37 protein-coding genes and 1 pseudogene (2 of these 38 cut by a window edge) are annotated in these 57,671 nt (G+C 66.7%); 19 read left to right on the top strand and 19 right to left on the bottom strand.

Annotated features, from left to right (window positions below; genetic code table 11):
• The 3 genes from ACY65G_RS05195 to ACY65G_RS05185 all read left to right on the top strand — a co-directional run.
• A protein-coding gene (locus ACY65G_RS05195; protein WP_464996289.1) for a benzoate/H(+) symporter BenE family transporter crosses the window boundary here: on the top strand, nt 1-960 show its 3' portion. Its footprint begins 231 nt before the window's first position; 960 of the gene's 1,191 nt are visible here — the last part of the coding sequence; the start codon falls outside the window, past its left edge; the stop codon is at nt 958-960.
• A gap of 42 nt (nt 961-1,002) precedes the next feature.
• On the top strand, nt 1,003-2,358 hold the full coding sequence (locus ACY65G_RS05190) for an MFS transporter (RefSeq protein WP_464996288.1): 1,356 nt from the start codon (nt 1,003-1,005) through the stop codon (nt 2,356-2,358).
• A gap of 173 nt (nt 2,359-2,531) precedes the next feature.
• On the top strand, nt 2,532-4,754 hold the full coding sequence (locus ACY65G_RS05185; RefSeq protein WP_464996287.1) for a family 1 glycosylhydrolase: 2,223 nt from the start codon (nt 2,532-2,534) through the stop codon (nt 4,752-4,754).
• 25 nt (nt 4,755-4,779) lie between these two features.
• On the opposite strand, the gene ACY65G_RS05180 is transcribed toward ACY65G_RS05185, so the two are convergent.
• The 7 genes from ACY65G_RS05180 to ACY65G_RS05150 all read right to left on the bottom strand — a co-directional run bounded on the left by ACY65G_RS05180 (nt 4,780) and on the right by ACY65G_RS05150 (nt 17,266).
• Entirely contained in the window at nt 4,780-5,919 is a 1,140-nt protein-coding gene (locus ACY65G_RS05180) for a ComEC/Rec2 family competence protein (protein ID WP_464996286.1), read from the bottom strand.
• Between the two features lies 1 nt (nt 5,920).
• Nucleotides 5,921-7,945 carry a S8 family serine peptidase gene (locus tag ACY65G_RS05175; protein ID WP_464996285.1) on the bottom strand — a complete coding sequence of 675 codons (2,025 nt, stop codon included), beginning with the start codon at nt 7,943-7,945 and terminating at the stop codon, nt 5,921-5,923.
• Between the two features lie 352 nt (nt 7,946-8,297).
• Nucleotides 8,298-9,917: a family 43 glycosylhydrolase gene (locus tag ACY65G_RS05170; protein WP_464996284.1), complete on the bottom strand. Its 1,620-nt coding sequence runs from the start codon at nt 9,915-9,917 to the stop codon at nt 8,298-8,300.
• Nucleotides 9,918-9,928: 11 nt separating this feature from the next.
• Nucleotides 9,929-12,844 carry a TonB-dependent receptor gene (locus ACY65G_RS05165; RefSeq protein ID WP_464996283.1) on the bottom strand — a complete coding sequence of 972 codons (2,916 nt, stop codon included), beginning with the start codon at nt 12,842-12,844 and terminating at the stop codon, nt 9,929-9,931.
• 365 nt (nt 12,845-13,209) lie between these two features.
• Nucleotides 13,210-13,869, bottom strand: coding sequence for a PEP-CTERM sorting domain-containing protein (locus ACY65G_RS05160; protein WP_464996471.1), 660 nt, complete (start codon nt 13,867-13,869; stop codon nt 13,210-13,212).
• 485 nt (nt 13,870-14,354) lie between these two features.
• Nucleotides 14,355-15,653 (bottom strand): hypothetical protein, encoded by a 1,299-nt coding sequence (locus ACY65G_RS05155; RefSeq protein WP_464996282.1) that lies wholly within the window; start codon nt 15,651-15,653, stop codon nt 14,355-14,357.
• Nucleotides 15,654-15,700: 47 nt separating this feature from the next.
• Nucleotides 15,701-17,266 (bottom strand): MBOAT family O-acyltransferase, encoded by a 1,566-nt coding sequence (locus ACY65G_RS05150; RefSeq protein ID WP_464996281.1) that lies wholly within the window; start codon nt 17,264-17,266, stop codon nt 15,701-15,703.
• A 204-nt stretch (nt 17,267-17,470) separates the two neighbouring features.
• Here ACY65G_RS05150 and ACY65G_RS05145 point away from each other — a divergent pair, with 204 nt between their 5' ends.
• Nucleotides 17,471-18,268, top strand: coding sequence for an FRG domain-containing protein (locus ACY65G_RS05145; RefSeq protein ID WP_464996280.1), 798 nt, complete (start codon nt 17,471-17,473; stop codon nt 18,266-18,268).
• Nucleotides 18,269-18,368: 100 nt separating this feature from the next.
• Here ACY65G_RS05145 and ACY65G_RS05140 read toward each other — a convergent pair whose 3' ends face one another.
• A complete protein-coding gene (locus ACY65G_RS05140; protein ID WP_464996279.1) occupies nt 18,369-18,842 on the bottom strand; it encodes a type II secretion system protein in 474 nt (157 codons plus the stop codon).
• Between the two features lie 284 nt (nt 18,843-19,126).
• Here ACY65G_RS05140 and ACY65G_RS05135 point away from each other — a divergent pair, with 284 nt between their 5' ends.
• A complete protein-coding gene (locus ACY65G_RS05135; protein ID WP_464996278.1) occupies nt 19,127-19,738 on the top strand; it encodes a M23 family metallopeptidase in 612 nt (203 codons plus the stop codon).
• On the opposite strand, the pseudogene ACY65G_RS05130 reads toward ACY65G_RS05135, so the two are convergent.
• A pseudogene (locus tag ACY65G_RS05130) lies at nt 19,686-19,871 on the bottom strand (hypothetical protein); the annotation flags it as partial. The gene ACY65G_RS05135 and the pseudogene ACY65G_RS05130 overlap by 53 nt on opposite strands.
• A gap of 1,308 nt (nt 19,872-21,179) precedes the next feature.
• Nucleotides 21,180-24,161, bottom strand: coding sequence for a TonB-dependent receptor (locus ACY65G_RS05125; RefSeq protein WP_464996277.1), 2,982 nt, complete (start codon nt 24,159-24,161; stop codon nt 21,180-21,182).
• Between the two features lie 227 nt (nt 24,162-24,388).
• Between ACY65G_RS05125 and ACY65G_RS05120 the strand changes: the two genes are divergently transcribed.
• From ACY65G_RS05120 to ACY65G_RS05090, 7 genes are all read left to right on the top strand, one after another.
• The gene (locus ACY65G_RS05120; protein ID WP_464996276.1) at nt 24,389-26,827 is read left to right on the top strand and encodes a glycoside hydrolase family 2 TIM barrel-domain containing protein; all 2,439 of its coding nucleotides are present in this window, start codon (nt 24,389-24,391) and stop codon (nt 26,825-26,827) included.
• Nucleotides 26,828-27,104: 277 nt separating this feature from the next.
• Nucleotides 27,105-29,843, top strand: coding sequence for an N-acetylmuramoyl-L-alanine amidase (locus ACY65G_RS05115; RefSeq protein ID WP_464996275.1), 2,739 nt, complete (start codon nt 27,105-27,107; stop codon nt 29,841-29,843).
• Nucleotides 29,844-29,960: 117 nt separating this feature from the next.
• Nucleotides 29,961-30,818, top strand: a complete 858-nt coding sequence (locus ACY65G_RS05110) for a M12 family metallopeptidase (protein ID WP_464996274.1) — start codon at nt 29,961-29,963, stop codon at nt 30,816-30,818.
• A gap of 92 nt (nt 30,819-30,910) precedes the next feature.
• Nucleotides 30,911-31,264, top strand: coding sequence for a YbaY family lipoprotein (locus tag ACY65G_RS05105; protein ID WP_464996273.1), 354 nt, complete (start codon nt 30,911-30,913; stop codon nt 31,262-31,264).
• Nucleotides 31,265-31,382: 118 nt separating this feature from the next.
• Complete coding sequence (locus ACY65G_RS05100; RefSeq protein WP_464996272.1) at nt 31,383-32,399, top strand: hypothetical protein; 1,017 nt, start codon at nt 31,383-31,385, stop codon at nt 32,397-32,399.
• Between the two features lie 338 nt (nt 32,400-32,737).
• Nucleotides 32,738-35,473, top strand: a complete 2,736-nt coding sequence (locus tag ACY65G_RS05095; protein ID WP_464996271.1) for an exo-rhamnogalacturonan lyase family protein — start codon at nt 32,738-32,740, stop codon at nt 35,471-35,473.
• Nucleotides 35,474-35,518: 45 nt separating this feature from the next.
• A complete protein-coding gene (locus tag ACY65G_RS05090; protein ID WP_464996270.1) occupies nt 35,519-37,405 on the top strand; it encodes a glycoside hydrolase family 2 protein in 1,887 nt (628 codons plus the stop codon).
• Nucleotides 37,406-37,607: 202 nt separating this feature from the next.
• Here ACY65G_RS05090 and ACY65G_RS05085 read toward each other — a convergent pair whose 3' ends face one another.
• Nucleotides 37,608-38,522 carry an AraC family transcriptional regulator gene (locus tag ACY65G_RS05085; RefSeq protein WP_464996269.1) on the bottom strand — a complete coding sequence of 305 codons (915 nt, stop codon included), beginning with the start codon at nt 38,520-38,522 and terminating at the stop codon, nt 37,608-37,610.
• Nucleotides 38,523-38,616: 94 nt separating this feature from the next.
• Here ACY65G_RS05085 and ACY65G_RS05080 point away from each other — a divergent pair, with 94 nt between their 5' ends.
• Nucleotides 38,617-39,363, top strand: a complete 747-nt coding sequence (locus tag ACY65G_RS05080) for an SDR family oxidoreductase (protein ID WP_464996268.1) — start codon at nt 38,617-38,619, stop codon at nt 39,361-39,363.
• A 175-nt stretch (nt 39,364-39,538) separates the two neighbouring features.
• Here the strand turns inward: ACY65G_RS05080 and ACY65G_RS05075 are convergent, their stop codons facing one another.
• Nucleotides 39,539-39,796, bottom strand: coding sequence for a hypothetical protein (locus ACY65G_RS05075; protein ID WP_464996267.1), 258 nt, complete (start codon nt 39,794-39,796; stop codon nt 39,539-39,541).
• Between the two features lie 162 nt (nt 39,797-39,958).
• On the opposite strand from ACY65G_RS05075, the gene ACY65G_RS05070 reads away from it, so the two are divergent.
• A complete protein-coding gene (locus ACY65G_RS05070) occupies nt 39,959-41,266 on the top strand; it encodes a hemolysin family protein (protein WP_464996266.1) in 1,308 nt (435 codons plus the stop codon).
• 16 nt (nt 41,267-41,282) lie between these two features.
• Here the strand turns inward: ACY65G_RS05070 and ACY65G_RS05065 are convergent, their stop codons facing one another.
• The gene (locus ACY65G_RS05065) at nt 41,283-42,041 is read right to left on the bottom strand and encodes an MHFG family PEP-CTERM protein (protein WP_464996265.1); all 759 of its coding nucleotides are present in this window, start codon (nt 42,039-42,041) and stop codon (nt 41,283-41,285) included.
• Between the two features lie 300 nt (nt 42,042-42,341).
• Here ACY65G_RS05065 and ACY65G_RS05060 point away from each other — a divergent pair, with 300 nt between their 5' ends.
• Nucleotides 42,342-43,124: an MHFG family PEP-CTERM protein gene (locus ACY65G_RS05060; protein WP_464996264.1), complete on the top strand. Its 783-nt coding sequence runs from the start codon at nt 42,342-42,344 to the stop codon at nt 43,122-43,124.
• A 235-nt stretch (nt 43,125-43,359) separates the two neighbouring features.
• The gene (locus tag ACY65G_RS05055; RefSeq protein ID WP_464996263.1) at nt 43,360-45,150 is read left to right on the top strand and encodes a glycoside hydrolase family 43 protein; all 1,791 of its coding nucleotides are present in this window, start codon (nt 43,360-43,362) and stop codon (nt 45,148-45,150) included.
• Nucleotides 45,151-45,251: 101 nt separating this feature from the next.
• Here ACY65G_RS05055 and ACY65G_RS05050 read toward each other — a convergent pair whose 3' ends face one another.
• Entirely contained in the window at nt 45,252-46,769 is a 1,518-nt protein-coding gene (locus ACY65G_RS05050) for a CYTH and CHAD domain-containing protein (protein WP_464996262.1), read from the bottom strand.
• A gap of 249 nt (nt 46,770-47,018) precedes the next feature.
• Here ACY65G_RS05050 and ACY65G_RS05045 point away from each other — a divergent pair, with 249 nt between their 5' ends.
• Complete coding sequence (locus ACY65G_RS05045) at nt 47,019-49,709, top strand: bifunctional diguanylate cyclase/phosphodiesterase (RefSeq protein WP_464996261.1); 2,691 nt, start codon at nt 47,019-47,021, stop codon at nt 49,707-49,709.
• A 76-nt stretch (nt 49,710-49,785) separates the two neighbouring features.
• On the opposite strand, the gene ACY65G_RS05040 is transcribed toward ACY65G_RS05045, so the two are convergent.
• Nucleotides 49,786-50,190 (bottom strand): hypothetical protein, encoded by a 405-nt coding sequence (locus tag ACY65G_RS05040; RefSeq protein WP_464996260.1) that lies wholly within the window; start codon nt 50,188-50,190, stop codon nt 49,786-49,788.
• A 300-nt stretch (nt 50,191-50,490) separates the two neighbouring features.
• Here ACY65G_RS05040 and ACY65G_RS05035 point away from each other — a divergent pair, with 300 nt between their 5' ends.
• Entirely contained in the window at nt 50,491-50,919 is a 429-nt protein-coding gene (locus ACY65G_RS05035; RefSeq protein WP_464996259.1) for a YsnF/AvaK domain-containing protein, read from the top strand.
• A gap of 19 nt (nt 50,920-50,938) precedes the next feature.
• A complete protein-coding gene (locus ACY65G_RS05030) occupies nt 50,939-52,123 on the top strand; it encodes a YsnF/AvaK domain-containing protein (protein WP_464996258.1) in 1,185 nt (394 codons plus the stop codon).
• A 190-nt stretch (nt 52,124-52,313) separates the two neighbouring features.
• Here ACY65G_RS05030 and ACY65G_RS05025 read toward each other — a convergent pair whose 3' ends face one another.
• The 4 genes from ACY65G_RS05025 to ACY65G_RS05010 form a co-directional block, all read right to left on the bottom strand.
• Nucleotides 52,314-52,943 carry an isochorismatase family protein gene (locus ACY65G_RS05025; RefSeq protein ID WP_464996257.1) on the bottom strand — a complete coding sequence of 210 codons (630 nt, stop codon included), beginning with the start codon at nt 52,941-52,943 and terminating at the stop codon, nt 52,314-52,316.
• A gap of 68 nt (nt 52,944-53,011) precedes the next feature.
• Nucleotides 53,012-53,641: an MBL fold metallo-hydrolase gene (locus ACY65G_RS05020; protein ID WP_464996470.1), complete on the bottom strand. Its 630-nt coding sequence runs from the start codon at nt 53,639-53,641 to the stop codon at nt 53,012-53,014.
• Nucleotides 53,642-53,735: 94 nt separating this feature from the next.
• Complete coding sequence (locus ACY65G_RS05015) at nt 53,736-56,654, bottom strand: response regulator (RefSeq protein ID WP_464996256.1); 2,919 nt, start codon at nt 56,652-56,654, stop codon at nt 53,736-53,738.
• Nucleotides 56,651-57,671 carry the 3' portion of an acyl-CoA dehydrogenase family protein gene (locus ACY65G_RS05010; protein ID WP_464996255.1) on the bottom strand. The gene runs 137 nt beyond the window's last position, so the window shows 1,021 of its 1,158 coding nt (coding positions 138-1,158); its start codon lies beyond the right edge, outside the window; the stop codon is at nt 56,651-56,653. The genes ACY65G_RS05015 and ACY65G_RS05010 overlap by 4 nt, the downstream gene beginning before the upstream one ends.

Here is a 57,671-nt window from a genome sequence, read left to right as displayed (position 1 = left end):
GTACCCGTCATCACCGCCTGGTCGGCGCCAGGCACGGCGCTGCTGATCACGTTGTTTCCGGCGCTGTCAGTGGCCGAGGCCATTGGCGCCTACCTCACGGCGGCGGCGATCCTGCTGCTGCTCGGGCTGACCGGCGGCGTGGACCGGAACATGCGCCACATCCCGCAGGGCGTGGCGGCCGGCATGATGGCCGGCATCCTGCTGCCGTTCGGACTGGATGCCTTTCGCGCTGTCGGCGGCCTGCCGCTGGTGGCCGGCGGCATGATCGCGGCCTATCTGGTATGCCGCCGCGCATGGCCGCGCTACACCATCGTCGTGGTGCTGGCGACCGGCATCGCGCTCGCCGTCGCCGGCGGCCACACGCGCTTCGGCCAGGTGGCGTTCGAGCTGGCCGTGCCGCGGCTGGTGGCGCCTGCATGGTCGTGGCGCGCCACGTTCAGCCTCGCGCTGCCGCTCGTGCTCGTCACGCTGACCGGGCAGTACCTGCCGGGCATGGCGCTGCTGAAGACGTCGGGCTACGACCTGCCGGCGCGGCCCGTGCTCGTGACGAACAGCCTGGTGTCGCTGCTGGTGGCGGCCACGGGCGGCATCACGATCGCCATCGCCGCGATCACGGCGGCCATGTGCACCGGGCCGGACGCCCACGAGGATCCCCGCAGGCGCTACATCGCCGGCATCGCCAACGGGATCTTCTACCTGCTGGCCGGCCTGTGCGCCGGTTCCATCGTGGCGCTGTTCGGCGCATTGCCGAAGGCGCTCGTGGCGACTGTCGCCGGGCTGGCACTGCTGGGGCCCGTCGCCACCAATCTGGACGCCGTGATGGCCGCGCGCGACCGCGAGGCGGCGCTCGTCACGTTCGTCGCCACCGCCTCGGGCATGACATTCCTCGGGCTCGGCGCGGCGTTCTGGGGCATCGCCATCGGCCTGGCCGCCCACCTGGTCCTCGCACGCACCCGATAGATTCGCACCACCATGCCATTATTACAAGAGGAGACACGCATCATGCGGCACATCGACCTGCAACAACTGGCGGACAACGCCAGGTTCAACCGCTTCCACGCCGGCATCCTGGCGTGGTGCGCGGTCATCATCGTCTGCGACGGCTACGACCTCGCCGTGGCCGGTATCGCGCTGCCGTCGATCATGAAGGAGATGGGCGTGACGGCGCAAAGCGCCGGCTTCATGGTCAGCTCCGCGCTGTTCGGCATGATGTTCGGCGCGATCTTCCTCGGCACGATTGCCGACCGGATCGGCCGCCGCGCCGCCATCGCCATCTGCCTGGCACTGTTCTCCGGCTTCACGGCCGCCGCCGGCATGACGAACGACCCGTATGTGTTCAGCGCGATGCGCTTCCTGGCGGGCCTGGGCATCGGCGGCGTGATGCCGAACGTGGTGGCGCAGATGACGGAATACTCGCCGAAGAAGATCCGCGCCACGCTCGTGACGCTGATGTTTTCCGGCTATGCGGTCGGCGGCATGCTGGCCGCCTTGCTCGGCAAGGGCATGATCGAGGCGTGGGGCTGGCAATCCGTGTTCCTGGCGGCCGGCGTGCCCGTGGTGCTGATCCCGTTCGTGCTGAAGTGGCTGCCGGAATCGATGCCGTTCCTCGTGCGGGCAGGGCGCCTGGACGAAGCGGGCGCCATCGCCGCCAGGCTGGAACCGACGTTCGTGCCGCAGCGTGGCGATACCTATGCGCTGGCGTGCGGCGACCGCGCCGCCGGGGGCACGCCGATCGGCCAGCTGTTCGCCGATGGCCGCGGCTTTTCGACCGCCATGTTCTGGGTCGCGTTCTTCATGTGCCTGTTCATGGTGTACGCGCTCAGTTCCTGGTTGGCCAAGCTGATGGCGGGCGCCGGCTACAGCCTGGGTTCCGCGCTGACGTTCGTGCTCGTGCTGAACTTCGGCGCGGTGATCGGCGCGGTGGGCGGCGGCTGGCTGGCGGACCGCTTCCATATCAAGTACGTGCTGGTGGCGATGTACGCGCTGGCCGCGGTGTCGATCACGCTGCTCGGCTACCCGGTGCCGACCCCCGTGCTGTTCGTCCTGGTCGGCCTGGCCGGCGCATCGACGATCGGTACGCAGATCGTCACCTACGCCTACGCGGGCCAGTTCTACCCGGCCGCGGTGCGCGCCACCGGCATCGGCTGGGCGTCCGGCGTGGGCCGCAGCGGGGCGATCCTGGCGCCGATCGTCATCGGCACGCTGGTCGGCATGGCATTGCCGCTGCAGCACAACTTTGCCGCGATCGCCGTGCCGGCGGTGATTGCCACGGTGGCGGTGTCGCTGATCCGGCATGGGCGGTCGGCGTCGGCTGTCCAAGACAAAACGGTCGCCCCGGCGGTGGCAACCGGAACATGATCGAAACCGCAAGGCAACCGCCGTTTGTAAACGGCGGTTTTTGGTCATCATTTATAGGAGTTGTTCGCGCCGCCCTGCGAGGTTTTGTCCGACAAGCCCGTTGCTCCTGCGCCCACGCCGGTCTCTACCGTGCAGTTTTAAGCTGGGGACCGGGTCAACACTGGAGATAAAACATGAGTCACGACGTGAACACCACCGCCCCCCTCGAGCTCTGGGGCGGCCTCGAATGCACGATCAACCGCGTGTCGGACCAGTATTTCAGCCAGATGGAACGCAACGGCCACCGCGACCGGATCGACGACATCGACCGTTTCGCGTCGCTGGGCATCCGCGCGGTACGCTACCCTGTGCTATGGGAATGCACCGCGCCGGACGGGATCGAAAGTGCCGACTGGTCCTGGTCGGATGCGCGCCTGCCGCGCCTGCGCGATCTCGGCGTGGAGCCGATCGCCGGCCTGGTGCACCATGGCAGCGGACCTGTCCACACGAGCCTCGTATCACCCTGCTTTGCCGAGAAGCTGGCCGAATATGCCGGCTCCGTCGCGCGCCGCTACCCCTGGCTGACGTATTACACGCCGGTCAACGAACCGCTGACGACCGCTCGGTTCTCCGGGCTGTCCGGCGTGTGGTACCCGCATGGGCGCAGCGAGGAAGCTTTCGTGCGGGCACTGATCAACCAGTGCCGCGCCACCGTGCTGGCGATGCGGGCGATCCGCGAAGTCAATCCCGATGCGAAACTGGTGCAGACGGACGACCTGTCGCGCACCTACGGCACCCCCGAGATGGCCGACCTGGTGGATTTCTTCAACGAACGCCGCTGGCTGTCCTGGGACCTGCTGTGCGGCATGGTCGGACCAGGCCATGCGCTGTACGATTTCACGCTGCAATCCGGTGCCGGGCCGGAAGAACTGCAGTGGTTCCGCGACAACCCGTGCCCGCCGGACGTCATCGGCGTGAACTACTACATCACCAGCGAGCGCTGGCTCGATCACCGCGTGGACCGCTTCCCGGCCAGCCACGTGCACGAATACAAGGGCCGGCGCCATGCCGACATGGAAACGGCGCGCGTGCTGGCCAACCCCACGCGCGGCATCGGCCCGCTGCTGGCCGAAGTATGGGAGCGCTACAGGCTGCCCGTGGCGATCACCGAGGCGCACATCGACGCGCACCGCGAAGACCAGCTGCGCTGGCTGCGCGAGATCTGGCAGGCCGCGCAGAAGCAGCGCGATGCCGGCGCCGACATCCGCGCCGTTACCGTGTGGGCGCTGCTGGGCTCCTACGACTGGAATTGCCTGGTCACCGCCTGCCACGGCTACTACGAGCCGGGGCCGTTCGACGTGCGCGGCAAGGAACCCCGCCCGACCGCCGTCGCCGAGTTGATGCGGCGCCTGTCCAGCGGCCGCGAGCCCGATCATCCCGTGATGCGTGGCGCCGGCTGGTGGCACCGCCCCGGAAGGTTCCTGTGCCAGCCGGTCGCGGCGCCGGCCGTGACGGCATCGCTGGCCGAACGCCAGCAGGCCAGGGCGCCGATGCCGCCGATCCTGGTGGCCGGGGCCAGCGGGGCACTGGCCCGCGCATTCGCCGCCCGTTGCAAGGCGCGCAACCTGCCTTGCGTGCTCGCCGGCCGCGACACGATGGATGCGACCGATCCCGCGGCCGTCGAACGCATGATCCGCAAGCACCGGCCGTGGGCGATCGTCAACGCGGCGGGCAGCCGGCCGCCATCGCCCGGCATGACCGAAGTGGGCGAGATGGAAGAACAGTACCGCGCCCACGTGGCCGGTGCCCTCGTGCTGGCGCTGGCCGCCGCGCGGCACGGCCTGCCTTACCTGGTGTTCTCCAGCACGGCGGTGCTGGCCGGTGTCGACGGGCCGCGCGACGAGGCGGCCATCCCCGCGCCGCTCGATGCCTTCGGAAGGTGCCAGGCGGAAGCCGAACGCCGCGTGCTCGGCGCCAATCCGCGTGCGCTGATCGTGCGCAGCGGCCAGTTTTTCACCGCCGATGGGGATGTGGGGCTGCTGGGCCAGGCGCTGGCCTCGCTGCGCGAAGGGCAGCCGGTGGCGCTGCAGCAAGACCTGGTGCTGGCGCCGAGCTACCTGCCGGACCTGGTGGACGCATGCCTGGACCTCGCGGTCGACGGCGAGCAGGGCATCTGGCACCTGAGCAACCATGCCGGCATCACCGCGGCCGACCTCGTGGCGCGCGCGGCCTCGCTGCTGGGACTGGGCACGATGCTGGTGCAGCACGATGTCGACACCGAGCAGGCTGCCCCCGTGCTGGAAACGCGGCGCGGCGCGCTGCTGCCCACACTGGACTACGCGCTGGCCCGCTTCGCCGCCGCCAGCCAGGCTGCCGCCGTGGAGCGGCGCAGCGTGCCCCGGCAGGGGCGTGGATAGGCAATCGGCGTAGCCCGGCCCGCGCTCAGTAGTCGACCTTCGCGAGCAGGTCCACCATGACGCCCGGCGCGCCGCCCTTGCGGATGCGCAGGTGCGTCTTCAGTTTCGGCGCCTGTTTCAGCGCGGCGGCGATGTTGGCGGCCAGCGCCGGACGCAGCGGGTTGCTGCGGTTCGTCAGCCAGAGCCGCCAGCCGCGCTTGCGGGCTGCAGCGGCGATCCACACCAGCGTGTCGGTCGACGGGTTATCGTGCCTGCCATCGGCCGAGATCACGTAGTGCCGTGCCTGCACCCGCTCGAAGAATGCCGGTTCCAGGTTGCGGTCGCTGCCGTGGTGCGGCACTTTCAGCAGGTCGAAGTCGACCCGGCCATCCGCATCCATCATGCCCGCCTCTTCAAGCCCGGCCAGCACGTGATCGCCGCGCGCGTCGCCCGTCAGCAGCATGCGCACACGCCGGCCGTGCGAGCCGCGCGCCGTCACCACGAGCACCAGGCTCGACAGGTTGAACACGGACCTGTCCACGTAAGCGGCCGTGGCGGCTTCGTCCTTGACGACCTTGCGCTCCCACTCGATGGACAGCTTGCGCAGATGCGCCACGTTCGGGCAAACGAGCTGCACGTCGAGCACGCCCAGGTCGAGCGGCAGCATCGCCGGGCCGCCGTCGGCAACCAGCGATGCCGCGCCGCCGTTGCATGCCGCGTGCAGGCGCTCGATCTGTGCCAGCAGGTCCTGGCCCTGCCGCACGCTTGCTTCGATGGCCCCCAGGCTGGCCGGGCGGGAACCGCCATTGAGCGCGGCGAGCCCGGCGCGGGCAGGCTGCGGCAGGTGCGCCAGCAGGTCGCGGTCGAAGGTGTTGAGCCAGAAGCGGTCGCACTGGGCCGGGCACTCTTCGGCGCCGAGGCTTTCGGCCAGCGCCAGCACCCCGCCGATATGGTCGCTGTCCAGGTGCGAGACGAGGATATGGCGCAACTCCAGCGGCCATTGCCCCAGCCGTTCGGCGATCTGCGCGAGCCGCGGGCGCAGCGTACGCTGCCACGTGGCCCGCGGGCCGCCGTCGATCAGCACATGGCGGGGCGCGGCCTTGTTGCCATAGTGCAGGATCAGCGCATCGCCTTCGCCCGCGTCGAGCGCTTCGAGCGAAAAGATCGATGTCGCCCGTGCCGGCATGTCATACCGCCTGCAGGGCGCGCAGCGCGTCGACCAGGCCGCACCCCTGGAACGACGGCTCGCGGCCCAGGTCGCTGGCCGAGCGGCGCAGGATGTCCTTTACGCGGTCGGGGTGGCCCATCAGTTCCGGGTGGCGCGCCAGCAGCAGCGCCGCCACGCCCGATACGTGCGGCGCGGCCATGCTCGTGCCGTCCATCGTGGCCGTTTTTCCTTGCGGGACCGTGGACGTGATCTTTTCGCCGGGCGCCACCAGGTCCGGCTTGGCGCGGCCGTCGCCGGTCGGGCCGCGGCTGGAGAAATACGACACGCCGTACAGGTGCGGATCGGCGCGGTGCGTGGCGCCCACGGTGATCACGGCCTGCGCGTTGCCCGGATCCGTCAGGCTCTGGCCCCGGTAGGCGCCGCCCATGCTGGTGTGGGCATACGCGTCGTCGAAGCCGAAATTGCCCGCGGCGGCCACCACCACGACGCCGCTGCCCACCAGCCGGTTGCACTCCAGGCACACGGGCGTGCTGCCGCAGCCGTAGCTGCGCACGGCGTGGTGCAGCGACAGGCTGATGTTCACGCCGTGCACGTATTGCCGGTCGCGGCTGCCGTTCAGGTAGCGCACATACTGGAGGGCGGCGAGGATCGTGAATTCGTCGGCGTTGCCATCGTCGTCGAACACGCGCAGGTCGAGCAGCTCGATGGCCGGGCATACGCCCAGGAGGTCGGTGCCGTCCGCCAGCTCGCCGGGCAGGGGCAGGCCGCGTTCCGTGTAGTGCCGGCCATACCAGCCGGCACCGAGGATGCCGGCCACGTGGGTGCCGTGGCTGTCGACGGGCGCTTCGTAGCCACCTGGTTCATGGGACAGCGCGAGCAGGGGTTCGAGCAGCGACCAGTCCAGCATGCGGCCCGCTGCCAGGTCGCGGCCGAGGCGGGCGGCACGGTCGAGCAGGGCCGTGCCGCCGGGCTGCCTGCCGAGACGGGCCATGACGGCTTTCGGCAGCGTGCCGGCGGTCAGGCCGGCCAGGCGCGTGAAGTCGAGGGTGCGCACGATGCGCGAACGGCGCGGGTCGCGCCGCTCATCGGCCAAGGCGCCGGCCGAAGCGCCGGCCGAAGCGACTGCCGGCGGGTCGTCGCCGGCAAAGGCCGGGTGGCCCGCATCGATGCCGGAGTCCACGATGGCCCAGCGCACGCCGCGCCCGCCCGTGTCGAACACGCGGCCCGCCGCATCGGCCTTCACCGTGAGCCGGCTCCTGGCGATCGCATGTCGTGCCGGGCGGTTGCGGGCGATGTGCCACAGCGGCGGCACGGCGCCCGGCGGCGCCGGGGAGCCGGCATCGCAGCAGCCGGCCAGCACCCGCAGCACTGCGCGGCTGGCGTTGCGGATACGCGCCTGCAGGGCGGGTTCGCCGATACTGTCGCGCGTGACGCCGAGCAGGCCAAGGCCCACGTACAGTGCCGCCACGTTGACGAGCCGGACCAGCGCGCCATGCCCCGCATCGGCGTCGGCGTCACGACCGGCGCCGTGGACCTCGTCCACCACCAGCCGGCCCACGTTCTTGAAGCGGCCGATCGTCTCGACCGACTGCAGGTGTTCCAGCACCTGCCGGCCCAGTGCCTGCGCCGTGCTATCGGCGCGCAGGACGGCGCTCACGGCATTGCGCCGCGCGACCCGGTCGATGTTGCGCTGCCACCACGCCGTCAGCGGCAGCAGGCGCAGCAGGGAAAAGAAGTCGAGCCGCGCCAGCAGGTGGGAATCGTTCGATGCGATGGCGGGTGGCTCGTCGCCCGTCCGTTGGTCGGCGTGGCAGCGGGCAATTGCCTGCCGCAGGGCGGCCGGGTCGACGTTGCTGTGCGGCGTGAGCAGCAGCGACGCGGCGCCGTCGAAGCGCAGCTCGGCCGCGTAGTGCAGCCACACGTCCGCGGCGACCGGCAGGTCGCTCGTGAAGCGGCCCGGCTCGGGGTCGCAGCCCGCATAGACGAGCATGTACGCAAGATCGCGTGCGAGCGGCGTCAGCGGAGACAGCGAAGGCTGCTGCATTGGCACCTCCACGGTGCGATGGGCATGTCAGGGGGAGGGGAGTACCAACATTGTAGTCACGCTTGACCACGAAGAGTAAACAATTAAAAGCCGGTATGTACTCGAGTCCGTGTTGCCCGCCTATAGTCGGGCTGCCAGGCACAGGGACATGAGCTCGACGCGAAGAAGCAGCGGCTGAGTCCGTGTCTCGGTGCCTCCGTACCAGCGTGTCTCCGTGCCAGGCACCGGGACACGAGCTCGGCACGAAGAAGTAGTGCTTCAGCCCGTGTCGCCCGGCTGCAGCAGCGCTGCCAGGCACGGGGACACGAACCGATCAGGTGCGCCCTTGCGCCGGGGCGGGTTGCAGAGCGTGTCAGCCGAAAGCGCGGTACCGGAAGTTGCGGAAGCGGGCTTCGCCGGTGCCGGCCGCGTACAGCGCGGGTTTCAGCGACATGAACCCGCCGCGCACGTTATGGTGGTAGCCGGAGACTTCGTAGCCGCGCGGCCCGCGCTGCCATGTCTTGCCGTCGCCCGACAGGTGGATGCTGACCACGTGCTTGCGGTTGCGGATGCGCAGGAACACGCGCTTGCCGAACGGGTTGGCCGGCTGGCCGTGCTCGGTGCCGTAGCGGTGCAGCACGAGGTTCTTTTCCTCGAAGCCCATGCCGCAATACAGCTTGTGGTCATAGAACAGCAGCAGGCCGGCGCGCGTACCGGGATCCACTTCGATCTCGCATTCCACCTCGTAATCCTGGTCCGGCACCACGAACACCAGCGGCGACGAGTCCGATGGCATCTTGCCGCTGGCCTTCAGGTGCAGCGTACCGTCGCGCCGGGCCAGCCGTTTCGCTTCGTCCGGTGCGGGATTGAAGAAGTTCCACTGGATGCCGTACTTGTCGGTCGAAAAATCGTCCGACAACGGCATGCCATGCTGCCCGCTGGCGACACCCTTGGCCGGCTTGCGGATCGGCTGCGACAGGTCGCCGCCGCCGAAGTCGAACCAGCCGTCGTCGGACCACGTGACGGGCGCCAGCAGGCATTGCCGACCCAGCGTCCAGAAGCCGTTCTCGTAGCCGTGGTAGACACTCCACCAGTCGCCGGCCGGCCCCTGCACGAGCGTGGCATGGCCGCGCGACCACCATTTTTCGGCCACGTCCGTCGTGCGCACCAGCGGGTTGCGCGGGTGGTGTTCCCACGGCCCGTTGATCGATTTCGAGCGTGCGGCGATGACCATGTGGCCCGTCGGCGGGCCGGACGTGCCGCCCACCGCCAGGATCAGGTAGTAGTAGCCGTTGTGACGCAGCACCTTCGGGCCTTCCGGCGAGAACGCTTCCACTTCCCAGTCGTCCGGGTAGCGCCACGGTTCATACACCTTTTCCGGCTTGCCGACCGTGGACAGGCCATCGTCGGCCAGCCGCACGCGGTCCACGCCGGACAGGAACAGCCAGCGCGAGCCGTCTTCGCCCACGGCGTGGCCGGGGTCGATGTGGCGCGGCAGGTCCAGGTCGATCGGGTCGGACCACGGCCCTTCGATCCTGTCCGCCCAGATCACCCACGACGTGGTCTTCGAACCCGGCACCGCCGTCTTCTTGGTGGGGATGTACAGGTAGTAGCGGCCCTTGTGCTTGCACAGTTCCGGCGCCCACACGGAACCGATGTTCCGGTGCAGCGTGGCCGTCACGGGCCGCCAGTTGACGAGGTCCTTCGAATGCCAGATCACGAGGCCCGGATAGGCATCGAAGGTGGAAAACGTCATGTAGTAGTCGTCGCCGTCCTTCAGGATCGACGGGTCGGGGCGGTCGCCCGCCACGACCGGGTTCAGAAAGGTGCCGTTGCCCAGGTCGGGCTTGCGCTGGCCTTCGAAGCCGGTGCCCCATGCGGGAGCAGCGGCGCTGGCGCAGGTGGCGGCCGCTGCCGCGGAGGCCGGCGCGCCGGCTCCCAGCAGCAGCGAGCCGAGGCCCGCGGATTTCATCGCATCGCGTCGCGTAACCATCGTGGCCCCGTTCAGAACTTGTAGCGCACGCCGAGCAGGTACTCGCGGCCCGTGACGTTCAGCACGTTCACGCTGTTGCGCACGCTGCCCACGTACTGGTCGCTCGACTCGTTCGTGAGGTTGACGCCCTCGAACGTGAATTCGACCTTGTCGTTGAGCTTGTACGACAGCGACAGGTCGACGTTCGTCGTTTCGTTCTTGCCCGCCACGTCGTTGTTGTTCTGCGCCGGTACGGTCTGCAGGTAGGCCGAACGGTAGGCGCCGGTCAGGCGGGCGCTGAACTTGCCGTCATCGTAGTACAGCGTGGTATTCCACGATTTCGGCGACAGGTTCACCAGCTCGTTGCGCACGGTGCCGCTGTTGGCGGTGGTGGCCGAGATGATGTAGTCGATCTTCGACGACACCTTCGTGTAGTTGGCGATCAGGCCGAAGTTGCGGCCCCACGCCGGCAGGAACGTGAACGGCTGCTGGTAATTCAGCTCGAAGCCGCGCAGCTTGCCGCCCGGGGTGTTGCGGAAGCTCGTCACGTCGAACGATTCGGTGCCGGTGAAGTTCGCCGGCAGCAGCGACAGCGGCAGGCCGGTCTGGTTATACGGCATCGATTCGCGCACGCCCTGCACGTAGCTGGCGATGTTCTTCTGGAACAGGCCCAGGCCGACGAAGGCCTTGTTCGGGAAGTAATACTCGAATGAGGCATCGAAGGTCTTGGCGCGGAACGGTTCGAGCAGCGGGTTGCCCGACGAGATGCCCAGCGCGCCCACGGTGCTGACGGTGCCGCCCGGATTCAGGTTGCCCAGCGGCGGGCGCGACATGACCTTGGCCGCGGCCAGGCGCACCAGGAATTCCGGCGTCACGTTGGTGGCCACGTTGAAGGATGGCAGGAAGTCGTTGTACTCGTTTTCCACCGTGACCGGGGTGCCGCCGCCGGAAGCCACATAGCCGGTGGCGGTCAGCTTGGTCTTCACGTAGCGGCCGCCGATATTGCCGCGCACGCCGTAGCCCCACAGTTCGGTGTCGAAATCGCCCTGCAGGTACACGCCGTTGTCGCGCTCGGTGATCGCCCGGTTGTTGCCGCGTGCGCTCGTGTTGGACAGCGAGGTCAGCGTGAAGTCGCCCGGGCCGCCGGCCGGGCCGGACTTCAGGCAGTTGCAGTAGGCATCGTAGGCCGCCGTGATGGCCTGGATGTTCGGCATGACCCAGCCGGTGGCGTTGCCAGCCGGCATGTCCTGGCCGGGGCCGAAGCCCGACAGCAGCGTCGTCAGGCCGGCGATGTCGGTGCCTGCCGGCAGGCTGTAGATGGATTCGGCCGTGTTGGCGCGGCGGGATTCCCACGTGTTGAACTTGTAGCGCTTCAGGTTCACGCCGCCCTTGAACGTCCACGTGTCGGAGGCACGCCAGGCCAGGTCGGAGCTGAACACGTCGTTGGTGTTGTCCGTGCCCGCCGGGCGGATGCGGATCTCGCTCGGCAGCGCATTGGCCGCCGTGGTCGCGCCGTTCGCCACGCCGTAGATGCCCAGCACGCCGGCCTTGGTGACGTCGAACGGGTAGGTGATGACCGGCAGGCGGCCGTTCCGGAAGTCGACCGTGTAGCCGTTCACGTTCGGCGCGTCGAGCGTGACGGTGGTCTGGATCGGGTTCTCGAATTTCGATTTCGCATGGCCCAGCGCGGCGGTCAGGCGCAGGTCCTCGTTGATCTGGTGCGACAGGTTCAGCGTGGGCTGGAAGAACTTCGTCTGCATCTCGTCGTAGCGCGACTCGGAGCGGATGTCCACGCCATTGAAGACGCCGTAGGTCATGCGGCCCAGCGCGTCGTACTGCACGTCGACGACGGAGGTTTGCGGCTTGCCGCCGGAGCTCAGGTTGCGCGAGAACGAGAAGCCTTCGATGTAGTTTTCTTCGCGGGTGGCATTGAGATCGGCATACAGCAGGTCCAGCGACAGGCGGGTGCCGCGCTGCGGTTTCCATTCGAACGAGCCGGTCACGCCCAGGCGCTCCTGTTCGTGCACCATGCGGCCATAGCGCGGGAAGCGCGGGTGGTAGTTGGCGGCGTTGCTGGCGGCGTTGTACGCGGCGATGTTCTCCGGCGTGCCGGGCAGCCGCTGCGAAGTGGGGAAGCCCGGCGCGGTCGTGCCGCAGGTCGTCGACGTCGACGTGCCCACGCCCATCGGCGCGCACCATCCGCCGACGGAAGGCCCGTTGTCCCAGCGTCCCGTGGAGAAGCCGTCCTCGTACAGGTTGCGCTTGCCCCACGCCACGGAGACCAGGTAGCCCATGGTGTTGTTATTGAACGTATCCGAGAACATGAACGCGCCGCGCGGGTCGGACTTCTCGGACAGGTCGTTATAGCGGCCCTTCAGCATCGCGGTGGCGTTGAAGCCCCGCTTGGACAGGTCGAACGGGCGCATCGTCTGCAGGTCGACGGTGGCGCCCAGCGAGCCTTCCTCCACCTCGGCGGAAGAACTCTTGCGCACCGTAAGCGAGGAGAACAGTTCGGACGCGAACACGTTGAAGTCGAAGCCGCGGCCGCGATTGGTGCCGCCGCTGTTGTCGCTGCCGCCCGTGGTGGCCAGCGCCTCGATGCCGTTGATGCGCACGCGCGTGAAATCCTGGCCCAGGCCGCGCACGGTGATGCTGCGGCCTTCGCCGGCGTCGCGGTCGATCGCCACGCCGGGCACGCGCTGCAGCGATTCGGCCAGGTTCGTGTCCGGGAACTTGCCGATATCCTCGGCTTTCACGACGTCGACGATGCTGTTCTCGGTGCGCTTGGCATTGAGCGCGCTTTCGAGCGACGCGCGCAGGCCGGTCACCACGACAGTCTGCGTTTCGGCCGGTGCTTCGGCCGACTGTGCCTGTGCGCTGGCGTGGCTCATTGCCAGCACGGCCGTGGCGATCGCGGTCAGTTTCAATGCGGTTTTGCTGCTGTGCATCCAAGTCTCCTGTTCTATTTGTTTCGGATCTCTAACGCCTGATGGCTCGCACCGTGCGAGGTGCGTGCGGGATACATCATTGCGGAGCTTGTTTGCTTATACAAATAACAAAAACGTATAGGTTCGAGGAAAACGATAACCTGATGATTCTTTGACGCTAACTTCGCTCAAAGTGCGCCTAAAAGACGCAGAGCTTGCATGCGAATAAAGTTTGTAAGTAAACAATCTGGTCGGGCCGGATGAAATTCTGTCAGACCAGTGACGTGTTTTTGCAACGAGTGGTCAGGCCGGATGGTGGATTGCAGAAGCTCGCGGCCAAAAAAAAAGCGGCCCTGAGGCCGCTTGCTTTGCGATGCAGCGAGGGGTCAGGCGGCCTTGCGCGCCTTGCGCCGCGCCGCAAAGCCCAGCAGTCCCAGGCCGCCCAGCATCATGCCGTAGGTCGACGGTTCCGGTACGGCCGACACCGACAGATGCAGGTCGTTCACGGTAGGCCAGAAGCCGGGCTGGTCGCCGACCGTGACCGACAGCGAGGTGATCTCGGCGCTCGATACGAAGCCCACGAAGGAACTCGTGAATGGGTCGGTGATCGTGTACGTCAGCGTGGCGCCGGTGCTGTCCGTGGCGGAAATCGTGATCGAGTCGACGGAAGCGGAAAAGCCTGCGATATCGGAGCCGAAGAAAAAGCCGCCGGCGCCGGCGATGCTGCCGCCGGTGAAATCGCTGAACGTGATCGTATCAGAACGGTTGTTCGTGCTCAGCCAGTAATCGGCATCGTCGTCGCTGGCACCGTAGAAGACCGGGCTCTCGGGACCGACTTCCGCAGAGTAGCCGAAGCTGCCCGCTTCGCGGATAAGGGGGCCGTCATAGCCCTCGATAGCGAGGTCATCATAATTATCCACGCCCGTGGTGCCGACAGCTGCCAGGTAGGCAGCCTGTGACGTATACGTGGTGAGTTCGGCGTGTGCTGCAGTTGCGGCAAGCAGTGCAGCGGATGCGATGGCGGTTTTGACAGAGAGGGACAGCATTTGCACGATGAGACTCCGTTCACTTTTGGTTGAGGAAGACTTCATGGACCACTTCAGTATTGAAGTGAAACCAATATAAACCCGGCCGAGTTGTCTCTGCAATAAAAAATTAGAAGAATATTAAAATAAATGATTTTTAATCGTGCGTAGTATTTGGTAATTTATCGTCGAGGCCCGGCTCGTCCAAAAAGCCGGCGCGATGAGGGTGGGCGCGGGAAAGAAGTCGATCGGGTCGGCATCGAGACGTGGTGCGGTAATATGTTTATTTGGTTATTCGCGCTTGCTTCCGGCTGTTGGTTTATTTGACTATTCAGCCTTGCTGCCAGGGTTTGAATAACTTTATTTGATCTTCGATCCTGATGCGCGCGATCGAATGACAGGTGGACCGCCGTCATGGCGTTATTGTTGGCACGGAAGGGGGCGATAATCAGCCGGCATCATGTATTCCGGCACCGCGCATTTCGACATGGCGTACCGAACAAAGTTTATTCGCGCAGCGCGGGGCCGAGGCCGGCATGCCGGTCGGCCGGCGCCCGGATCCCGCGCCGGGCCAGTTCGCGCTGCACGTCGCGCGCAACGCTGTCGAACACGTCGGCCTGCCGTGCCATGCAGCCGGCACGCTCGGCGGCAATGCGCTCGCGGTTCGCGCCCAGCGTGCCTCGTGCAAGCGGAAAGCCGAATCCAGCCGGCATGCGGTCGTCCGTCTCTCCCAGCACGCGGGCCACGATGACGTCGCCCAGCGCCGGCTTGAAGTGGCCCGCCTCCCAATACCAGCGGGTGCGCGCCGTGCTGCCTGGCGCGGGTATCGCCTCGCACTGGATCGCGCCGTAGCCGGAAAAATCATGCACGGCGATACGGGCCCCGGGATGGCGCCGCCGGCCCGCTTCCGCCTCCTCGACGAGGATTTCCTTCCATGCCTCGAAGCGGGGCCACAGATTCGCCTCTTCGAACAGGGCCAGCAACTGCGCGTGGTAGGGGTAGATGACGAGGTCGATGGTCACGTCCGGCTTGGCGCGGGCGGCCGCATCGACCAATGCCGCGACCTGGGCATGTACGGCGGCGGCATGCAGGCCGCCTTCGGCCGTGGCGGCAAGCTTGCGCGTGCTCTCGGCGGCGCGCTGGCTGAACAGCGCCGCATAGCCTTCCGTGGCTGCCGCCTGGTGATACTGCAGCAGCGGATTGAACCCGCGCATCGTGGCCATGGCGGCCCGGGGCTGGTGCTGGATCGCCACGGTCGTCACGGCGTCCTTCAGCGATGCGAACGAGTACAGTGCGTCGGCGCGCCACGTGTGTGCGCGCCACCCGGCCGGTTCGGCCGGCAGTGGCGGCACCACGGTGGCGGGATGCACGGGACGGTTCGTCAGCGCATCGACGAATTCCATGCCGGCGATCACGCGTTGCGGCGGATGGCCGCGTGCTGCCAGGTGGCGCAACTGGCCGATCGCTTTTTCCGTGCTGGTGCCGGCCAGCGCCAGGTTGAAGGCGTTCCGGCCGGCCAGATGCGGGCCCTCGGGATCGACGCCCACTTCCATGCGCGAATTGCCGGCGATGACGATGGCGGGTGCGAAGCGGTCGGCCCGGGCCAGCCGGATCTCGTTGCGGTAGCGCTCCACCGGCGGCTTCACGCGGTTGAAGGCCGGGATATCGGCCAATGCATACAGACCGTAGGGGTCGACCAGCAGCACGAACCCGGCCACGGCGGCGCTGGTGCCGGCGATCGTGCCCAGCAGCCAGCGCAGGTAGTGGCGATGCGCGGTGGCGCCGGTATTCGTTGGGGCATCCATCGGAGCATTCACGGGGGGCATTCATGGGCGCATTCATGGGACGATGCTCAGAACTGGAAGTAGAGGAAATCGGTGGGCCGGTTCAGCGACAGCACACCCAGCACCGCGAGTGCGCCGACCAGCACCGCGTGGCGGCGCGCCGGCCGCCACGCCAGCCGCATTGCCGGCTGTGACCGGGCCGCCACGGTATCGGCTGCCTCATTGGCCACCTCGTCGGCCGAACGGCGTGCGGCAGCGAAGCGGTGCATGATCTGCTGCGTGTTCGGCATCGTGAATGCGATGGCGCCTGCCGCCGTCACCCAGGCCCATGTCTCGATGAAGCGCGCGGTACCGCCCTGGTACCAGCCGACGCCGATGCCGTCGAGCGCCGCTTTCAGGCCGCCGAAATGCGCGCCGAGGGTCGCCGGCAACTGCACGCCGTGGCCACCGAGCATGCCGGCCAGGATCGCCAGCGCCGTATCCAGGTCCGGCGCGCGGAAGAACACCCAGGCCACGCAGACGGCGGCGAACGTCAGCGCCCAGCCGGCAAGCGCGCCGGCCATGCCGCCGCGCCAGCCCCTGCGCTGCGCGAAGCCACGCCAGGCCTGGCCCACCACGAGGTACGCGCCATGCAGGCCGCCCCAGATGATGAAATTCCAGCCCGCGCCGTGCCACAGCCCACCCAGCAGCATCGTCGCCATCAGGTTGGCCGAGCGGCGCGCTGGACCCTTGCGATTGCCGCCCAGCGGGATGTACAGGTAGTCGCGCAGGAAGCGCGACAGCGTCATGTGCCAGCGGCGCCAGAATTCCATGATCGACGTGGCCTTGTAGGGCGACGCGAAGTTCAGCGGCAACTGCACGCCGAACAGCCGCGAAAGGCCGATCGCCATGTCGGAATAGCCGGAAAAGTCGAAATACAGCTGGAACGCGTAAGCCAGTACGCCGCCCCAGGCCACGAGCAGCGACACGTCCTGCGGCTCGGCGAACAGCACGTTCGCATAAGGCGCCAGGTTGTCGGCGATGAGCACCTTCTTGCCCAGGCCGATGAAGAAGATCGTCGCGCCCACCGAGAAGTTCTCCGCGCGCGGCCAGCGGTTCCTGTCGTCGGCGAACTGCGGCATCATCTCGCCGTGGTGCAGCACGGGGCCGGCGATCAGGTGCGGGAAGTAGGTGACGAACAGCAGGTAGTGCAGGAAACGGCTTTCGCTGACATGCCCGCGCGCCGTGTCGACGAGGAAGGCGATCTGCGTAAACGTGAAGAACGAGATCCCGATCGGCAGCACGATATGCAGCGCCGGCAGGTTCCAGCCGGTGGCCTGCGCCACGCCGGCGGCGAAGAAGCCCGCATACTTGTACCAGGTCAGCAGTGCGAGGTTGCCGGCCAGCGCGGCGACCAGCCAGCGCTGCCGCGCGGTGCCATGCGCGGCACGGATTTGCAGCGAACAGGCGTAATTGCCGGCGATGGACGCCAGCAGCAGGGGCAGGTAGCGCGCATCCCACCATGCGTAGAAGAACAGCGATGCCAGGGCCAGCACCAGGTTGCCGTATTCACGGCCGCGCCGGGCGGCGGCGAAATACGCCAGCAGCACCACGGGCAGGAAGCCGAACAGGAATGCGTGGGAGTTGAACAGCATCGATCTTCTTCCTCGGGGAACGCGGGGCCGGCGCCTGGGAATTATAACTTCGGCAACTTATTGGTTGCTAATCATTATTGATTGTCGATCCGTTCCAGCGGCCGGTTCGTTGCCTGCGCGAGACGCGCTCCCCTGCCGCTGCCGTCCGCAGCCGGTTTGCGCGCTGCGATAAACTCGCCGCACCGCCCAATGAGAAAAATGCCGATGGAAGAAATCCACGTCCCTGCCTGGAATGAATTCGTCGCCCTGTCCTCGGCGCTGGACGGCTGGGCCTTCCGCGGCCAGCAGGACGCGCACTGGCCGCTGCAGACATCGCTGTCGCGCTACCTGGCCGCCTACGTGCCGGACCAGGCCAGCTGGCGCCTGCGCGAAGAACGGGCGATCCGCATCTTCCGCCGCAAGGCCCACAACTACCTCGACAACCCTGGCGTGCTGGACAACGTGCTGCGCTGCCTCGCGCTGATGCAGCACCACGGCGCGCCCACGCGGCTGCTGGACTTCACCAAGTCGCCGTTCGTGGCGGCGTTCTTCGCGCTGGAGCGTGCCACGCAGGATGCCGCGGTCTATGCGCTGGACACCCCGCGGCTGTGGAGCGCCACGCCGGAAAGCCAGCCGGCGATGGACCGCAACGCCATCGACCCGCGCCTGCCGGGCAATTTCGCCCGGCTGTTCCTGCCGAATACCAACGCGATCATCTGGACCGGCGAACCGACCGAGATGGACCGTCGCCTGGTGGCCCAATCGGGCACGCTGGTCGTGCCGGGCATGCTCGACAAGCCGCTCGACGACATCCTGCGCCATTACGCCGGCAGCGGCACCGTGCTGAAAAAGATCGTGCTGCCGATCGGCATGCGCGAGGAAGCGATGAAGTCGCTGTACCGCATGAACATCACCAACGCGACGCTGTTCCCCGACCTGGACGGGTTGGCGAAGTCGATCGGCATGGAGCTGGAGATGGAATGGCCGGGGGTGGCGGGCAGCGGGGTGCACGGCGACCTCTGACGTTTCCGGAAGACCGGTGCCTGCCGCCGATGCCGTTCAGACAAGCTGGATCCGGAGGCAGATTCCCGTGGGCAGGGGGGCTGGCAAGCGATGGCGGTCATCAGCAGCCGTTGTCCACGACGACCAGCGTTGGCGGAGTGATGACCGCTCCGTCGGCGCTCGCCTCGGAATAGGTGACGTTGCAGGTCGCCCTGGAGACGGCGCTCTTCGGCGAAACGACCAGGTTCCGGCCGCTGGCCGTGATGGTCCAGTCGGCGGCAGAAAGGCCGGCTGCGGCGGCGGTGGCCACGCCGGAAGACGGATACCCGTTGACCATGGCCACGCTGAAGCGCTCGACCCCGACCGGGGCTGTCAGGGAACCGACGATCAGCGACTGCCCATGCGCCACGGTCTTCACGGCTTCCAGCGAACCACGCGCCGCACCGAGCGCGGCCTTGCGGGCGTCACTGCCCAGGCCGACGAACTTCGGTAATGCCGTGGCTGCGAGGATGCCCAGGATGACGATGACGGCAATCAGCTCGACCAGGGTAAAGCCGGCCTGGCTGGGCGACAGTTGGCACCGCGGGACGTCCATGGCGTTTTCCCGAACGAAAACAGCTTGCATTCGATGGCCCGGGGAGCGCAGCAGGCGCCGGGAGCGCGTCCGGCAAGATCCGCCGTCTTCATTATCAGCATTGCGAACTGAAAGTTTCTATGCGGTAATGAAATCCATTGTAGCCCGCCCTCTGCACGGGGAATGCTTCGGCCCCGGATATTTTTCCGGTTTCAGCAATTTTGGAACAGCCGGGTCTGGTGAACGGCCTGGGAATGCGCTGTGCCGTCCCCATCTGCCCGGTATTCCGACCAGATAAACGCCACATGCGCACGTTTCTGAAGGCCCTCGCGGTCGCCGCAATCCTCCTTGCGGGGTATCACTTCCTGGAACCCGCCATCGAGCGCGCCCTGTATCCGATGCGGCTGGCGGCGATGCCCAAGCCGCAAGCGCTGCCGGTGCCTGTGGAGGGCGTGTCCGTGCGTGCACTGCGCGACACCTGGAACAGCGCGCGCAGTGGCGGCCGCAAGCACGAGGGGATCGATATCTTTGCGAAGCGCGGTACACCCGTGCTGTCCACCACCGAGGGCATCGTCGCACAGGTCGGCACGAACCGGCTGGGCGGCCTGGTGGTGTGGGTCGTCGGGCCCGGGGGCCAGCGTCATTACTATGCCCACCTCGATGGCTACTCGGACGTGGAGGCGGGCATGCGCATCGTGCCTGGGCGGGTGCTGGGATACGTCGGCAATACCGGCAATGCCAAAGGCACGCCGCCCCATCTGCACTATGGCGTCTATGACGTTGGCGGGGCGATCAATCCCTATCCATTGCTGCGCGCTTCGCCGAACCGCGACGCACGCGCCGGCGTGCAGCCAGCAGCGCCAGACCCCCGGCCATCATCGCGTAAGTGGCCGGCTCCGGGACCGCTGACACCGTGACGACAAAGCCGCTGCCGGTGCTGTCCATGCCATAGAACGTTCGTCCATCGGCCGACACGCCAAGCGGCAATGCCAGCGTGCGACCGTCGAGATCTATCCCGTGGCTGGTGACGTAATCGGTGAAATCGAGCATGCCTTGCCCTTCGATCCAGATGGTGCCTCGACCGAAGACGGCGGGACCGAAGCCCCGGTCGTAGCCCACGATGATCTGGCCATCGGCCGAGATGCCTGTCGCCCCCTGGAAATCTGCCGTCGCGTCCAGGTCGCCCAGCCACTCTGTCTCATGAGTAAGGGTGTTGTAACGCCATGTCTGGCTGAAGAGGCCATCGCCCACGATCCACCGGCCATCGGCCGATACCGCCCCCGCTTCCTGCATTGCATTGCCCTGATCGTCGACCATGTTGTGCAAGGTGCCGTTCTCCCAGTAGGCACCGGTCCATTGCCCGTTCGGCTGCTCGACCCAGCCGGCGATGATGCTGCCGTCGTACGACACGCCGTTGGCGCGTGACGAGCCCCCGATCGAGCCAAGGTCGCTCATGGTGCCGCCGGGAGTGGACGCGATGGCATGGGCCGTGCCGCCGTTCACCCACCCCAGGCCAACCACGGTCTTGCCATCGCCGGAGATGTTCCAGCCGGAGCTGGCCGATGTCCCGGAGATGCCGCCAATGCCGCCCAGTGTCGTCCACTGGCCGGTGCCGACCGAGTAGTAGCCCGCGTAATTCAGCCCGTCGCCGCCATTGGCGGAGCCGGAAATGCGTGTGCCGTCAGCCGACACGCTGGCCACGCCGCCTTCCCATGTCCCGCCGATGGAGGTCACGCCGGTGGCGGCGGTCCACATGTAATACGACCCGTTCGGGACATAAGCGCCGATCACGCTGCCGTCGGCCGATGAACCCGAAACCGTCAGGCCGTAACCAAGGTCCCAGTAATTTCCTGCCGCGTGGGCAATGGGGGCGGTCAGGCAGCAAACCAGAACAGCTGGTGCGAAAGCAAAACGGGGTGGAAATTTCACGTTGTGAACCTTTATGTTGAACAAGCAATGCTGGGGTCGCCAGCTCGATGTAAACATTCGCCTTGTGTGGCTCGGCAATACGACTCTAGTGAGGTGCAACTGGGTTGTCAACGACGGTTGAGACTGGTACGAATTCAGTGCTTTCGGATTCACAAGCGGATGCATTTTGATGATGGCTACGCGCCATGCCCCCGGCACACTACCGAGGCGCCAACGTCGCGCGTGGCCAGCAACACACGCGGCGCGAGGCGGCGTTCCCGCGCGGACGTTACCGCATCCTGGATGCGTAATCCGGGCAGAATGAAGCGAGAGGAACCTGGTTGCGGGAAGGCCTCCCACGCCAAGGCCGCTTGCCCGCCGCCGAGGGCGGCAGGATGATGAGGCTGATCGCGGCCGGCCACCCGGCCGCGGGGATACGCATCGCTGCGGTCAGAACTTGTAGTTCGCCCCCAGCACGAACGAGCGGCCCGAATGCACGTACAGCAGCGTATCGTTGCGCACCGAGTCGCGGCCGTAGCGCAGCGCCTCGTCCGTCAGGTTCTGGCCTTCGATGGACAGGCGCAGGTTCGGCGTCACGTTGTACGACAGGGAAAAGTCGATGTTCGTCATGCCGTTGACGCGCGTGTAGTCGTGGCCGTTGATGTCGCCCAGCACCGCCTGGATATAGCTGGAGCGGTGGGCGGCCGAAACGCGGGCGCTGAACTTCGGATCGTCGTAGTACAGGGTGATGTTGTGCGCCCGTGGCGACAGGCCCGTGAAGTCGGCCGTGTCGCCGATGAACTCGTTGGCCGCCGTCGTCAGGTTATCCGGCCGCACGATGTAGTTGATCTTCGACTTCACGCGCGTGTAGTTGGCCAGCAGGCCGAAATTCTTGCCGATGCCCGGCAGGAAATTGAATGGCGCCTGCAGGTTGAATTCCAGGCCGTTCAGCGGGCCGCCCGGCGTGTTGAACTTGCGGTTCACGACCACCGTGCTGTCGGGCTGCACGACGCAGGCCGGCTGGCCACCGGTGATCGAACAGCCGCCTTCGGTCAGCAGTTCGTTCGGCAGGCCGAGAGCCGAATACACTTCGCGCTGCTGCACGTTCTGGATGAACGACTTGATTTCCTTGCGGAAGAAGCCCAGCGAGATCATCGCGTTCTTGTCGTAGTACCACTCGGCCTGCAGGTCGTACGTGCGGGCGCGGATCGGGTCGAGCTGCGCATTGCCGACCGAGACGGTCTGGAACTGGTGGTTTACGCTGGCCGTCGGGCGCAGGTCGCCGTATTCCGGGCGCGCCAGCGTCTTGCCGGCCGAGAAGCGCAGGAACACGTCCTTCGGCAGCTGCGCCGTCAGGTTCAGCGCCGGCAGCCAGTCGCGGTATTTCTTCACCACCGTGATCGGCTGCAGCTGGCCGCCGATCGTCTGCAGCGTCATCGACGTGGATTTCGTGTCCACGCCGCGCACGCCCGCGTTGCCGCGCCAGCCGATGCCCCAGAAGTCATAGTTGAAGTCCAGCATGCCGTAGGCGGCATCGATGTCCTCGGTGATGCGGGTAACGCCCGGCGTGGCGGTGTTGAACAGGGAGCCCGGCACCTCGGCGCAGTGGCACTCGATATTGTGCACGGCCAGCAGCTTGTCCAGGTCGACGGCCGCCCACGACGAAGGCACGCCCGTGCCGCCCAGGCCCCGGCCGAAGCCGCCGATCTGGCGCGCGATGTCGTTCATGCCCACGCCGGCCGGCAGGTTCAGGCCACCATCGGAACCGTTGCCCACTTCGTACAGGCCGTAGGCATTCTTGCGTGCCGACAGGCCGGTACGCAGCGTGAGGCGGTCGCTCGCTTCCCACGCCAGGTTTACGGCCGTGGTCTTGAGCTTGTTGTCCGACTGCAGGTAGCGGCCGAAGAACTGGCCGTGCCACGTGCCGTTCGGCTCCGTGCGGGCAAACGTGAAGCTGTTCGGGTTCGCCACGTCGATGCCGTAGTTCAGCGTGGGCACGTTGCGGTTCTGCCGGAAGTCGAACGAGAAGCCATCCACGTTCGGCGCGTCGAACATGACCGTCGCGCGCATCGGGTTGTCCAGGTTCGTGTTCGACATGCCGTGCAGGAAATCGACCTTCAGCGTATCGGTGATGCGGTGGCTGGCCGACAGCACGTTCTGGCGGAACGTCGTTTCATACACATCCATCAGGCCTTCGGTGCGCACGTCCACGCCGTTGAAGCGGCCGTACGTCCAGCTGCCCCTGTCGTCGAATTCCGCTTCCAGGATCGACGTCTGCGGCTTGCCGTTGGCCGCTGCCAGGCTGCGGCCGAACGAGATGGCGCCGATGTAGTTGTCGTAGCGGGTGTTCTTGAACCTGCCGTACATCAGATCCAGGTTGATGTCGGTGCCCGGCGCCGGGCGCCACTGGAACGAACTGGTGATGCCGGTGCGCTCGTAGTCGGTCTGCGAACGGCGGTAGCGCGGGATGCGTGGTGCGAAGGCGCCGGAGCCGGCCACCGGATTGGCGACGGTGCCGCCGTAGTTGTCGGTGTGGCTCAGCACCTCGGCGTATTCGGCCGGATTGCTGGTGCGGGGTACCCCAGCGCCGCAGTTGGCAGTGTCCACGCCCTTGACGGCGTCGTTGCCCGGCACTTGCGGCGACACGCCGAGCGGTGAGCAGAATCCGCCGTCCAGGTGGGCCGAGTACAGGTCCACCGCCTCGTAGCCTTCCTCGACGGCGCGGCGCTTCGAGTGCGCCGCCGAGACCAGCGCGCCGACTTTGCCGAAGCGCGTATCCCACCGGTCCGACAGCAGGCCCGTGAAGCGCGGCTGCGTCTTGCGCGACACCGAGTTCCACGATTCCTGCACGCCGAAGCTGATGGTGCGGCCCTTGAAGTCGAACGGACGGCCCGTGCGCAGGTCCACCGTGGCGCCCAGCGAACCTTCCTCGATGGCCGCTTCCGATGTCTTGCGCACTTCCAGGCTGTTGAACAGTTCCGAGGCGAACACGGAAAAGTCGAAGCCGCGGCCGCGGTTGGAATTGCCGTTGATGTCCGACGCGCCCGTCATCGACATGCCTTCGATGCCGTTGATGCGCACGCGCGTAAAACCGGCGTTCAGGCCGCGCACGGTGATCTGCCGGCCTTCGCCGCCTTCGCCGCGCGCCAGCGACACGCCTGGCACGCGCTGCAGCGACTCGGCCAGGTTCGCATCGGGGAACTTGGCGATATCCTCGGCCTTGATCACGTCCAGGATGCCGTCGGAATTCTTCTTGGCGTTCAGCGCGCTGTCCAGGCTGGCGCGGAAGCCGGTCACGGTGACCACGGCCGGCGGTTCGGTGGCCGGGGCGGCGGGAGCCTGCTGTGCTGCGGCGGACGATGCCAGCGCGGCGGCGGCCAGCGCGAGCGCGGTCAGGCGGATTTCACCGCGCCTGTTTGTCGATGGTTTCATGCCTCTCCTTGTGGTCGATGTCGCTTCTCTGTGCGAGTCCCGGCATCTTATGAAGGCGGGGAGGGGATAACTTAGCAAAACGGCAAATAATCACCGAGTTGAAAAATGCGTGGCGGGAAATGCGACGCTATGCCAACTCGGCATTGCTTGCTTGCAAAATGGAATACCTGCGCATGTTGTCCGCCTGTTACGATTAAAAAATTTTTATCGTTTCCGAGACCATCCGAATGCATCTTCTCCCGACCGCGCGACGCTTGCCCCTCTCCCTTGCCCTCTCGCTGGCGCTGCTGGCCGGCCATGCCGCCGCCGAACAGCGCAGCCTGTCGCAAGGCTGGCTGTTCCAGAAAGGCGAAGCGCAGGGCGCCGAAAAACAGGCATTCGACGACGCAGGCTGGCGCAAGGTCGCGGTGCCGCACGATTTTTCGATCATGGACAAGGCCGATGGCACGCCGCCGTTCGATGCGAAAGCCGTGGGCGGCCAGGATTCCGGCTATCTGCCTGGCGGGCAGGGCTGGTACCGCCAGCACCTTGTGCTGGATGCCGGCGACGCGGCGCGCGTGCTGCGCCTGAATTTCGAGGCCGTGTACATGGATGCGGACATCTGGTTCAACGGCGCACACGTCGGTAACCACCGCTATGGCTACACCGCGTTCACGCTGGACCTCACGGGCAAGGCGAAAGCGGGCGACAACGTGATCACGGTGCGCGTCAACCACGTCGATCCATCGTCGCGCTGGTACGCGGGATCGGGCCTGATCCGGCCGGTCACGCTCGACCTGCTCGACCCGGTGCATGTGGCGCCGGACAGCGTGTTCGCCAGCACGCGCACCGCGTCGGCGGAAAAAGGCGAAGTGGACGTGCGTGCGTCGATTGCCAACCGCGCCGCCACGACTGCAAAGGTCGAGCTGGTGTCGAAGCTGGTGGCGGGCGACGGCGGCACGGTCGCGCAGGAGCGCCGCATGCTGGCGGTGCCCGCGCGGGGCAAGGCCGACGTGGCGCAGCGCTTCGCCGTGGCCAATCCCAGGCTGTGGTCGCCCGATGCGCCGAACCTGTACACGCTGGTGCAGGAAGTGCGCGTGAACGGCGTGCTGCGCGATACGCGCCGGACCCGTTTCGGCATCCGCACGGTGACGGTCGACGCCGAACATGGCCTGCGCATCAACGGCAAGCAGTATGTCCTGAAGGGCGGGAACATCCACCACGACAACTACATGCTGGGGGCGGCCGGCGCGCCGGATGCGGACAAGCGCAAGGTGGCACTGATGAAGGACGCCGGCTACAACGCGATCCGGAGCAGCCACAACCCGGCCAGCCAGGCCACGCTGGAGGCGGCCGACGAACTGGGCATGCTCGTCATCGACGAGGCGTTCGACATGTGGCGCAAGGCAAAGCGCGATGCCGACTACGCGCGCTTCTTCGAAGAGAACTGGCGGCGCGACATCGACAGCATGGTGATCAGCGGCCGCAATCACCCGAGCGTGATCTTCTGGAGCGTGGGCAACGAGATTCCCGAGCAGGCATCGCCGGAGGGCGTGAAAACGACGCGCGAACTGGCCGCGCACATCCGCCGGCTCGATGCCACGCGGCCCGTCACGCAGGGCGTCAATGTCGACAGCCCGGCCAATGCGCCGATCTTCGCCGAAATGGACGTGGCGGGCTACAACTACCGCGTCCACCTGTTCGGCAGCGACCACGCGACGCATCCGCAGCGCGTGATGTACACGTCCGAATCCACGTCGAAGGATGCGTTCCGCTACTGGGACCCGGTCGGCACGATGCCCTGGGTGATCGGCGACTTCGTGTGGACGTCGGTCGACTACATCGGCGAGACGGGGATCGGCTGGATGGGGTATTCGAAGGACTGGAAGGAACTCGGTCAATATCCTTGGCACCTGGCCTACTGCGGCGAGATCGATGCGACGGGCCGCAAGCGCCCGGCCGCCTACTACCGCCAGGTGATCTGGAAGAGCGGCATCGACCCGGTGGCGGCCTTCGTGGAACAGCCGGCCGGCACGGAAGACCTGCCGGACCGCGAGTACTTCAAGGACAAGCCGGAACTGGACTGGTCGCTGCACGACCTGCATCCGAGCTGGTCGTGGCAAGGGCAGGAAGGCAGGCCGCTGAAGGTCGTCGTGTATTCGGAGCACCCGGAAGTGGAACTGTTCCTGAATGGCCGCAGCCTGGGGCGCAAGGCCGTCGGGCGGCAGACCGAGTACAAGGCCGACTACCGCGTGCCGTATGCGCCGGGCCGCCTGGTGGCGGTGGGCTACCGCGATGGCAAGGCCATGGACCGCTGGGAGCTGCGCACCGCCGGGACGCCGGCTGCCGTGAAACTGGTGGCCGATCGCCGGCAGGTGCGCGCGAACGGGGAAGACCTTGTCTACGTGACGGCCGAGCTGGTCGATGCCGATGGGGTGCCGGTCTACGCGCGCGATGGCGACCGCAAGTTCAAGGTCAGCGTGAAGGGAGCCGGCACGCTGGCCGGCGCCGGCAACGGCAATCCTATGGATGCCTCGAGCCTGCAATCCGGTGAGCGCAGCACGTTCCACGGGCGGCTCGTTGCCGCGGTGCGCGCGGGCACCGGGGCGGGGGCGATCGAGGTGGAGTTCGCCGGCGAAGGCATGCCTGCGCAACGCGTGCGGATCGACGCCGCCAGTGTGCCGTGAATCGAAGTGGCCAGCCGTGTCCTTGCTGGAGAGCGGCGCCCGCGTTTCATGGCGAGTTGCTAATTTGCGACGCGGTCAAAAAAAATGATACGGGTTTGATTTTCGGTTACATAATTCTTTCAATCTGATAGGGATTGGCGTAACAGAGCAATTGCTTCCGCCACCCCGGAGGGAATTTCCTTGCGCGGCCAGCCTGCGAAGGTAGTCGGCAAGGAATATTCCTGACGAAAGACCCGGTACAACGTCGTTGTCCAGCGAGGGGTGATTGGAGGATGATATGGCCACTGTTGTCATTGATCCCGGCCATGGCGGCACCGAGGCAATCGGGGATTCAAGTCCGAACAACGCCGTTGGACCCGCCGGACTGCTGGAAAAACACATTGCGCTCGATCTGGCGCAGCGCGTCCGGCAGGCCTTGGCCACTGCCGGGATCGCGGTCCACATGACACGCGACAGCGACATGAACGTCGGCCTGGACCAACGTGCCCGCATTGCCCGGGACGCCAGTGCCGATGCTTTCGTTTCCATCCACTTCAACAGCTTCGACGGCAAGGTACAGGGAAGCGAGACCTATCACCACTGGTCCGCGTCCGGCGACTCGAAGGCGCTGGCCACGCTGGTCCAGTCGGCGGTCGCAAAGGCCACCGGTCTGCGAGACCGTGGAGTCAAGGCGGAGGGCTTCACCGTGCTGCGGCCAGAGCACCATGCCCCGGCAACGGCGGGATGCCTGGTCGAGATCAGCTTCATCGACGTCGCCGATGAAGAAGTGCGCTTGCAGGCCGACGACTACAAGGATCGTATCGCCGCGGTGCTGGCAGGCGCCATCAGGGGCTGGCTGGTGGCGGATGGCAGGCTGCCTTTTTCGGGACGGGCTGCCGGGACAGCCGCCCATGGAGTCCGTCGCCGGGAAGCAGCCCAGGACGGCTACGAGGCTGCCTGCCGGACCGCCACGCGGGAGGCGATGGGGGAAGAGGGCCATGCGGCGCCGCCGCGGGTCAGCGGTACATTCGGCGATATGCCGATTGACCGTGCAAACGCAGGGGCCGATGGTCATGATGCAAGCCAGGACGAGGCCGTGCCGGGCATCAGACCGGTCGAAGCCCGATTCCTGGTCGAACCCGGGAGGCACGACCTTGGCGGCGCGGGCGGGGTCACCGACCTGAGATCCATGTTGCGTGGCTGGCGCAAGGAACGCCTTTGTCCGCCGGACAGCGACGATCTGGTGTTCGAGGTTGCCATCGGTCGTGACGAATCGCTGGAAGCGGTTTTCCTCGACTTGCTGGCCCGGCAGCGGCAGGCGGTCGGCATCATTCGTCTTTCCGGTATCGATCCCGCGGGCAACAACATCATAACGTTCGGTACGGGATTTCTGGTGGCGCGCAATATCGTGCTGACCAATCATCATGTGCTCGATTCGTCGCAGGCCGCCGCGGCCGCCACTATCGCGTTCGATTACGAGTTGAGCGCGCAAGCCGTTTCCACCGGTCGCAAGGAGTCGCCATCGACAGGGCGGACATACCGGCTGGACCCGGAACGGCTGTTCGTGACTAGCCCTGCCGATGGCGGACTGGATTACAGCTTTGTCTGGATCGATGACGTCGAAGTGGCCGAGCGTACGCCCATTCGCATGGAGCGCGCGGCCTTCGCGATCCAGCAGGACGAGCGGGCGTTCATCATCCACCATCCGGAGGGCCGGCCGAAGCGGGTCTCGCTCGACGATACGGACATCGTCTCGGCGCGCCCCGACGGCGCCGTCATTCACTATACCAGCGATACCGAGCGCGGTTCGTCGGGGTCGCCAGTGTTCGACCGGAGCGGACGGCTGATCGCACTGCATCATGCCGCGCGCGGCAACAGTGGCGGGCTCACGACCGCGGATGGGCTCACACCGAAATACGTCAACGAGGGCATCAAGCTGGCCGCCATTGCGCTCGATCTGGAGACGCGCCGCGCGAGCGGCCCGTCCGCCATGATCGAACTGGTGCTGGGCGAGATTCACGGGTCCGATTCGCTGGCCAGCTTCTTCGGTGCGTCGGGCCGTACGGCCGACGTTGCGCGACCGACCCACGAACGTGTGGTCGAGCTCTACCACGCGACTGCCCAGGATATCGATATCGGATTCTGGAACACCGGTTTTCTTTCCGACGGTTCCCGCAAGGTCGATGACGCTGCCCGGATGATCGTCGACATGGGGCTGGACATATGGGCACTGAGCGAAACGTCGCCGGCTTCCGCGCAAGAGCTGGCTGACACCATCGAACGCAAGTTCGGTCTGCGATTCGCATGTGAACACGCGGATTCCGGAACACTGCCTTCCCGGCAATCCGCTTCGGTGCTATGGAATCCGACCACGGTGGTTGGCCGGCAGGTGCGCTGGCCCGACGAGATCGCGCCGCTGTTCGATCTGGGCGTCGACGGTGTCATGCAGGGTGCACGGCCGGAGGCTGGGCAAAGGATCTTCGACCGGCCTCCCGGGCTGTTTCACTTCGAAGGGGGCAGCAAGACTGGCCAGGCAATGGGTTTCTATCTGCTTACCTTGCACTTGCAGGCATTCGCCGAGGGCAGGCCGCGGGAACAGGCAACGCAGATCCTGGCGCGCGCCGTCGTCGAAATGATCGCGCACCATGGCGCTGCTACGGACTGGATACTCGGCGCGGACATGAATGGACAACTTGCTTCCGGCGCTTTCGCATCGCTGGCGGCGCACCGGTTTGCGGTGTCATCCGCGCAGGACGAGGCAGGCAGCGCGCTGTGCTATCTCGCAGCCCCCGATTCTCTTGTCGACCGTGTGTTCCTGTCGCCGAACATGTCGCGGCTGCATGGCCCGCAGGCCTTTTTCACTCTCACCACGGAGAAGAACCAGGTCGACTACCTGGCGCGCTTTGCCGACCACCGGCCGGTGCTGGCGCGGCTGTCCGCCAGGACCAAGGGTACTGCGCCGCGGGCCCCTGGTGAGCGCGACAGCGCATTGGCTGCGCGGCTCGACGCCATGTTGCAGCAACCCCGCGGCGTATAGCATCCCGGCCCGATGCGAATCCAGATTTTTCCAGGCGCCCATGCGAGAGCGGGCAGCGGCGCGCTGGTTGCGACGCGACAAGCGTCGATCATATCCGCTCATGGAAGGGGAATGCTCATGAACGCAGAAGAAAACGATGGGGCAACAGGCGATGGCCAGGGCGGTGCGGGGGCCGACGGGTGCGGCTGCGAGAATTTCTGGTTTCGTTCGTCGGACGACGTGCGCAAGGGCTATGTCCGCGGCATCGAGGACCGCCAGGTCAGATCCGTCAAGTACTCGGTCATCGATAACATGGCCATCTTCGAAGGCGATATCGCGCTCGGGACGGTGTCAAAGGTGGAGGGCATGACGCAGCTGATCGATAATCCGCCGGTCGGGAAAGACGGGCGCGTGCTTGAAAGCATCGCCATTTCCGGGCTGCGCTTCCGGTGGCCGGAAGGCAGGGTGCCATGGACCAGCATCGCACCGCTGCGCGGTCTCGTCCTGGAAGCGATCGCTCACTGGGAAGCCAGGACGCCGATTCGCTTCATCGAACGCACGACGGACAACGCGAAAGACCATCCGGACTATGTATCTTTCCAGAGTCTCGACGGCTGCTGGTCGGAGGTCGGCATGCAGGGCGGCGAACAGGTCATTTCTCTCGGTGACGGCTGCGGCTTCGGACAGGCCGTGCACGAGATCGCTCATGCGGTCGGACTGTGGCACGAGCAGAGCCGCGAGGACCGCGGCGAGCACGTGCGCATCATGCGGGAAAACATCAAACCCGGTCGGGAGCACAATTTCGACCAGCATATCGTCGACGGCGACGACGTCGGTGCTTACGACTACGACTCCATCATGCACTATGGCCAGGCCGCCTTCAGCATCGACCCTGCCAAACCGACCATCGTGGCCATCGGCGGCCAGACGATCGGCCAACGCAATGGGCTCAGCGCTGGCGACATCGAAGCGATCAGAAAGCTGTATCCGTCATAAAGGGGCACCCCCGGCGGTCGGCCGACGCTGCATGGCGCGCGACGCCCTGCAGCGTGCCGGTGCATTCCCGTCGGCGCTCCGCCGAACGAGCGATGGAAGAGTTGCATGTCCTGGCCGGAGAAGTCGTATTCCCGTGTGACCTTGTCGCCGGGGACAATGCCGTGCTGCGCGTGGCACTGCAGGAAGTGACGCGGGCCGATGCTGCAAGCGTGACGACGTCTTCCCTGTTGCTGCCCATCGCCAGGCATCTGCGTGCGGGTGAGTGTGTGCGCTTTGTCCTGGAGGGACTTCATGTGGATGCCCGCATGCGGTATGAGGTGCGCGCCCACGTGGACAGGTCGGGCAATGGAAGGGTCGAGGTCGACGACCTGGTATCGACGGAAAGCCATCCGGTACTCACACGCGGGTACCCGGCGTGGATCTCGATCTTGCTGTCTCCGGTCTGACACCGCCGCCGGCGAGCGGTTGTCGGCGCCGCCGCAGCTTGCAAGCCGCGCCTGTTCTGCCAGTGCCGCGCCGGCCCTGGCTGTTGCCCACCCTTTGTTTTCTTCGACAGGAGGTTCCATGCGTCTCACTTACAGCGTCCCATTCGGTCTTGCCGTGCTTGGCGGGTGTGCATCGATTCCCGACACGACCGTGACCTATTATTTGCCGCAGTCGGTTACGGTCATCACCGTACAGCACGCCATCGCGTGCAATGCTGCATTGAGCAGTTTTTCAGTGGCAAGCACGCCTGTGGCGGTGACCACGGCCAGTGCCGATACCGCTGCGCCGGCTACCTTGCCCACCAAGCCTTTCAAGAATGCCTTTGGATCGAGCGATCTGGTACTGACGTTGCGCGACGACGGGCGGATCGCCGGCATTACGTCGGAAAGCACGGGTGCCGGCAAGGAAGTCGTCAAGCTCGTGCTCGATATGGCGGCAGGTCCCGCCGCGGACGACGAGGGAAAGGCGCAGCAATTCACGCCGGAGGACGTCTGCAAGCTTGTGAACAAGTATGGCAACGACGATGTGATCACCTTCAGCGAATCCACAAGCATTACTGCACCGGCGCGGTCCGATGCAACGTTCGCGCCCGACCTGAACACACAGCTTTTCAGGACCCGTTTCGGTGCGTTGGCACCGTTGCTTCCCAAGTCGACGCTGCGCCTTGGCGAGAGCAAGCATGTTCACCAGTTCCCGCCGTTCGACGAAACGGCCGGACCAGCGATCAAATTGCGCGGTACGGACCGTGTCCCGGTGACGGTCAGGGTCCGGGCCTTCAACGAACAGGCCCTCGTCTATAAAGCCGATCTCACCGTGCCGTCCGCGCAACTGGTGGGCGTACCCATCCCTGGTACCCCGGTGTTCGGCACGAGCAATTTCGAGCTGCAAGTCGCCGAGGTCGGCACGGTAACCAAGTTGCGGTACGGGGCAAAGGACGGTGCGACGGACGGCCTCGGCGCGGCGGCAGGGCTTCTGGCGGCCGCGCGGGGGCCGTCCGTCTCGGAGCAGGTCGCCGACGTGAATGCACAAGCCGATTTGATCGTGGCAACGCAGAGGCTCGCGCAATGCCGCGTGAAACCGACCGAATGCAAATGAGCAGGCACCGCATGCGACGACGACCTCTGTCTCGCGGCCTGTTTGCTCGTTAAGGAATCGTGCTTGTCCTTCCTCCTGTATCTGCGCCTGTTTCGGCATGTGGCGCCGGGAAGGCAGCACGACCATTGTGCTGCCCGTGCGCCTGGCATGCAAGGCGCCAATGACCCCCGCATGTGCGCGTTGCTACATGCCGGCGCGGCGAGTCCCCATGCTCAATGCCTTGATCGTTTCCACAGGCCGATGGACATCTGCCGAGCGAGGCAGTTACCATTTCTCCGGACACTAATATATTAGCGCGATGACCCGGGCGGCAGCCGGCGAAACGCGCACCGGAGACCATGACAAACGACACCCTGTCGCGCAGGCGCTTCCTGCAATCGGCCACGGCCACATCTATCCTCGCCTCACTGCCGGGACTGTCCGAGGCGGTCACGGCGAATACCGGCGCCAGCGCCCGGCCCGTCGACAGCACCGCGCTGCGCTGGCTGGACGGCAAGCCGCCGGCCCGGTTCGATGGCGCTACGCTGGGCGTACCGTGGCCGCGCGGCACGCTGCGGCTGCCCGCCGGCCGGCAGCTGTCCCTCACGCTGGGCAGCGATGGGCCGGCCATGCAATCGTGGCCGCTGGCCTTCTGGCCCGACGGCTCGCTGAAATGGACAGGCCATGCGATCGCCGGGGGGCCTCCCGCCGAAAGCTGGGACCTGAAGGCGGGCGCTTCTGCCCACGGCACCGTCGCCGTGCGGCAAAGCGCAGGCCAGGTCGTGGTCAGCGCCGGCGACGTCGTATGGACCGTGCCCACCGCGGGCGAAGATCTGGTGGCCAGCGCGACGCGGGCCGGCAGGGTGACGATGCGGCACCTGAAGCTGGTGGCGCTGCGCCAGGATGGTCCGGAACCGGAAAGCGCCGGCAGCGTGGCGCGCCAGCCGTTCACTGGCAAGGTGACGCGCGTGACGGTCGAACAGACGGGGCCGGTGCGCGCGGTGCTCAAGCTCGATGGCATGCACACCGGGGCGGGCCGCGACTGGCTGCCGTTCTCCGTGCGCCTGTATTTCTACGCCGGGTCAGACAGCGTGCGCATCGTGCACTCGTTCATCTACGACGGTACGCCGGACACGGATTTCATCCGCGGCCTCGGTGTGACGGCGCAGGTGCCGATGACGGACGAAACCCACGACCGCCATATCCGCTTTGCCGGCGAAGGCGTGGGCGTCTGGGGCGAGGCCGTGCGGCCCGTGACGGGCCTGCGGCGCGATCCCGGCCAGGCCTACAGGGATGCGCAGGTGGCGGGGAGGGCGCTGCCGCCGCTGGCGGGCATGGCGAAGCCCGTGCAGGATGGCTTGCAGTGGATTCCCGAGTGGGGCGATTTTTCGCTCGCGCAGCTGGCACCCGACGGTTTTACGCTGAAAAAGCGCACGAAGGCGGGCCAGGCGTGGATCGATTCCAACGCCGGCACCCGGTCGAAAGGGCTCGTCTACGCGGGCGGCGCCTCCGGCGGCGTGGTGCTGGGGCTGAAGGATTTCTGGCAGCGCGCGCCGGTGCAGCTGGACGTGCGCAACGCCGCGACGGCCATGGCGAACGTGACGGCCTGGCTGTGGTCGCCGTCTGCGCCGGCGATGGACATGCGGTCCTATCGCAGCGAAGACGGCATGGATACGCACGACAAGCAGATCGCCGGTTTGAACATCACCTATGAAGACTACGAGGCAGGCTGGGATGCGGCCACCGGCGTCGCGCGCACGTCCGAGCTGCAGCTATGGGTGACGGGCAGTACGCCATCGCATGCAACGCTGTCGGCGATGGCGGAGCAGGCGGCCAACCCGGCCCGGCTCGTGCTGGCGCCGGCGCGCATCCACCAGTGCGGCGTGTTCGGGGACTGGGATCCGGTCGACACCGGCACGCCGGCGCGCAAGCTGGTCGAGGACCGGCTCACCGTGCAGCTGGACCAGTACCTGCGCGAAGTGGAGCAGCACCGCTGGTACGGCTTCTGGTCGTATGGCGACGTGATGCACGCGTACGACGCCGACCGCCACATGTGGCGCTACGACATCGGCGGCTATGCGTGGGACAACTCGGAACTGTCGACGGACCTGTGGCTGTGGTACAGCTACCTGCGCACGGGCCGCGCCGACCTGTTCCGCCTTGCCGAGGCGATGACCCGGCACACGGGCGAGGTGGACGTGTATCACCTGGGCCGTTTCAAGGGCTTCGGCACGCGGCATGGCGTGCAGCACTGGTCCGATTCGTCGAAGCAGCCGCGCGTGTCGAATGCCGCCTACCGCCGCATCTATTATTTCCTGACGGCCGACGAGCGCGTGGGCGACCTGATGCGCGAGCTGCTCGACTCCGATGCGAACCTCGCCAACGTGGACATCTCGCGCAAGCTGCCGAAGAAGCCGGACGCGCCGAAGAGCGCGTTCATCAACGCGTCGTTCGGCACCGTGTGGGGTTCGCTGATCGCCGCCTGGCTGGCGGAGTGGGAGCGCACCGGCGACACGAAGTGGCGCGACAAGATCGTCAATGGCATGCGCAGCATCGCGGCACTGGAACGGCAGTGGTTCGCCGCGGGGGCGCCGTACGACCACCGTACCGGCAAATTCCACGGGCCGGGCGACAAGGCCGGCTTCTCGAACCTGAACGGCGTGTTCGGCGTGGTCGAGATGAACTCCGAACTGCTCACCCTTGTCGACGAACCGGCCTACCGCAAGGCCTGGATCCAGTACTGCCGCACCTACAATGCGCCGAAGGAGGAGATCGTGGCGCTGCTGGGGCGCGATCCGGGCGGGCGCGGCATGAGCGACACCAATTCGCGCATGACGGCCTATGCGGCTTACCAGTTGCGCGACCGCGCGCTGGCGCTACGGGGCTGGCGCGAGTTCTTCCAGAGCGACTGGCTGAAGAACAGCCCCGCGCGCCCGGTCCGCATCGAAGGGCCGGCCGTGTTGCGCCCGCTGGCCGAGCTGCCGGGCATCAGCACGAACGGCTCCGCGCAATGGGGCCTGGCCGCGATCCAGCACCTGGCGCTGGGCGTCGACAGCCTCGATGAAGCCGCCCGCGCCGCCGGGCTAATCTCTTGACCCTTGGGCTGGTTCCCTGACCATTTATTTTTTGAGATCACAACGATGAAGACATTCGCGATTGCCCTGCTGGCCGTGCTTGCCTGCCCCCTGGGCCTGGCCACGCCCGCGACGGACGACCTGCGCCCCAAATTCCTGCTGACGGGTGCGCAGTCGCGCGACAGCCAGGACCTGTCCGGCCAGTGGACCTATTCGAAGGACCTGTACCGCACCGGCCTTACGGACATCAACGGCTGGGTCGCCAAGTCGCGCATGCAGCGCTACCGCGACCTGGACGTGGCGGCCGAGGAAGCGCGCGCCACCACCGATTTCTATGAGTTCGACATGGACCGCGGGCCGCTGGCCACGATTCCGGGCGCGTGGAATGCCGCCGTGCCGGAGATGCGCTATTACGATGGCCTGGTCTGGTTCCAGCGCAAGTTCAAGGCGCCGGCGCCGGATGGCGGCCGCGCGTTCCTGCGCTTCGAGGCCGTCAACTACAAGGCCTACGTGTACCTGAACGGCAAGGAGATCGGCCGGCACGAAGGCGGCTTCACGCCGTTCGTGCTGGACGTGACGGACGCGCTGCGCGGCGGCGACAACCGGCTGACCGTCGGCGTCGATTCCACGCACGATGCGCAATCGATCCCCACGGTCATCACCGACTGGGATCTGTACGGCGGCATCACGCGCCCGGTGCGCCTCATCCGCACGCCGGCCACGTTCATCGACGACGCCACGCTGACATTGAAAGCCGATGGCCGCATCGCCGGCGAGGTGCGGCTGCAGGGAGCCAAGGCGGCCGGGCAGGCCGTGACGGTCGCCATCGGCGCGCTCGCCACGGCCACCGCGAAGACGGATGCCGGCGGCCGCGCCGTGTTCGACATCGCCGCTCCGGCGAAACTGGAGCGCTGGTCGCCGGATAGCCCGAAGCTGTACGACGTGCGCTTTTCCGCGGCGGGCGACACGGTGCGCGACCGCATCGGCTTCCGCACGATCGCTGTGAAAGGCAACCAGATCCTGTTGAACGGCAAGCCTATCTTCCTGCGCGGGATCTCGCTGCACGAGGAAGAGTTCGGCCCGAACCCGGCCCGCAACATGACGGAACAGGCGTCGCGCGCGCTGCTCACCGAGATCAAGCACGGCCTGAACGGCAACTACGTGCGGCTGTCGCATTATCCCCATTCGGAAACCACGGTGCGCCTCGCTGACGAGATGGGCCTGCTGGTCTGGAGCGAGATTCCCGTCTACTGGACGGTGGACTGGGAAAACCCCGCCGTGCTGCGCAAGGCGCTGGCGATGCAGGCCGAGACGATCTACCGCGACCGCAATCGCGCCGCCGTCGTGCTGTGGAGCGTGGGCAATGAAACGCCCGTGTCGCCGGCCCGCACCGCCTTCCACGGCGCCATGGCCGACAACGTGCGTGCGCTGGACCCCACGCGCCTCGTCAGCGCCGCACTGCTCGTCGAGCGGCAGAAGGTCGACGGGGAGGATGTCACCGTCATCAAGGACCCGCTCGTCGACAAGCTCGACGTGCTGGCCGTGAACACCTATGCCGGCTGGTACGGCAACGACACGCTCGATGCGCTGCCCACGTTGAAGTGGCAGGTGCCGGCGGACCGGCCGCTGATCCTGTCGGAGTTCGGTGCCGATGCGCTGGCCGGCTACAAGGATCAGGGCAAGGCCGGCGACGGCATGAAGAAATTCACCGAGGAATACCAGGCCGGATACTACCGCCAGACGCTGGCGATGGCCGAGCGGATCCCGACCCTGCGCGGCCTGTCGCCCTGGATCCTGAAGGACTTCCGGTCCCCGCGGCGCGAACATCCGGTGTTCCAGAACGGCTGGAACCGTAAGGGACTCGTGTCCGAAACGGGCGTGCGCAAGCAGGCCTTCGGCGTGCTGGCCGATTACTACCGCAACCGCGCGAAATCCACCGCCGGCGCACCTTGATGGGCGAGCCATTGTGACTGGAGCTGATCACGTCGGCCGCGTCAGGATAACGCTGGCCGGTGGGCCCCATACGAGGTCGCCACCCGCATGCTGGCCGGGACCAGCATGCTCTGGACAGTGCGCTCTTCGACTGGCCGCAATCGGAGCTGCCGTACAAAACAGACCACGACAGCCGGCATTCCCCACCCGCCCGATGCCCACGCTATCCGCGAGACGCACGGCAATACAACCGCGCAAACCTGGCCGGTGAGTGTCCCACTTGTCTGGCGAATGCGACGCTAAAAGCGTTTGCGGAGCTGTAGCCCACCCGCTCGGCGACGTCCGCTACGCTGTGGTCCGGTTGTCCCAGCAGGCTCTTTGCCAAAGCCATGCGCCACGCAAGCAAATATTCCATGGGTGCAGAGCCGATCGCTCGACTAAAGCGTTCGAAGAAAGTCGAGCGTGACAAGGCGGCTTCCTTCGCGAGCTCTGCCACGGTCCAGGGATGCTGCGGTGCCTCGTGCATGCAACGTATGGCTTTTGCCAGCCGCTCGTCGGAAAGTCCACGTACCAACCCGGGCGAGGAAGAAACACCCTTTGTGGACCGCAATGCTTCGATCACCAGCACTTCCAGCAAATGTCCGAGAACGACGTCACGTGCCGGGCGATTCGCACGAGACTCGCTGACCACGAGCTCCATCACCGATTGCAGACGGGTTTCTCTGCGCACGTGCAGGATGTCCGGCAGCAGGGACACCAGCAAAGTCGCGTCCGGCGACTCGAAAACGCAATAGCCGACCAACAGCCGCACATCTGCGGGTCCCGACGGGTCACCGTGCCTGGTCTCGTTATCCAGGACGGAAATATCTTCGGGACGATAATTCTTGTTCTCGCACCGCTTGATGCTCGACATATCAAAACGGTCAGCTGCAGGGATGAGGACGAAGTCACCTTGCTGCAAACGGATGGCCTCCCGCTTCTCGACAGCGATCGCACACTCGCCTTCCACGACCGCACAGAAAAAAGGCCCGCCTGATTCGGTCCGGTGCACAGTCCACTCGCCAGACCCGCTCACGATTTTCGAGTACGGGGCACCTGGCTTGAGGAGTGAGACGACTTCGGACAATGGATCGACCATTCTGGACTCCTGCGCACGAATTGCGGACTTCCAAGTGTAGATCGTCCGGGCTGTATCGTCTATTCTGTTTTCACACTTTTGAAAGGACAGATCGATGAAAACGGTTTTGATTACTGGATGTTCTTCGGGTTTTGGCTTGGAAACAGCAGAATACTTTTTGGCGAAAGGGTGGCAAGTCGTCGCGACGATGCGCTCGCCCAAGCCCGCCAATTTCTCCGAGTCGCCAAATCTGCGCGTGGTGAAACTCGACGTCACCAATCCGGAAAGTATTGTGCAGGCAGTTGCATCGATCGGCCCGGTCGACGTGCTCGTGAATAATGCCGGCGTGGGCCTGCTCGGTATCGTTGAAGGGACGTCGATGGCGACAATTCGGGAAATATTCGAAACAAACACCTTGGGTACTATCGCGATGACCCATGCCATGCTGCCGCATTTCCGCAGACAGCGTTCGGGTGTGATCGTCAATGTGACTTCAGCCACGACATACCGACCTCATCCATTGCTGGCTGTCTATACAGCCAGCAAAGCTGCTGTCAATGCTTTTTCGGAATCGCTGGCATTGGAGCTTGCGCAGTTCAATGTCCGGATCAATCTGGTCATCCCGGGCCGTGCGCCGGAAACACCATTCAGCAAGAACGCACAGCCCCGCATGGAAGGCGCTTTTCCAGAAGCCTACAGCGAGTTCGTACAGGAGATTTTTGGCCGGATGGGCGAGTCCACCATGGTGACGCATCCCGCTGACGTCGCGGAAGCGATCTGGCAGGCAGCAACAGACCCAACGGTCCCGCTACGACTCCCGGCTGGCGCGGATGCCCATGCGATGTCGCGTGTTGCGAGCTGATTAACCGTGCAAGAATGCTTACCGCTGCCAGGTCGAATGGCGTGATGGAGACCATTGACATGGACCGCAGCTCGAAAGCGGGATCTACGGCAAAGCGATCGGCCCGCGTATGCGTGAGCGTGAAGGCCCGGCTGTTCAGGCCGGGGCGACAGGGGAAGCCAGGTGCCGGTCCCGCTCAAGGCGCCTGCTGCACGGTGCCTTGATCGTACTGGTCGTCGTCTGTCTCGCTGGGGGGCATCGCGTTCTGCTGGCTGGATTGCTGACCGGACTGCTGGCTGCCCTGGCTTGCGGGCGATCCCCCGGCGGTGCTGCCGGTGCTGCCGGTGCCAGTGCCGCCGGCACTGCCCGACGTGCCGTCACGCGTGCTCTGGTCGTTTCCTGGGTTGCTGTCCCTGCTTTCGCTTTGCATCGGCATGCTGTCCTCCGTTGTCATGAAATGTGGTGCAACAGTAGCCCGGGACCAGCCTCGCACGAATAGGCCTGGAGCGGCTGCGGGTGTAGGAGCCGATCCAGCCCGGAGTATCGGCATGTTGCCGCGCTGCACTTCCTCCCCGCGTGCTACGATGCACGCTTTGCAATGAATGAAGGGTAGTATGTGGAGCCGCTGATACTGATCGGCCTGATCGTGTTGAATGGTGTATTCGCGATGTCGGAAATCGCGCTGGTGACCGCCCGCCGGGGCAAGCTGATGAAGCTGGCAGCGGAGGGCGACCATGCCGCCGCTGCGGCGCTGAAGCTGGCGGAAGACCCGACGCGGTTCCTCTCCACCGTGCAGATCGGCATCACGTCGATCGGCATCCTGAACGGTATCGTCGGCGAAGCCGTGCTGGCCAGGCCGCTGTCGCTGTGGCTGACGGGCCTGGGCCTGGATCAACAGCCGGCCGAGATCACGGCCACGGCGCTCGTCGTCATCGTGGTGACATACGTGTCGATCGTGGTGGGAGAACTGGTGCCGAAACGGCTCGGCCAGCTCGCCCCGGAAGTGGTCGCGCGGCTGGTGGCGCGGCCCATGCAGAGCCTGGCGGTCATGACGCGGCCGTTCGTGATGCTGCTGACCGGTTCCACCCACGCGATCCTGCGCGTGATGGGCGTGCGCCAGACGGCGCAGGCCAGCGTCACGCAGGAAGAGATCCACGCGATGCTGGAGGAGGGGTCGGAAAGCGGCGCCATCGAGCAGCAGCAGCACGACATGGTGCGCAACGTGTTCCGGCTGGACGACCGCAAGCTCGGCTCGCTGATGATCCCCCGCTCGGACATCGTCTTCCTCGATATCCGCCTGCCGGTCGATGAAAACCTGGCGCGACTGCTCGATTCCGAGCACTCGCGTTTCCCCGTGTGCGACGGCGGCCTGGCCAATGTGGTTGGTGTCGTCACGGCCAAACAGGCGCTGGCCGTGCTGGCCAAGGGGCAGGTGCCCGATTTCGCCGCCATTTCCCAGCCCGCGGTCTACGTGCCCGAAACACTGACCGGCATGGGCCTGCTCGAACAGTTCCGCGCCAGCGGCATGCAGATGGTGTTCGTGATCGACGAATACGGCGATATCGAAGGCATCGTCACCGTGCAGGACATGCTTGAAGCGCTGACCGGCGAGTTCACGCCCCGCAACGTGGAGGAAGCATGGGCGGTCGAACAGCCCGACGGCGCGTGGCTGCTGGCCGGCACGATCCCCGTCCACGAACTGAAGGACCGGCTGAGCCTGCGCTCCGTCCCGGAAGAAGAGAAGGGCCATTACCACACGATCAGCGGCATGATCATGCTGCTGCTGGGCCGCCTGCCGGCCGCCGGCGACGTGGTCGAGTGGGAGCACTGGCGTTTCGAGATCACCGGCATGGACGACAAGCGCATCGACAAGGTGCACGCCGCATTCATCGGCAATTACGAGCCCACGCCGGCCGATACCTGACGCCCCCGGCGGCGCGCTACCGGCGGAAACGCGAATAGAACAGCACCCCGGCCACGCCGGCGAGGAACATCATCCAGCCGGCCGGTTCGGGAATGGGCGAGGCCGGCACCGGCGCGACCTCGCCGGGCAGGCCGCCGGCCCCCGGCCCCAGGCCGGGCGTCCAGTCGCCGAACGGGCTTGTCGGCCACGACGGTGGCGGTGCCACCGGCGCACCGGCGGCCAGTCGTGCCATTGCATCGGTGGCCTCGATATCGACTTCGGGAGCGCCGGCAGGTTCGGGAACAGCACCGGGCCGGGCCGCGCGCGGAACCTCCGCGGGGCCAGCAATGCCATCGCCGGCACCACCGCCGCTGGCACCGCCGCCGCTCTCACCGCTGGCTGTCGCGAGCCGGCTGATGTTGTTGCAGATGCGCGGCACGATCAGGCAGTGGCCATCGGCGCAATACACTTTCGCCGGCTCGCGCGCGGTTGCGGGCCAGCGTTCGCGCGTGACGCGCTCGCACACGGTCTGCCGGCCGAAATGCATGCCGGTGATGGCGGGCGCATAGCTGGCACGCCCCTCGATCGCATCGCGGGTGATGATCACGTCATCGTCGGCATTGCCGGCATCGATCTTCGCGGCGAGGCGGTGCCGGGTGGCGGCAGGGATGTCGACATACCGGGAAACAGCTTCCGTCGCCGTACCGCGGTACGGATGGCGGCCGGGCGTGTTCCACGAGCAGGCAGGCACGATGGCGGCTGCCGTCATGGCGGCCGACGCTAATAGGAGGGACATGTTCAGGACCAGGCGCGGGGGCGCCGTGCGGGACAATGGCGGACACGGAGCAAACGGCACGCCATCGGGGCCGTCCGGGTGGCAACGAGGGCACCGGGCAATGGTGGCGTTGGCTCGGCCACAGGTGACATCGTAGCATCAAAAAGCTGCCGTGCGACAACTTCAAGTTGTTAAAGAATCCTTGGTACAACAGTTTCCCATGGCAGTACCATAATGCCCACAGGAATTCAGTTGCAAGATTGTAATTGGGTTGTCTCTGGGATATACTCAAAGTTACCCTGTCTCAATAGTGCTTTAGATATGTCCACTCTCGTTGCCGGTGCGGTCGTTGCCACCGCCATGCTGTCGAACTGCTCCTGGAACAGCCCTGGCAGGAACCCGTACCGGGGCAGCGTGAGCGCCGCGGTCTCCCGTTATGTCGATATTCCCGCGCCGGTGCGCACCGCGCTGGTCGCGAAGATCGAGGCCGGCCGTGCCGACGATGACGCCACGATCGGGCGCGACCATATTTCGGGCAAGTTCGACTACGACCCACGCATCACGGGCATGCATTTCGGCCAGCGGACGATGTGCGACCACGTGACGCGCGCCGGCTGGAGCGCCACGGCGCGCGAGCCGGCAAAGGTGTATTGCGTGGACGACCATTGCCTGATCGTGCCGCAAATTTGCAGCAACATCAGCCGTGTGCGCCGCGTTGTCGCGGATAGCAGCGGCGGCAGCGGTGGTGGTGGCAGCAGCGGCGGCGGCGCCGGCGAGCAGGCGGCCTTGCCGGTTGCCCCGGCCCCCGGCTGGATCCGGATCGCCTCGCCCGACGACGTGGCCGCGGCCGATGCGCTGGCCCAGGTGGCGGCAGTGCCGGAACCAGTGGTCGCATCGTCGGCATTCATGTCGCCATTCGGTTCAGCCGTGCACGGCCCCGACCTGGCCGACCGCAATCCCTCTACCGGCACCGACCTGGCGCAGCCGACGCCCGTACCGGAGCCGGCGACGCTGGGCATGCTGGGGGCCGGACTGGCGCTGGTCTATGGCGTGGCGCGCCTGCGCTCGGCCCGCAAGGCGCAAAAGCAGCGTAAGGGCGGCTGACGGCCTGCCTGCCGCCATCGCGGGAGACGGATCAACCGGGTGAGCAGTTCGGCCGCCCGGCCCGGATGGCGCTGACAGCGCCGATGGTTGCGCTTATCATCACATCGTTGGCGAATTGTTGCGCTAACACGGTCGCGCACGCGGGGCCGCCGCTTCAAGAGCCGCTTCAAGAGGCTATAAAGCCGCTTCGAAAGCCGCTTCGAAAGCTGATGATCACCAACCACAAGAGACGACATTGCGACCCACGACCCTCGCCAGCGTGCTGCTGGCCGCCAGCAGCATCCTTCCCGCGCTGCATGCTTCCACGCAGGCCGCCACGCCCGCAGCCAAGAACAGTTACCGTGCGACGCCGCTGCCGGCGGGCGTCTGGTCTCCCGACCAGGGCGATGGCACCTATATCAACCCGATCCTGGCCGGCGATTATTCCGATCCCGACGTGGTGCGCGTGGGCGACGACTTCTATCTGACCGCGTCGAGTTTCACGAACGTGCCCGGCCTGCCGGTGCTGCATTCGAAGGACCTCGTCAACTGGTCGCTGGTGGGCCATGCGCTGGAGAAGAACGTACCGGAAGCGCACCATGCGGTACCGCGCCATGGCGGCGGCGTGTGGGCACCGGCGATCCGGCACTACGATGGCCGCTTCTACATCTATTACCCGGACCCGGACTTCGGCATCTTCATGGTCAGCGCCAGCGACGCGAAGGGGCCGTGGACGGCGCCGGTACTGGTGGACGATGCAAAGGGCGCGATCGATCCCGCGCCGTTCTGGGACGACGACGGCCAGGCATGGCTGGTGCACGGCTTCGCCGGTTCGCGCGCCGGCTTCAAGAACGTCATCACCCTCAAGAAGATGAGCGCCGACGGCAAGCGCACGCTGCCGGGCGAGAAGCGCATCATCGAAGGCGACAAGCTGCCGAAGGTGGCCACGTCGCAGGGCTTGACGCCATGGTTTACCACCGAGGGGCCCAAGCTGTACAAGCGCAAGGGCTGGTACTACGTGTTCGTGCCGTCCGGTTCCGTCAAGGGGGGCTGGCAGGGCGTGTTCCGCGCCCGGCACATCGAAGGCCCGTACGAAGGGCGCAACGTGATGGACCAGGGCGAGACGCCCATCAACGGGCCGCACCAGGGGGCGTGGGTCGATACCCCGGCGGGCGAGGACTGGTTCGTGCATTTCTCGGATGCCGATTCCTACGGCCGCCGCGTGTACCTGCAACCGATGCGCTGGGGCGCCGACGGCTGGCCGGTCATCGGCGTCCAGCAGGGCAAGGCGCCGTACGGCGCGCCCGTCACGCGCCACGCGAAGCCGAAAGTGGCCGCGCAGCCCGTGGCCGTGCCGGTCGCCAGCGACGAATTCGACGATGGCTTTCACCTCGGCTGGCAGTGGATGGCCAATCCGATGGCGGACTGGGTCGATGCATCCGCGAAGGGCAGCTTGCGGCTGAAAGCCGTGTCGTCGCCGGCGAACCTGTGGGAAGCCGGCCACCTGCTCACGCAAAAGCTGCCGGGCATGACGTTCTCCGTCACGACGTCCATCGCGCTGGCGCCGGGCGGGCAGCCGGGCGAGCGTGCCGGCCTGATGGCCTATGGCTATGACTATGCGTGGATCGGCCTGGAGAACACGGCGGCCGGCCAGCGGCTGGTGCAGGTCACGCGCCTGAAGGCGGACCTTGGCGTGAATGGCGGAAAGATCCAGCAAAGCTCGGAGACGGTCCTGACGGCGCCCGTGGAGGTGAAGGGGCCGGTGCACGTGCGCCTGTCGTTCAGTCCAGTGGAAGTGGCGGAGCCGGCCCCGAGCGTGCCCCATTACTGGCATTCGATGCTGCGCTCGACGCACGCCCGGGTCGCGTTCAGCTACAGCGTGGATGGCGTGAACTTCCAGCCGTTCGGCACGCCGTTCACCACGCAGCCGGGCCGCTGGGTCGGCACGCAGGTGGGCCTGTTCGCGCAGGCGCCGGGCGGCACGCCGTCGAACACGGCCACCCGCGCCGGGTACGCCGAGTTCGACTATTTCCGCTTCGGCAGGTAGACCCGGAGACAAAAGCCGGGGGCAGGGATGCCGGCCTGCGGGCCGGCGCCCCTTACTGAACCCCCTTTGCTTTCGGGTCTATGCAGGCATCCGAACTTGCTTCACCCCGTCATCTCCAGCCGGGCGATCTGCCGCAGCGCGCCGCGCAGGTGGTGGCTTTCCGCCTGCGCCGCGGCGTTTACGTAGCCGCGTGCGTAGGTGAGACCATCCTTGAGGTCCTCGGTCGGGTTCCGTTTTTCCAGCTCGTCGAACAGCGTGCCGGCGACGGCCAGGTCATTGAGCAGGCCGAGCTTGTCCTGCAGCGCCGACAGTGCGCGGATATAGCGCTTTGCGGCCTTGCCCGGCAACAGGTCGTGGAAGAACTCGGCCGCGTAGCGCGCCTTCTTCGCCGCGATGCGCACGCGGTGGCGGGCCGGTGCGTCGTTTTCGTCCAGCCCTTCGATCCGCTTGCGCAGGCGCCGCTGGGCTTTCGCCAGCAATGGTGCCATCGCGTCGCGGGCCCGCTGGCGCAGCGGCGAATCCGCCGGCAGCGCGCTACCCGAACGCCATTGCCGGCCATGGAACCAGCCGTTCAGTTGCAGGATCAGCTGCGTGTAGCGGGGCTGGTGCAGCGTGGGCAGCAGCGCGCGGTGCAGCTCCCTGGCGCGCTGCTCCGCCGTTGCGCGCAGTGGGCCGAGGTCGGCGCCGCGGATCTGTTCGATCGTGGAGCCGGCCAGCACGTCCCAGTCGCGCGCCGCGCCGAGCTCTCCCGCCAGCCATTCCAGGCTGTCCTGCACGGGCTCCGGCAGCGGCGCCAGGTCGGCGAACATGTCGAGCAGCGCGCGCAACCGGCGCAGGCCCACCCGCATCTGGTGCAGGCTTTCCACGCTGCCCGCCAGCACGCCGGGCACGTTGGCCTCGAGCTGCTGCAGGCAGTTCAGGCCCATGCACTGCAGCGCTTCCTCGAGCCGCATCTTCTTCGTCAGGTGCACCGGCACGGCCTTGATGGGTGCCGGCGCTTCGCCGTCGAGCAGCGCATAGCCGCGCGCGGCCTTGCTGTCGTTGGCGATCCGCAGCGGGATATCCGCATGCAGTGCCAGCGCCAGCTCGAACAGCGGCGTGGGATCGCCCCGTTTCAGTTCCAGTTCCAGCTCGCCGATCGGCGCGTTGCGGCCACCCACGTGGATGTCGCCGGCATCGAGCACGCATTCGACCCGCTGCCCCTCGGGCAGTTCCAGGTTCCATTGCGTGCGGCGCGTGGTGTTGTTGAACACGGGGCGCAGCTGGTTGACGATATCGGGCGTGCGCAGCAGCTCGGCGATGCGCTTCTGCTTGACCTGGCGCGCCAGGTTGACCGGATCCGGCTCCGGCCCGGCCAGTGCGGATTCCCATTCGCCGCGCTCGTGCAGGCCGGCCGAACCGGCGGCCGCCGTCTTGACGGTCTGGATCCACGCGTCGCCATCGCCGCGCACGCGCAGTGTCAGGCCGTTGCGCCACAGGTCGAGGCGCGGTGTGTCGTAATAGGTGTCGCGCAATTCATGTTCTTCCGGCGTGGCGCCGGCGATGCCGGCCAGCAGCGCGTGGTCGCGCAACCGGTCGAGGTCGCCTTGGGCGACCGTCAGTTTCAGTTCCGTTTCCATCGGGTTCTCCGTATCATGATGCCCGTGCGCGCTGGCAGGGGCGGCAATAGAAGGATGAGGCACCGGCAGAAACTTCCGGTACCTCGTGGTTTGTACTATACAAGTTAGCGTTCTCATCCGTCGCCCGGCTGGGCTGCGTGCCGGATCGATGCGCCCGCTACCAATGTGCTAGCGCGTCATCGCGCCGTCACATCTCCGATTTACCATAGCGCAACTATGCCCCTTGCATGTCCACCTCCACATTCCCCTGTGCGCCCGTTTTTTCCTCGACTGCCGCGTGCCTGGCTGCCCGCGCTCGCGCCGTTCCTGGCACTGCTGGCCATTGCCGTCTACGGTCTCGTAATGGAGGCGCAACTGGGGCATGACCGCGATCTCGCCGAACGCGACGCGTTGCGCGAAGTGCGGTCGTATGCCGAAGCCTATGAACAATATGCCACGCGCTCGATCGCCCAGATGGAGCAGGCGGCGACACAGCTGAAACATGCGTGGGAGCAGGCCGGGGGGCGGCTGGATCTGCAGGCGCTTCGGCGCGAAGGCATGTTCATCGACGGGGCATTCAGCGAGGTGGCCATCGCCGATGCGGCCGGGCGGATCGTGTCGGCGATCCCGCGTCGCGCGCGGGCCACGCTGGACCCGGCGGATCCCGCCCTGCGGTATCACCGGCAAAACAATTCCAGCGCGCTGCTGATCGGCGCCGCGCCGGGCGAGCCGGCGGCACGCCAGCGCCAGGTCAGGATGACGCTGCGGCTCGAATCGCCGGACAACGAGTTCGCCGGCATCGTGTCGCTCACCGTCGCTGCCGAGTATCTGACCGCATTCCATAACGAACGTGTGCTCGGCCGGCACGGCCTGGTGGCGCTGACCGCGCCGCCAGCCGGCCCGGGCGGCGTGTGGATCGAAGCACCTGGCGCCGGCCGCGATGGGTCGATGTTCCGTACCGTTCCCGCGCTTGCGGGAGGCGACGGCGCCGCGCAACTGCCCGGCACAAACTTCACCGATGGCGCCCCGCGCCTGCTGGGGTGGCACCGTTCGGCCGTCTACCCGGTGGTGGCGCTGGCAGGCAAGACCACGGCCGATGCGCTGACATCCGCCCGCGAGCGGGCCGCCGCGGCGCGCCGGGTGTGGGCCGAGATCTCGGCCGGCATGCTGCTCGCGTCGCTGGCGCTGGCGCTTGCCCTGCGGCGCCAGCAGGCGCGCCGCGCCGCCGAGGAAGAAGTGCGCAAGGCTTACCGGACGGCGACCGAGAACGCCAAGGACGGCTTCTACATGGCGCAGGCGGTGCGCGACACGACGGGTGCCGTCGTCGACTACATCGTGGTGGACTGCAACGAGCGCGGCGCCTCCTTCTATGGCGGCGGCCGCGACGACCTGGTCGGCCGGCGCATTTCCGTCATCGAGCGCGAACACGGCGGCCCCATGCTGGACGCTTACCACGCTGCCATGCAGGAAGGCATTTACGAAGACGAGCGCCAGATGCCGGCCGGCCGGCGCATGCAGATCACCTGGGGCCGCCGGCGCATCGTCCGGGTCGGCAACGGGCTGGCGATCACGCTGCAAGACATCTCCGAACGCAAGGCTTATGAAAGCGAGCTGCTGTACCTGGCCAACTACGACACGCTGACCGGCCTGCCGAGCCGGCCGTGGGTGACGCGCTTCGTGCCCCGGGCGATCGAGGAAGCCGCGCAGCGCGACGGCACGCTGGCGCTGCTGCTGGTCGACCTCGATGGTTTCAAGGAGGTCAACGAAACCCATGGCCACGGCGCCGGCGACGACCTGCTGAAGCAGGTCGCGCTACGGCTGGGAGGCCTGCTGCGGCCGCAGGATATCGTCGCACGCCTGGGCGGCGACGAATTCGTCGTGGTGATTTCGCCTGGCGGGTCCGACGAGGAACTGGCGACGATCGGCGGGCGGATGGTGGTAGCCCTGTCGCGCCCGTACGACCTGGGCAGCGCGCGCTGCACGATCGGTGCCTCGATCGGCATCAGCTGCTATCCGCGCGACGGCGGGGATGCCGCCACGCTGCTCCGGCACGGCGACATCGCCATGGGCGCGGCCAAGCGCGAGCGGGGCAGCCACTACCGCTTCTTCGATCCCGACCTGTACGTAGCTGCGACGGCGCGCGTGCAGCTGCGCCACAGCCTGCAGGTCGCGGTGGCGCAGCAGGCGGAGCTGCCGCAGTTCGAACTGTATTACCAGCCGCGCGTGAACCTGGCCACGGGGCGCCTGTGCAGCATGGAGGCGCTGCTGCGCTGGCACCATCCGGAACTGGGCATGGTGCCGCCGGCCAAATTCATTCCGATCGCGGAAGAGTGCGGGCTGATCGGCGCGATCGGCCGCTTCGTGATCGAGCAGGCGTGCCGGCAGCTTGCCCTGTGGCGTGCCGCCGGGCTGGCGATCGTGCCCGTATCGATCAATGTGTCGGCCCACCAGTTCGGCCATGGCGGCGTGCATGCCCACCTGGCGATGCACCTGGCGCGGCACCACCTGCCCGGTGCCATGCTGGAAGTGGAGATCACCGAGTCGGCGATGCTGGCCGAAGGGGTGGACGTGCGCGGCGAGCTGGCGGCCCTGCGCGAACTGGGTGTCAGGCTGCACGTCGACGACTTCGGCACCGGGTACTCGTCGCTGGCGCAGCTGCAGCGGCTGAACATGGACGTGCTGAAGATCGACCGCGCTTTCACCTCGGAACTGACGGTGTCGCCGGAAGGCCGCGTGCTGTTCCAGGCGATCGTGTCGATGGCGAAGGCGCTGGACATGGAAGTGGTCGCGGAGGGCGTGGAAACGGCCGGCCAGCTGGCCGCGCTGATCGCGCTCGGGTGCGACGAAGGGCAGGGCTACCTGTTCGCGGCGCCGCTGCCCGTGCGCCAGGCCGGCAGCCTGCTGGCCCGGCCGCAGCTGATGTCGCTGCTGGCGCCGGCGGATGTCATGGCGGTGTCCTGATCCAACCCTGGAACGGCGGGCCTGTCGTTGCGCATGCCGTGGCATGCGCAACGTACAACGCGCACGACATGCAACGCTAGCGGGTGCGCCGGCGGACTCCGTCCGCCGCAAACAGACGGACGATGACCTCGTCCGCCAGGCCTTCCCGGCGCAGCAGGTTTTCCGCCCTTTCGCGCCCCAGCTCCCTGTCGATGGTCAGCGCGGCCTGCACGACCGCCGCCTTGACCGTGTCGCGACGACGGCCCGAGTGGCAATAAAAGGCGTTGTGCAGGTCGGGCAGTGGCGCCGTGGCGGACCTCGCGGAGGCTTCCGCAGCGCCGTTGCGCGTCGGGTCGCAGGCGAGCACCCGGTCGATGACGGGCGGCGGCACGTTCTGTGCGCGCAGATACGCGCGCGCATCGTCGCTGCCCAGCATTTCCCTGAAAACCATCGCGGTCTCGACCTTTTTGGCGGTCAGATCGTCCTTGCGAAATTCCTGCATCGTTGTGTGACTCTTGGTGTGCCCGGGGGCACGCGGGTTTGCCCGGCTTCAGAACGGCGGCGGCCCAGCCGGGAGGGGCGCCGGAGCCAAGCCTAACCGGCGCGCCGCCGTTTGAAAAGGGCAGGGCCTCCGGTGCGCGAGGCAAAGTCCCTTATCGTGGCGAAAATGTCTCGCCCCATGCCACTTGTGCCCGCTTGTCCTGCGCAAATGCCATGCCTGCAGGGTACCGGAAGCGCCGGCGATTGTGCTGACAGGCAAGGGAACGCCGCCCCGGGACTAATTAACGTAGACTTTTTGTCCATGAACAAACCACCGGAAACCATCGAAACCGGGGCGGCCGTTGCTGTCCCCGTGATCCGTGAAGAACTCGCGGTCACAACGCATGTCGTGGACACGGGGCGGGGCGTGCGCGTCACCCGCAACGTGACCGAGGAGCACGCGGAGATCCGCGAGGCGCTGTGGCACGAGGAACTCGATGTGCAGCGCGTTGCCGTTGACCGCGTGGTGGCGGAAGCGCCGCCGTCGCGCTACGAAGGCGACGTGCTCGTGGTGCCGGTGCTCGAAGAGATCCTGGTGATCGAAAAACGCTTCCGAATCAAGGAAGAAATTCGCATCACGCGGGTACGCAAGCAGCAGGAATACAGGGAAACCGTGCCGCTGCGGGTGGAGGACGTGCAGGTCGAGGCGTTCGACGAAACCCCGCGGGACGAACTCCCCCGACCAACCTGAAACATAGGAGAAAGCCATCATGAGCCATACGCTAGCAGCCGTTTTCGATAACCGTGCCGACGCTGAACGGGCACGCGACGAACTGATCAGCTCGGGCATTGCCGCCGGGTCGGTCCACCTCAACGCCAGCAGCTCGTCCACGGCCGATGCCTCCACGGCGACCACCGCCACGGGCAGCAGCGCCACCGGCGAGCACTCGATTGGCGACAGCATCAAGAACTTCTTCGGCAACATGTTCGGCGACGACGACGACGACCGCGCTGTCTATGGCGAAGCCGTCAATCGCGGCAATGTGGTGCTGACCGTGCAGACCCCCACGCAGGATGAAGTGGAACGCGCCGCCGACATTATCGAGCGCTTCGGCCCGATCGACATCGACGAGCAGCGTTCGCAATGGGAAGCGGGCGGCTGGAATCCGGCCGCCGCACGCACCGGCGGTGGCGCGCTGCTGGGCGCTTCGCAGCAGAGCGACAGCTGGCAGGGCAGCTCGCTGTCCGGCGGCACCACGGTGTCGGGCACGCAGGGCGTTTCGCTGGCCGGCACCCAGGGTTCGGTGCAGGGCGTCGGCGATGCCGGCTCGCTGCAGCGTGCCGAAACGGAATCGCAGGTGATCCCGGTGGTGCAGGAAGAACTGCGGGTGGGCAAGCGCACCGTGCAGCGCGGCGGCGTGCGCATCTACCAGCGCACCGTCGAAACGCCGGTGCAGGAAAGCGTGAGCCTGCGTGAAGAGCACGTGAACGTGGAACGCCGCCCGGTGGATCGCCCGATCGACCCGTCGCAGGTGGGCGCGTTCCAGGAAACCTCGTTCGAGCTGCGCGAAAGCGCCGAGGAAGCCGTCGTGCAGAAAACGGCCCGCGTAGTCGAGGAAGTCGTCGTTGGCAAGGAAGTCACGCAGCGCACCGACCAGATCAGCGATACCGTGCGCCACACCGAGGTCGATGTCGAGCAACTGGGCAGCACCGAGGACGAGGATTACTACCGCAGCCACTGGACGAGCAACTTCGCCAACGCCGGCGGCACCTATGACGATTACGCGCCAGCGTATCGCTACGGCGCCGCGATGCGCTCCGCCGGCACCTATGGCGGTTCGTGGGACGAGTCCGAATCGGGCCTGCGCAGCAGCTGGGAAACGCGCTATCCGCAATCGGGCTGGGAGAAATTCAAGTCCGCCGTGCGCCATGGCTGGGAACGCATCACGCAGTAACGCTATAGTCAACATCCACGCGGTACCGATGTGACAGGGGCAGTGCCGGCGCAATGGGCGCCGGCACTGCCTTTTGTTTGGCGCCGCTTTTTGGCTGTCGCTGTCATCCGAGCCTGTGAGTGAACGGAACCGTTCGCCAACGCCGCTGAGGCAACAATACCGACGGCGCAGGCGGCCCCTCATCGATGCGTCAGGGTAGGTTACGGCCTTGAGCGGCTGACGCGACGAGATTGCTCTTGCCCAGCGGCGCGCCGGCCTGCAGTGCGGTGATCCAGGTGTCGACGTCGGCGACTGCGGCCCAGTTCGAGTGAAGGAGGACCATGAGGGTTTCATGGACCTGTCTGGCGGATGCGCGCCCCGCCTCGTTGGCCAGGTCGATTGCCCCGGTCGCATCCGAGAGGACCTCGACGGTAAAGCCGCGGGGCTCGGCATCGACTGCGGAAGAGAGTACGCAGTTGTTGGTCATGTACCCGACGAGGGTGATCGTATCGATGCCCCGGTCGCGTAGCCAGGCGTCGAGGTCAGTGCCGGCGAAGACGCTGCCGAACTGCTTGCCGATACGCCTGGCTGCCTTGCCCTCATACACGGCAATGTCGGGATGGTTCCGGAAGGTGGCCGATCCCGAGCCGAAGACCGGGGCGCCGGTCGGCAGTTCGTGCTGCACCAGCACGATCGGGACCTCTGCATTCATGGCGGCGTCGATCGCCTCCCGCATGCGCACGACGGACGCCTCACGGGCGGGATATCGGATTGGCAGCTGTCCCGCGAAATATTCCTGCTGGACGTCGATGACGATCAGGGCTCGGCGTGGCGTGGTCATGGCATTCTGCATTTTAAAGTTTGCTTGCTGGGTGTCGCAGACATCGGATCCGGTAGGAAGAAGCGTGTTCAGAACTTCACTACCTCGCCATCGGCAGGAATGCGTACGCGGTCGCCGATCTTGTGCTCGTTCACGTGGTCGCGCAGTTCCTTGCGGCTCAGCGTCATGTGGTTGATGGCATCCATGTGGGTGGCGACGATGCTCGCGTTGGGCATGGCCTGCCAGGCGTGCAGCACGTCGTCCTTGCCCATGATGATGGCGCCGGTGTAGCCCTTCACGCGGGCGTCGCCGGTGTTGAGGATGATTACGTCGGGCTTGAACCTGGCCAGCGTGCCATCGACTGTGGCGTTCCATATCGTGTCGCCCACGATATACACGGTCCTGGCGCCCGGTGCCTGGAACACGACACCCATTGCCTCGCCCAGCATGTCGCCCAGCGGCTTCTTGCTGTACATCGCTTCGGTACCATGCCGGCCGCCAGTCCTGGTCAGGCGCACGCCTTCGAACGCGGTGCTGTCGGTCATGATGCGGACATCGGTATAACCCTGGCCGCGGATCACCTTGGCGTCGGCTTCGTGCTGGACAAACAGCGGCATCGCTTTCGGAATGAACTGGTGGTCGCCGCCGTCCCAGTGGTCGAGGTGGGTATGGGTGACGATCACCGCGTCCACGCCGCTCATGATGTCCTTCGCGGGCAGTGGCAGGCCTGCGCTGGTTCAGCCATGGGGCGCTTGGCAGCACTCCGGACGGCCTGGCGAAACCGCCACAGGTCCCGGCAGGAGTGCCCTGGTTTCAGCCGCCGCCTCTGATGATTTCTTCTAGCTGTGCCATCGAGAACGGCTTGCGGATCGCCGCCGAAGGGAAATCCACGGCCGGCGGCGTTGCGCCGCTGGCGAAGACGATGCGCAGCCGCGGATGATCGCGGTGGGCCTGCCGCGCCAGGTCGATGCCGGACATGCCGGGCAGGCTGATATCGGTCAGCAGGATGTCCGCCGCGGCCAGCAGCGCCAGCGCCTCCTCGGCGCTGCCGGCTCCCGTGGCATCGCAGCCGAGCAGGCCGAGCATCTCGCACAGCAGCTCGCGTCCATCCGTGTTGTCTTCCACGACCAGCACCCGGGGCCGTGCCGGCGTCGCGGGCTCAAGCACGGGCTCGGCGGCCGGCGCGGCGGTGGCGGCAGGCCGGCGGTCCAGCACCTGCCGCACGCGCAGTGCCAGCTGCTGCCGGCTGTAGGGCTTGCTCAGCAGCTCGACGCCCGGATCGAGCCGGCCCGCGTGCACGATCGCATTCTGGGTATAGCCGGAAGTGAACAGCACGGCGATCCCGGGCAGCAGCGTGGTGGCCAGGCGCGCCAGTTCGGGGCTGCGCAGCTTGCCGGGCATGACGACGTCGGTAAACAGCAGGTCGATCGGCGCGCCGCTTTGCAGCACGGCGAGCGCGGCTTCCGGGTGCGCGGCCTGCAGCACGGTGTAACCAAGCTTGCCCAGCGTATCGGTCACGACGACGCGCACATCGGCATCGTCCTCGACGACGAGCACCGTTTCATGGCCGCCGCGCACGGCCACATCGGCAGGTTCGACCGGCGCAAGCGGCGCCTGCAGCGTGCGCGGCAGGAACAGCTTCACGGACGTACCCTTGCCGGGTTCGCTGTAGAGTTTCAGGTGGCCGCCGCTCTGCTTCATGAAGCCATAGGCCATGCTGAGGCCCAGGCCCGTGCCTTCGCCTTCCGGCTTCGTCGTGAAGAATGGTTCCACGGCCCGTGCCAGCACGTCGGGCGCCATGCCCTGGCCCGTGTCGGACACGGCCAGCATCACGTATTGCCCCGGGCGCAGGTCTTCCTGCCGTGCCGCGTAATCGGGATCGAGCTCCACGTTGGTCAGCTCGATCGTCAGGCGGCCGGCGCCCGCCATCGCATCGCGCGCGTTGATGGCCAGGTTGAGCAGCACGTTCTCCATCTGCGTGCGGTCCGCGAGCGTGGCCCACAGGCCGGCTTCGACGACCGTATCGATGTCGATCGCTTCGCCGAGCGCGCGGCGCAGCAGGTCGTCGACGCCGCGCACCACGACGGCCAGGTCCACCGGCTCCGGGCGCAATGGCTGGCGGCGCGCGAAGGCCAGCAACTGCGCCGTGAGCTTGGTGCCGCGGTCCACCGCCAGCATCGCGCTGTCCATGCGCCTGCCGGCGTTGCCGGCACCGGCCATGGCGGGTGCCTGCGCGAGCAGTTCCAGGTTGGCGCGCAGGATCTGCAGGATGTTGTTGAAGTCATGGGCCACGCCGCCGGTCAGCTTGCCGATCGCTTCGAGCTTCTGCGCATGGTGCAGCGCGGCCTGGGCGCTTTGCAGCTCGGCCGTGCGTTCCGCGACCAGCCGCTCCAGGTCGTTCTGGTGGGCCAGCAACTGGTCGCGCATGCGTTTTTGCTCGGTCACGTCGTTGCCCTGGCAGAAGATGCCCCACACGCGGCCGTCCTTGCCCGTCAGCGGCTGGTAGACGAAATCGAGGTAGCGTTGGACGGATTCGCCGTCCGGCCGCGGGCGCACGGTGACCGGCACGTCGCGGCCGACGTAGGGCTTGCCCGTGCGATACACCTCGTCGCGCTGCCGCATGAACGCCTGGTCGCGCAACTCGGGAAACGCATCGTGCATCGAGCGGTCGAGCAGGGCGCGGCTGCCGAACGTGGCCAGGTAGGCGCGGTTGGCCAGCTCGAACACATGATCCGGCCCGCGCGTGACGGACAGGAAGCCCGGCGCCCGGTCGAACAGCGTGGCCAGGTGGCGGTACCGGCTGTTGGCGACGGACAGCGCCTCGATGCTGCGCGAACGCTCGATCGCCAGCTGGCGATGGCGTTCCGACACATCGCGCAGCAGCAGCATCGCGCCGGCATACCTGCCGTGTTCGTCGGTAATGGCGGACAGGGCCACCTCGAGCACAGGGACAGGCAGCACGATCGCCGGCGGTACGGTGCCCGGCGCATCCGGCCCGCCGTGCACCTCGGCCACCGCATGTTCGGCGCCGCCATGCAGGTCGGCCAGTGCGCGCTGCACGTCCGCGTTCCAGAACGGCAGTTCGCGCGGGCTGCGGCCGCGCGCCTCGCGAGCCGACAGGCCAAGCAGGCGCGCCGCGGCGTCGTTCCAGTACAGCACCCGGTCCTGCGGATCGAGGCCGGCGATCGCCTCGGCCGATTTTTCCAGGAAGCGCGTCAGGTAGCGTTCCGCGCTGGCGAGGCGGTGGAAGCTGCCGGCCACCGTGCCGCCCGCCGCGATGTCCCCCGCGCTTCTGACGGGAGAGAGCCCGGCGTTGGCGCGCTGTAGCGTGGTGCGTAACCGCCAGCTGCGCACTTGCGCCTGCACCGCCTTGACGATCTCGCCGGTCAGCCCGGGATCGTTCTCGGCCAGCACGGTCACGTTGGGGCCCAGCATCGGCGTGTAGCCGAGCTGGCGGCGCAGGTCGGCCAGCCGGTCCGCCGGACATGCCAGCAGCACGCCGCCCGCCCAGCGGCGCCGCAGGTCGCGCACCAGCCCGAGTGCGTCATTGCAGGCCATCACCACGCAGACCGCCGGTGGATGGCCATCCTGCACTGCGGCGGACAGCGCCGCCGGCGCGTCGGCCGGCGTCGCGTGGACGGAAGCGATGCCCGCCTGTTCCAGGGTGGCGACCAGTTCCCGCGGCGGCGCGTCGCCGACCAGCAGCGCGCGCGCTTCGGCCGCCGGTCTCATAACAGCGGCATGCCGAGCAGCGCGCGGCCCGCCCAGAGATGCAGCAGATCGGTCGTGGGCGACATCACGTGGCTGGCGCGGGCATCGCGCAGCATCTGCGCGACCCGGCTGTTGTCGCGGTACGCGGCACCGCCGCAGATCGTCATCGCATCGCCGGCCAGCGCGATCGCCGTCTCGCCCGCGTCGGCCTTGCTGGCCAGGAGGAAGGGCAATGCGTCCGGATCGCCGGCGTCGCCCCGCGCCGCCGCTTCGAACACGAGGGCGCGCGTCTTCTGGTACGCGATCCACATTTTCGCGTAGCGGGTCTGCAGCGTTTCGACGTCGCGCAGCGCGGTGCCCGAGTGCGCGTAGCGCCGGTTGTACAGGTGCGCGCCGGCGGCCTCCAGCGCCGATTGCGCCACGCCGAGGTAGGTGCCGGCCATCGCCATCAGGAAGAACGGCGCCACCACCTCGAAGACATACCAGACCTGGTCGCCCTCGGCGCCCAGCAGGTTGGCCGCGGGCACCTGCACGCCGTCGAGCGCCAGCGCGCGCGACGAGTTGCCGCGCATGCCGAAACCCGCCCAGTCTCCCCGCCAGCACATGCCGGGCGTGTCGCGGTCCACCACTAGGCAGCTGAAATCGCCGCCGGCCGCGCTGCCGTCGCTGGCCAGCGTCGACACGACATAGGAATCGGCATGGCTGCCGTTCGTCACGAACTGCTTCGTGCCGTTGACGGTGTAGCCGGCGGCGTTCTTCACCAGCTGCGTTTCGGGCAAATAGAAATGGGCGCCGGTGCCCGCTTCGGACAGGGCCAGCGTGGTGATATGGCGCCCCGCCGCGATGGGGCGCAGGTAGCGTTCCTGCTGGTCCTCGGTGGCCTTGGCGGCGATGACGGCCGTGCCCACGCAATGCATGCCGAAGCACAGCGAAGAGGAGGGGCAGGCGCGGGCGATCTCGGCACTGACGGCGGCCAGCGCCAGCAGGCCCTGGCCGTGGCCGCCCAGCGCCGCCGGCACCTGCAGGCCCAGCAGGCCC

The organism is Pseudoduganella sp. jia 12, from assembly GCF_055502675.1.
The sequence above is the reverse complement of the archived record's forward strand: the minus strand, read 5'-3'. Positions and strand labels throughout refer to the sequence as shown.

Excerpts from the sequence above, each read along its gene's own strand:
- ACY65G_RS05190 (WP_464996288.1), top strand. The coding sequence starts at position 1,003 with ATGCGGCACATCGACCTGCAACAACTGGCGGACAACGCCAGGTTCAAC.
- ACY65G_RS05185 (WP_464996287.1), top strand. The coding sequence starts at position 2,532 with ATGAGTCACGACGTGAACACCACCGCCCCCCTCGAGCTCTGGGGCGGC.
- ACY65G_RS05180 (WP_464996286.1), bottom strand. The coding sequence starts at position 5,919 with ATGCCGGCACGGGCGACATCGATCTTTTCGCTCGAAGCGCTCGACGCG.
- ACY65G_RS05175 (WP_464996285.1), bottom strand. The coding sequence starts at position 7,945 with ATGCAGCAGCCTTCGCTGTCTCCGCTGACGCCGCTCGCACGCGATCTT.
- ACY65G_RS05170 (WP_464996284.1), bottom strand. The coding sequence starts at position 9,917 with ATGGTTACGCGACGCGATGCGATGAAATCCGCGGGCCTCGGCTCGCTG.
- ACY65G_RS05165 (WP_464996283.1), bottom strand. The coding sequence starts at position 12,844 with ATGCACAGCAGCAAAACCGCATTGAAACTGACCGCGATCGCCACGGCC.
- ACY65G_RS05160 (WP_464996471.1), bottom strand. The coding sequence starts at position 13,869 with ATGCTGTCCCTCTCTGTCAAAACCGCCATCGCATCCGCTGCACTGCTT.
- ACY65G_RS05155 (WP_464996282.1), bottom strand. The coding sequence starts at position 15,653 with ATGGATGCCCCAACGAATACCGGCGCCACCGCGCATCGCCACTACCTG.
- ACY65G_RS05150 (WP_464996281.1), bottom strand. The coding sequence starts at position 17,266 with ATGCTGTTCAACTCCCACGCATTCCTGTTCGGCTTCCTGCCCGTGGTG.
- ACY65G_RS05145 (WP_464996280.1), top strand. The coding sequence starts at position 17,471 with ATGGAAGAAATCCACGTCCCTGCCTGGAATGAATTCGTCGCCCTGTCC.
- ACY65G_RS05140 (WP_464996279.1), bottom strand. The coding sequence starts at position 18,842 with ATGGACGTCCCGCGGTGCCAACTGTCGCCCAGCCAGGCCGGCTTTACC.
- ACY65G_RS05135 (WP_464996278.1), top strand. The coding sequence starts at position 19,127 with ATGCGCACGTTTCTGAAGGCCCTCGCGGTCGCCGCAATCCTCCTTGCG.
- ACY65G_RS05125 (WP_464996277.1), bottom strand. The coding sequence starts at position 24,161 with ATGAAACCATCGACAAACAGGCGCGGTGAAATCCGCCTGACCGCGCTC.
- ACY65G_RS05120 (WP_464996276.1), top strand. The coding sequence starts at position 24,389 with ATGCATCTTCTCCCGACCGCGCGACGCTTGCCCCTCTCCCTTGCCCTC.
- ACY65G_RS05115 (WP_464996275.1), top strand. The coding sequence starts at position 27,105 with ATGGCCACTGTTGTCATTGATCCCGGCCATGGCGGCACCGAGGCAATC.
- ACY65G_RS05110 (WP_464996274.1), top strand. The coding sequence starts at position 29,961 with ATGAACGCAGAAGAAAACGATGGGGCAACAGGCGATGGCCAGGGCGGT.
- ACY65G_RS05105 (WP_464996273.1), top strand. The coding sequence starts at position 30,911 with ATGGAAGAGTTGCATGTCCTGGCCGGAGAAGTCGTATTCCCGTGTGAC.
- ACY65G_RS05100 (WP_464996272.1), top strand. The coding sequence starts at position 31,383 with ATGCGTCTCACTTACAGCGTCCCATTCGGTCTTGCCGTGCTTGGCGGG.
- ACY65G_RS05095 (WP_464996271.1), top strand. The coding sequence starts at position 32,738 with ATGACAAACGACACCCTGTCGCGCAGGCGCTTCCTGCAATCGGCCACG.
- ACY65G_RS05090 (WP_464996270.1), top strand. The coding sequence starts at position 35,519 with ATGAAGACATTCGCGATTGCCCTGCTGGCCGTGCTTGCCTGCCCCCTG.
- ACY65G_RS05085 (WP_464996269.1), bottom strand. The coding sequence starts at position 38,522 with ATGGTCGATCCATTGTCCGAAGTCGTCTCACTCCTCAAGCCAGGTGCC.
- ACY65G_RS05080 (WP_464996268.1), top strand. The coding sequence starts at position 38,617 with ATGAAAACGGTTTTGATTACTGGATGTTCTTCGGGTTTTGGCTTGGAA.
- ACY65G_RS05075 (WP_464996267.1), bottom strand. The coding sequence starts at position 39,796 with ATGACAACGGAGGACAGCATGCCGATGCAAAGCGAAAGCAGGGACAGC.
- ACY65G_RS05065 (WP_464996265.1), bottom strand. The coding sequence starts at position 42,041 with ATGTCCCTCCTATTAGCGTCGGCCGCCATGACGGCAGCCGCCATCGTG.
- ACY65G_RS05060 (WP_464996264.1), top strand. The coding sequence starts at position 42,342 with ATGTCCACTCTCGTTGCCGGTGCGGTCGTTGCCACCGCCATGCTGTCG.
- ACY65G_RS05050 (WP_464996262.1), bottom strand. The coding sequence starts at position 46,769 with ATGGAAACGGAACTGAAACTGACGGTCGCCCAAGGCGACCTCGACCGG.
- ACY65G_RS05040 (WP_464996260.1), bottom strand. The coding sequence starts at position 50,190 with ATGCAGGAATTTCGCAAGGACGATCTGACCGCCAAAAAGGTCGAGACC.
- ACY65G_RS05035 (WP_464996259.1), top strand. The coding sequence starts at position 50,491 with ATGAACAAACCACCGGAAACCATCGAAACCGGGGCGGCCGTTGCTGTC.
- ACY65G_RS05030 (WP_464996258.1), top strand. The coding sequence starts at position 50,939 with ATGAGCCATACGCTAGCAGCCGTTTTCGATAACCGTGCCGACGCTGAA.
- ACY65G_RS05025 (WP_464996257.1), bottom strand. The coding sequence starts at position 52,943 with ATGACCACGCCACGCCGAGCCCTGATCGTCATCGACGTCCAGCAGGAA.
- ACY65G_RS05015 (WP_464996256.1), bottom strand. The coding sequence starts at position 56,654 with ATGAGACCGGCGGCCGAAGCGCGCGCGCTGCTGGTCGGCGACGCGCCG.